Source organism: Sulfidibacter corallicola (assembly GCF_017498545.1).
Taxonomy (GTDB): Bacteria; Acidobacteriota; Holophagae; order Acanthopleuribacterales; family Acanthopleuribacteraceae; genus Sulfidibacter; species Sulfidibacter corallicola.
The window spans coordinates 115,343-173,013 of sequence record NZ_CP071793.1; the positions used below are offsets into that span (position 1 = coordinate 115,343).

The window sequence follows — 57,671 nt, forward strand, 5'->3', positions numbered from 1 at the left end:
CGCTCGACGAAGAGAACAAGACCCTGACCGTCGAAGACACCGGCATCGGCATGAGCCGCGACGAGTTGATCAAGCACATCGGCACCATCGCCCACTCCGGCACCAAGCGCTTCATCAAGGAACTCAAAGAGAATCAGGAAAAAGCCGCCAACCCGGAACTGATCGGTCAATTCGGTGTCGGCTTCTACTCGGTCTTCATGGTTGCCGACAAGGTCACCATCGACACCAAGTCCTTCGACGCCGAAACGCCCGCGATCAAATGGGAATCCGACGGCCTCGGGTCCTACACGATTCTGGAGAGCGAACGCCGCAAGCGCGGTACCGCGATCACGCTGCACCTGAAAGAAGAAGAAAACGAATTCGTGCAGAAATTCCGCGTCGAGAGCCTGATCAAACAGTACTCCAACTTCCTGCCCTTCCCCGTCTTGATCGGCGAAGACACCATCAACACGCCGGAAGCCCTGTGGCGCAAAAGCAAGAGCGAGATCAAGGAAGAAGAGTACAAAGAGTTCTACAAGACCGCGACCAACGCCTGGGACGAGCCCATGTTCTGGGAGCATTTCACCGCGGATGCGCCGGTCCAGTTCACCTCCGTCCTTTACGTACCCAAGAGCGCGCCCTACGAGTACTACAACCAGGACCTGGAACACGGCCTGAAGCTCTACGTCAAGCGCGTGTTCATCCAGGATGACTGCAAAGAGCTGGTCCCCAAGTTCATGCGCTTCCTGAAAGGCGTGGTCGAATCGGAAGACCTGCCGCTGAACGTCAGCCGCGAAACCATCCAGAGCAACGCGGTCATCCAGAAAATCAACAAGATCATCACCAAGAAGTTCCTCGACGCCCTGACCAAAATGGCGGAGAAAGAGGAAGAGAAATACCTGGAGTTCTGGAAGCAGTTCGGCCGTTACATCAAAGAAGGTGTTCACGGCGAGTTCAACCTGCGCGAAAAACTGCTGCCGCTGCTGCGCTTCCACTCCACCAAGCAGACGGAAAATCCGGTGGTCACCCTGAAATCCTACGCGGAGCACAAGGTCACCGACCAGAAGGCGATCTACTACGCCGTGGGCGAGAGCCTGGATCAGTTGCGCCGCAGCCCCCACCTGGAGTTCTTCACCCGCAACGACATCGAAGTGCTGCTGGTCACCGAGCCGATGGACGACCTGATCCTGAACAGCCTCGAGCCGTTCGAAGAGTTGAAGTTCATCAACGTGGAAAGTGGCGACCTGGAGCTGCCCGAAGAGCTGAAAAAGGAAATCGAAGAGCCGGAAGTGCCCGAAACGATGACCCAGCTCAAGGACAAGGTACGCGAAGTCCTTCAGGACAAGATCACCAACGTGCGCTTCAGCAAGGCATTGACCGACTCTCCCTGCCGCTTCTACAACGAGCAGGGCGGCATGTCCCACAACGTGCGCCGCATGATGTTCGCCGGGCCCAGCGCCATGGCCGCCGCGCCGCTCAAGCGCGATCTGGAACTGAACCCGGAACACCAATTCGTCAAGGCCCTCTCCGGCCGCCTGGAAACGGAAAGCATCAACGATCAGATCAAGTTGCTGTACCACATGGCGAGCTTGTTGGAAGGCTCCGTGGACGACGCCCAAGAGCTGGCCAGCCTGGTGCTGCCGCTTCTGCGCTGATTTCTGCATCGCGACTTCGCGACTCGATCGAAGGGGTGAACGGGCGACCGTTCGCCCTTTTTTCGTTTTTGGGGCCTTCAGGCGAATTCCTGCGGTGCACCGGGCCGGGCTGTTCTACAATCAAATCACCCGCCGCCCCACCGAATCCCTCGAGTGGTTTCCCGCCCCCCACCCTTCCCCCGCTTCGAGCTTTGCGTCATGTCCATCCGCACCCTGATCGTCGACGATGAACCCCTTGCCCGCGACAACCTCGCCTGGTTTTGCGACCGCGAGCCCGACCTGGCCCCGGTCACGCTCTGCGCCAACGGCTACGAGGCCTTGGACCGGCTGCGTGCCGAGGCCGTGGACCTGATGTTTCTAGACGTTCAGATGCCGCGCCTCTCGGGATTCGAGGTGCTCGGCCAACTCGAGCAGGCGCGCCGCCCCCTGGTGGTGTTCACGACCGCGTTCGACCAGTACGCCATTCGCGCCTTCGAGGTGAACGCGGTCGATTACCTGTTGAAGCCGATCGAGGAGGCGGGGTTCCGCCGAGCCACCGAGCGCGCCCGAACCCGTTTGGCCTCGCGGGCAGTGGCGGAATACGACCGCAACGTTCAGCGCATGCTCGCGGAGATTCGGACACCGAAACCGGCGGAACCAGTTGCGGAAGCGGAGGATGCGGATGCGACGTCGCCGGGTTACGCGCGCCGGTTCATGGTCAAGTCGGCCGGCGAGCTGGTCTACGTGGACGTGGACGACATCGATTGGCTGGAAACCGCCGGCAATTACGTGGAGCTCCACGTGGGACCGCGAACCCATTTGCTGCGCGAGACCATGAACAACATGGAGCGCAGGCTGGATCCGAAACAATTCGTGCGTGTCCACCGGCGTATCATTCTCAACGCGCGACGCGTGGTGAGCTTCAAGCCGTGCTTTCGGGGCGAATTTCTGGCCAGGTTGGATGGCGGTGCCGAACTGAAAATGAGCCGCCGCTATCGAGCCGGATGGAAGTGGCTGTTGAACGAGGCCTGAGTTGGGCCATAACGAAAAGATCATGATCGATCGACCCCTACGTCGATCGAGCCGAGCCTCCATGGGTTTTCGCTTGGCCCCCGGGATGAACGAGTTACAATGGCCCATCCTATTCACCATCCCGGCTCGACGTTGTGAGGTCCCCGCTTGCCGCCCCAACTGGAACGACTGCTCTACACCCTGCGGACCTACGCCTGGCTTTGGGATCCACGTCGCTTTACGAACTTGCCCGAGCTGAAAATCGATCGCCCCATTTTCCTCGTGGGCACACAGGGCGGCGGCCTGACCCTGTTGTCGCGCATGCTGCGCAGGCACCCCCAGGCGATTTCCGCTTCGGGCGACCATCGCTATTGGACCAGTTCGGACGAAATCCAGAACACCATGGGCCTGATCCTGCCCGATTCGCTTTCCGGCATTCGGTTCAAGGCTCCGCCGCACCCGCACTTCACACCGCCGCGAAGCTGGTGTTACGCGGCCCGCGACCTTTTCCCGCGCTACCGTCGCCGGGCCGAAGACGCCGATCTCGATCAGGCCGCGCGCTTCAAACACTGCATTCGGCTTGCCGCCGTGCGCCATGCACCGGATCGGCAGAACTTCCGCTTCGTCGACAAGAGCCAGTCGTTCATCGTCCGCGCGGGCCTGGTCTGGCGTCTGCTCGAAGATTGCCAACCGCAATTCGTGTTGGTGCCGCGCGATCCCTACGTTTCGGTTCAGCGGGCGGCGGAAGGCAAGGCCGGGGACATGCGCCGCTACGCCTCCTTCCTGAGTCTCGAAGAGCGCATCGACATTTGCGCGGAGCACTATGCCAACTCGTTCCGATCCTTTTTCGAAGATGCCGAAAGCGAAGGCTTCCCTTACCATCTGGTTCGCTTCGAGCGCCTGCTCGAGGCGCCGGAGGCGACTCTTCGAGCCCTGTGCACCTTTTGTGGCTTGGACTTTCGCGAGGATATGTTGCCCCAGGCCTCGCACCGACTACCGGTCGGTTCGCGCTATCGGGATCGCTGGTTTCCGTTGCGGGCAGACGTCAACCAGGCTTACCTGGATCGCCTGCATCCGCATACCGTGGCTCGGGTCAACCACCACTGCGAGGGCATGATCGAACGTCTGGGGTACGACGTCCGGCGATGAAGGTCCACCGACATCGGCAAGCCGGGAGCTCGCACGATGAATTCGAGTCCACGGTCGAGAACCGGACTGGATTTTTTAAATCGCAGAAAGGGCTTCTGGATGGGTTGGGGACGAAGCCGTCCAGGCCGTCGCGCCAACCTGGATGAATGGCCACAGGACACGCTTCAGAACGAGGGAATGCGATGGCAACCCCCGGTTAGCGAAAAGGTTCAATAACCGATGCCGAAGCGCCGAAAAAGAAAGTGCATCAGCCAGGCCGGACCGATCAACAGAAACTGGATATCCTTGAAAAAAGAGGGCTTCTTGCCTTCGATCTTGTGCCCGATGAATTGGCCGATCCAGGCCGCCACAAAGATGCCGAGCGAGGTCGCGAACAATGGTAAGGAGGAGGTGGCGAGCAGGTAATTGCCGAACAGGACGACGACCACCACCGGAATGAATCCCAGAAAAATGGGCTTGGAGAGCACGAAGTAGTAGACCAGGGGTAGCATGAGCACGAGGGTCGCCCAATTCAGATAGGGACCGAGCGGGCCGGGAAGGACACCCGCGAAATAACCGTGGGGAATGGACCAGAGCATGCCGGCCAGACTGAAGATGATCAGCGGAACGCAAATCCAGTGAATGGTTTTGTTGGTGGGGTTTTGGTGGCTCTCGCCGTATTCCGACAGCCACTGGTCGATGGATTTCATGCGAACCTCCTTTTTCGAGAATGTCACCCAAACAAGGACGGCACCGAGGCACAGGGAGACGGGTCATCCCGGGCAATCGCGGCCGCGCCGCTCCTTGGCAATGAGAATGATTGTCGATAACCCTATCACGCGCGCCAGGATTCACCTTGAACGATCCTGCTACGCGCCAGGATCCGAGAAGGCGGCAACCCGAACATCTCCCGGAACGTGCGGCTGAGGTGCGCGGAGTCGGCAAAACCCGCGGCGTGCGCGGCTTCGGTGAGGGTCCCACCCTCGGCCAGACAGGCGGTGGCCTGGCGAATGCGTGACCAGAGCACGAACCGGCGGATCGGCAGGCCCAATTGATCTTTGAAAACGTGCATGAGCCGGCCGGGCGACAGTTGGGCGATGGTCGCCAGCTCTTCGTTGGTCGGACAGTCCGGTAAGGTTCGCCGAATGGCGTCCAGCACGCGTCGCAGGCGAGGATCCAGCGGGGCCCTGGGAGCCTCGCGATCGCCCAGGAGGTCGAGCATGCGGCGACACAGGTCGAAGGCTTCCTCGGCCGCGAGTTCGCCGTCCCTCAGTGCCGGGAACGCACCCGCCAGCGAAGCCCAGACCGAGTCCGGCAGCTCCTGGATCGGTTTGGCCCGCGCACGTTCACGCGCACCGCGGAAGTGAGGGGCATCCGGATCGACCTGAACCACGATCATGGGTCCGGGTGTGGCTTCGAGGCAGTGCGCCGTGTTGGGCGCGACCAAAATCGCCCGATGGTCTCGGGCTTCGCCGGCAGCGAGGCGCAGGCGAAAGGGACAGGCGGGATCCACGGCCAGGAGCAGTGAGGCGGCATAGTGGCGATGCAAGTGGTTGGCGAGCGAAACGTGCCCCGCAAACAGGAACATCCCATCCCAGAGATAGATGGTGGCGTCTTGGGTCATCGCGAAACGCGACCTCCGGTTTTGAGTATTCGGTTCCATTTGGGGCGACCGCCGATTGCGATCCGGGAACGGTGGGCACGGCAGGAGAACGGCAAGGGGTTTTGGCAAATTGTACCCCAGAAGGCGACGACCCATGATCGCGTTCCCCGGAACCGGCAGGTACGGCGTCCGGACGCACGCCGCAAGTCATCCAAGAGCCTGCCCAGAGATGAGATATGATGGGCCCACCAAGGCCTCCCCGCCCCATGGGCGACGAGGCGAAGCACTCGGCGGCCGATGAGGGGCCGAGTTCCCAACGATCTACGATTCCACGGAGGCCCGCATGCTGTGGCGCTACTTCGCCGACCTGTCCGGAGTCAAAATCGCCTTGTGGTGTTATTTGATTTGGTACTTGAACGTCTTGAGCCGTTATTTCGACGCCGACCCGAAGCTATGGCTGACGTCCTTGGGCATTTCGTTCATCGTGGGTTTCGCCAACAACCTCAACGCCATGACCGCGGGTCAGAAAAGCCTGGAAAAGAAGCGTCCCAGTTTGTGGGTGGCCTTCCGTTTTTTCCTGGCGCCGTTCTGCGTCTCCAGTTTCGCCGCCATGGTGAAAGGCCAGGGTTTCTTTTTGGTCTTTCCACCCACCTTTCGAGAGAATGCAACCGGCCTGGCCGCATGCCTGGCCTTCGTCGCACTGATCATGGGGAGCCGGTACCGGAAGCGGCATCCACCCAACGCAACCTGAACAGCCTTGGAGAATCAGCCAAAAAATCGGGAACCCCCTCATACCGGGAACCACGTCCACCCCGGTTGTGCGATCCGTGCGTTTCCGTTCGCACGCGCATGTGGCTCCCCGGAACCGGGCAAATCCATTGGAAGAAATGGTTTTTGGAAGTTCCGCCGCGGGGGAAACCGCCCTATTTCTCCAGGTGTTTCGGCCCCTCCGGCATCCGGACTGAATAACTGAGTTTCATTTGTTCTCCGCAACCAGATCGCTACACCCACCAAAAAACACACCTCTCCATTTTTCCTCCATATTCAACTTCTAGATTTTCCTTCCAACCAAGGTCTGCCTTTATCCTCGCCTAGGTCACCGGTGTGAAATAATCAGGTATTTTCTACAGAGACAGCTATTTACATGAGATAGAAGGAGGTTCGTCATGCCTCGTATCGATTCTCGCGAACAGCCGGGTTCGGCAACGGGTCCCCTCGCCGAAGATCCGAGAACCGCACTCACGAGCCGTGAAGACCGGGATTCCCCACTACGGGGCGCGGTCGTTTCCCCAACCCCCAAAACCCGCCTAGCCCTTTTTGATCCCGAGGTCGGAGCCCACTTGATCACCTCGGCGACCCAGGCTCCATTCGATCACCTGCATCAGGGAGACCGGGGCGATGACCCCGGTGATTCTCAACCGCAAGGAGCTGGCGTGCAACCGGATTCGGAGGAGGCTACACCGACGGGAGCCGGCGACGACCGTCGGTCGCCCAGGAAAGGAGCACCGACATGATGTGGACCCTCGCACTGTTTGCAGCCCACGTGGATGGTATCTCGATTCAGGTACAGAGCATGGAGGGAGAGGTCGTGGTGCTTTGCCGGGGGCGGCGGGTGGAAAGCCTGGAAGCCTTGTTGCACGTGGTGCCCGGGTTGCGACGCGAAGAACATTTGACCACCTATTGCCGGTTGGCCAATTATCTGAACACGTTCACCATGTTTCACATGATCCTGGAGCCCGAAACCTACCGACGCCAGTACGCGCAACTGCGCGGTTCGGCCGGCGAACCAAGCGTCACGTCGCGCGGCTACGGCCGCTTCGATCTGAGCGGGGTCGCCAAACCGGCCCTAATCGACGGAGTACCCGTCTTTTACGCGGAGAGCGTGGCGGGCGGCGTGCCCTACCAGGTGCAGGCGCCCTATCCCCATGCCGGACAGCGCGCGGAGATGACCTACGATCCCCTGCCTTATGCGCTCGAGGACGAGGATGCCGGCGAGACGGATGGGGCGGGAGGCGATCATGCGTGAGCACCCGGTGGTGAAGGGTTGGTTGGCTGCCCTCTCGAAAGAGGTGGGCACTTCTCTCGCTTTGAACGAAGAAGGCGTGTGCAGCCTGGGCGGCCTGCGGGAACCCGTCGTCTACCTGGCCGCAGGGGATGCACGCGAGCCCCTACATTTGTGGATTGATTTGAAGGACCTGGGACCCCTGGAGGACGACCACCGCGCGGACCTCATGCGTCGCGCCCTGGTATTGGACCTGGCCGGCCGCAAGACACGCGGCGCCTGCATCTCGCTGGATTCGACGGGACGACGCCTGGTTCTTGGCTATCGGGTGCCCGTCACGACATGCGACGACGCCTTCGTCAATATGGTGGGGTGCCTGCTGGAAACGGCGCTCGACCTGCTCCCCAAGCTCGACCCCGACAAGGTGCCTACCGTGGCCAACGAGATCGAATCCGCCAGACCCGCGCCACCCACAGCGGCGTCGGCCAAGCACGGGAACCTCACCCATTGCTGATCCGCTCTCCCGGCGCCGACAACCGAACGCTATGGCCTGGCACATGCCTGGCACGCGGAAGCGCACCTTATGCGATGGGTCGCGAACCTCCACCCCAAACAGGATCCGGCGATCTCGAGCAGCGAAGCGCCACCACGGAAAGGAGACAACATGAGTGCGACGGAAATATTGAATTCCTGGCTGATTTCGATCGGGGCGGAGGCCGGTCTCGCCCTGGCCTTGAACCAGAACGGCATGTGCGCGGTGCGCCGGGATGGCGGACCCCCCCTGATCTTGGAAGCCGACGACGACGATCCCAACCTCTCGATGATCTCCCCACTGGTGGATCTTGCCCGCTATGCGAGGTCGGAACGAACTCGTCTGCTCCAAAGCAGTTTGCAACTCAACCATTTGGGCGGGCTGGACGAACTCGGCATGCTGGCCCTGGATGAGGTCGGCGACCGGCTGTTGCTGACCTGGTCGATGCCGTTGACCCTGCTGGACAAGGTGAAGCTGGCGGAGACCATGGACGCGATGTTGCGCCTGGCGGCGCGCCTGAAAGCCACCTTCGACCGCGATTTCTCGGCAGAACGGGAGGCACCGTCCCGGCACCCCCTGCCGGAGTTCCCACCTCTGCCCGGTCTGCTCACCTGATGGGCCCGAGCCGGCCCGGCAGACGCCGGCAAGCCCGCGAGGGGCCGTGGGGTCCCGATGAGGTGAAGCGGCACGGAAGCGCACGTTTATGGTACGAGCAAGGAAAATAAACCCAAGAAGAAAACGCGTTTCGCGAACAACGGTATCCCTCCAGGATGCGACCGGCTCGAAAGGCCGTACATGATCAATGGGTGTGAGTGGGATTGTGAAAGTGGATGGGTACATCTTAGGTTCTGATAGGACGGTTGTCTCGGATTCTGCACAGGATGGCCGAGCCCCGCTTCAAGAGACAGGGACGCAATTTACTCGATCACTTCAGCCGGATCGAATTCGAAAAACAACGAGTCTCCTCGCTGTCAAGAAAAACGAGGTATTGCCAGTAGGTTTCTGCCTACATTGACAAACTCTAATCTGACAAAGTATGACTAGGGAGATAGATCCAAATCCAAACACCATCGTCAGATATTAAGCATCAATCAACTTAAAGTAAACTTCTCAAACCGAAAATATACTCACTCTCAGCCTTTTCATTCATATCAAATCTGCTAAAGCCCTCATTCACCAGTTTCGCTCTCAGATTCTCAATTTCAACAAGTGACACAAAGTACTCACCGTCTAAATCTTCAAAGTCAAGCGGATCATTCCGTAACAACTGCTCAAAGCGGGAAAAATAATCCAACGCATTTTCTCTATCTTCACGAGGAACATCTTTCAGCCTCACAAAAAAAGAAAGCGCATCTACCCTAACATATTTGTTCAAAAGATAGATATCAGCATATTTCCCTGAGTCATCAAACCACTTTAAAACTGGTCTTGGGCCCACATTAATAAATAGCTTTTCCCAATCATGAATAGAAAAGTGAATCCATAATTCGGGAAGAGAAAGCAGAAAATCTCGAACATACCTCAAAGAATATTCGCTCATATTAAACAAGATTACATCAAAAGCATTCACACACTTCAAAGAAGGCAAATACTGAACAAAGTACGCCCTTCCGGCAGTCTGACCAAAACCGTATCCACTTTCAATTTCTCTACACAGACTGTTTAGACCTGGAGTGCCACGCTTCATCTCAACCTCCTTTGTGATATCAACTTCCTTTTGGTAATCATTCCGGAATCATCGTGCCAGAATTTCCAAATTTCCAAAGTAGCTTCTTTCATGTTTACGCCAAGGGATTTAAATATTTCTGGAAACCGGGCTGCTTCACTTGGGGTTGGGCGATAATGACCAGACAAGTTGTCTATTCGTCGAACGTTACCTCTCCCCCCAAGCTTAATTTGGCCTGCGGCTAGAACATTTCTATTTTGCCCCAGAAATGCGTGTTTTACCCCGAGAACTAACTTTTTATCAAGAGTTATCACAAAGTCAACTTCACGAGGAAGTCCCTTGCTTACATCCATCACTCTACCGTCATTGATTTCAGCAACTTTGTAAATCCTTGACCCGGCTTCATATGGATCATCAGGGAACTTATTGGTTATCACTTTTTCGTATTGCACACGTTCCCAGGTCATTCGATTGTCAATCGACCTGTCAAGATCGTGCGCAATATTCTTCAACGAAATTGGATCATTTGCCTTGACTCCTAGATCGGCTTGCCGAGCGATATCTTCGATGTAGTCATCTACTTGACGGGCTACGCTACCTGGAATCTTGCGAGAAACTGACAAGCCTGCTTTTGGAAGCGAGGCCAATATGGTGATCGCTTCGACAAACTTGGTTGAGGCCACGCCAGCCTGGAAGTACTTCTTTTCTCCCGTGAGTGACACGGTATCTGCAAGACTGCTACCTCCCTCGGCACCAATGGTCTGGAAGATTCCTTTTTCCAACACCAGAGTCCTGATGGCCTTCTCAACCAGCTCGATGTAAGCGACATCATCTTCGATGCCATTCAGGGGCTCCAATCCCCAAATCTCAAGCGACTGGCTATGCTGAACCCGAAACTTCGCCGTGTTGTATCGATAGGTCAGCGCGCTGAAATCCTTCAAACCGAATAGGGTCTCTTTGGTCAACCCATAGGCCAGCCCCGCAGTGAACAACTTATCCGCAAATACATCGTTGAAATATGCTTTAGTTGACAACCCATCCGGGTCCCAGTACAGGATTGGGTTGCCGGCGGCGTAGGCGTAGGGCTCCTGGACCGTGGTGGGGTCGTAGAGGTCCGGCTCGCGGAAGTCGGGGTTGAGGAAATGGCCCAGCTTTGCGTCGTAGTAGCGGTGGTGCATCTGCGTCAGGCCGGTTTCCCAATCCATTACGTGACCGCCCAGGCCCAGTGGGGCGCTGGCGAAGACGCTGTCCGGCACCACGCCCGCCTCTGCACCCAGCGATGGGCTTTGGACCCGCTCGCCCCAGGGCGTCAGCGGGCTGAGGTACACCGTCCCGCTGGCCACGTGCTTGTACGCGTAGGGCGTTCCCAGGTGGTCCGTCGCGATGTAGTAGTCGTGGCCACCACCCGTGAGGTCCTTCAAGAAGGCCGGGCCCAGCGGGCCCTGGCCGATGGCGTGCGTCCACGCGATGCGCGGCGCTTCCGCCGTGCCGCGCTGCTGCCCGATCGCGATCACCCGCGAGCCGTGCCATGCGAACACCAACGGCACGTCGCTCGCCGGTGTCGCCGCCCGAATCCGGCGGTTCTGGTGGTCGTAGGCGTACGCACCCAAAACCTGGCCGTCCTCGCGGATCTCGGTCAAGCGCCGGAAACCGTCCCACGCGAACTCCCGCACACGGCCGTCGCGGTCATCGATCCGCGTCAGGTTGCCCAAGACTGGATCGTAGGCATAGACATCGATCCCGCCGGTACCGGTCACGCTGGCCACGCGGCGGTGATCGGCCGTGGCGTCGTGGGTGAAGACATCGTCGCGCACCACCGTGCCGTTCAATACCCGAGTCAGGCCGCCCAGGAGCTGGTTCCGCACCTCGCCGTAGCTTTCGGTCAGGGTGTCGGGGCCCTGGCTGCCCGTGCGCGTGATCTGGATCGACTGGAGCTGCTGCGCCTCGGTGTACTCGGGCTCCCAGGTTTCTTCGAGGCCCGGCGCCCTGCGCGTCACCTTGCTGATCTTCTTGTCCGGCGGACCCGCCTCGCCTGCTTCGCTGCACAGGCCCTCGCTCGGCACGTCCTCCCAGTCGAGGTCGAGTAGGAAGACGCCGCCATCACCCGTGATCGTGTCGAGCTGGCCCTTTTCGTCCTGTGCGAGGTCGAAGGTGGTGCCGTCGCCCCAGGCGATCCGGGTCGGCATGCCGTTGACCCACTCGGTAAAGGTCGCCTCCATGCCCATCGCGCGGATCTGGGTCTGGTTGCCGCCCGCGTCGTAGGCCATCTGGAAGCTGGGCCCCTGCGCGATGTCGATCAGGGTGACCTGACCGTCTTCGTAGCCGTACGACATCGTCACGCCATTGGGGTCGGTGTAGCTTTGGACCCGGTTGGGATCGGCCAGTCCTTCCTGTTGGCGCAGGTCCGCCAAATCGGGGTAGGTCCAGCTTCCCCAGGCGACCCCGTCGCGTGTCAGGCTCGTCAGGCGGCCCTCGGCGTCGTACCCGTAGACGTAGACTTCCTCGCTGCCCGGCTCGCCCGCCGTGATCTGTTCCAACCGACCCTGGCCGTACTGGTAGCTTCGCAGCAGGACTCCGCCGATCGTCACGCGGGTCATCCGGCCCAGGCCGTCGTAGCCGTATTCCTTGGTGGCCAGGCCCGGGTAGGTCACCTGTGACAGCCGGCCCTCGGCGTCGACGTCGGCCGTGACCCCGCCCGGCAGGTTGACGGTCGCGCTGTCGCCGCTGCCGAAGACCTGCAGCGGTTGGCCGTTGCCCACCGTCATGCTCGCCACCGCGCCCCAGCGGTTGTAGCTGTACTCGGTCAGCGGCTGGTTGCCCCGCTTGAGCCCCACCAGGTCGCCGTGGGCGTTGTAGTGCATCTGCGTCGGCAGTCCGCCCTTGCGGGTCAGGGTCGCGCAGCTCGGCCGGCCGCCCGGATGGTACTGGACCTCGATTCGCGCCACGTCGCCGATCTCGATGGTCTGCGGCTGCCCCAACGGGCTCCAGTTGCTGAAGTTCAGGTCGTGGCGGCCGCCCGTGATCGACGCCAGCCCCTGGCTCTCCTCGCTGTAGGCGAAGTCGTAGACCCGGTCGGGGGTGCGGACCTCGTCGACCCGGCCCAGCGCGTCGCGGACCCACTCGCGCGTGGTCACGCCGTTGTCGCGAAACGCCCGCGGCTGGCCGAAGCCGTTCAGCTCCAGCTCGCGCTCCGCGCCGTCGGGCAACGTCGCCCGGACCCGGCGGCCGAAGCGCTCGGGATCGACTTGGGTGCGGTTGCTCTCGAAGTCGTCGACCGTTCGGACCTGGCCGGTCTCGGCGTCGCGCCGGACCCGCATGGTCTTGCCGTTGCGGCTGACGTCGACCCCAGCCGACGCGTTGGCGATGTGCCGCGTGACCTCGGTGGTCGCGCCCAGCCAGGAGGTGCCGCGTTCGGTCAGCAGCGACATGCCCGCCTGGCCCTCCCGCTCGCGGCTGAACAGGGTCAACGTCTCGTTGCCGGAACGGTTGGGCTCGGTGGTGGTCACCGCGCGCAGGGTGTCCTGCCAGTCGTCGTAGCTGCGCTGGGTGCTGAGGCCGCGGGTGTCGGTCGTGCCCGTGGGCCGCCAGCGCCCGTCGTAGCCGTCGACCGACCAGTCCTGCCCGTGGGCGTTGGTCCCACCCGTGACGCGGTTGTAGCGGTCGTACGTGAAGGCCACGGACGTGGCCGCCTGGGCCCGTTTCGCCTGGCCGTCACCCAGCGTCGAGGCGACCGTCATCTGGGTCGGCATGCCCGCGCTGTTGAACGCGTCGGCGGTCACCTCGATCGGGCCCGAGCCGGCCTTGACCACGGCGCCCCGTCCGTTGACCTCGGCCGTGGTGGTCACGGTGTGACCTTCGCTCTTCTCCTCGGTCACCACGCGCAGCCGTCGCGGGCTGCCGGCAACCGTGGTGGCAGTCTCGGTTTCGCGCGCCTTGTCGACGCCGCTGCCGGACACCGTGGTGGTCACCGTCTGCCCGGCCGGGTCGGACCAGCGCGTCACGGTCGTGACGTCCTTGAACCCGTCCGCCACGGTGATCTTGCCCTTTTCATAGGTGATCACGATGGCGGGCTCGGCGACGTCTTCCCCCGACCCGTCGGCCTTGGCCGGGTCCTCGGGGAGCTTCTCGACGCGGGTCGCTCGACCGAAGACGTCGTAGGCGATGCGCACCCTGCCGACATCGGCCATCTGGGTTTCCACGACGCGGCCGAGCGCGTCGGTCACCAGGTGCTCCGCGTGGGATTCCCCCTCGGCTTGAACCGTCATCCCCTGGATGACCGGACCTTCCCCGCCCTGCACGACGTTGTAGGTGGTCGTGACACTGCTGCCCGCCTGGCCGGTGACGATCCGCGTCGGCAGGGACGTGGTCCCGAAATACGCGTAGGTTTCGGTCTGGCCGGTTTGGGTGTCGGTGGTGCGCGCCAACCGGCCTAACGCGTCATAGGTATAGGCCTGGTTGCGGGGGTCCGGCGCGGTTCGACGTTCCGCCGTGACCCGGCCCCAGATGTCGTAGTCGGTCTCGGTGGTGACCTCGATGCTTTGGTCCACGACCGCCACCCGCGGCCCCTGACCCGCAACGACCTCGTAGTCGAGGTTCAGCGTGCGGCCCAGTGTGACGTCGGTCGCGGTGTCGAGCCGGCCCAAGCCGTCGTAGGTGAACCGGTTCGTGACGTCGAGGTGGGTTTCCTCGGTCACGTCGCCGAACGGGTTGAGGCGACGCTCGGTCATGGCCTTGCCACTCCCGGGCAGGTTCAGGGTCCGCACGCTGAAGGAATCCGCGTCCAGGTCCTTGCCGCTGGGGCGGTAGTGGACCGAAGCGGTCCCGCCCTGGATTCGGCCCACGAGATCTTCTGTTCGGATGGGCACGCCGCTGGTGCTGAAGAAGGTGGTGTGGGTCGCGCTGGTGCCGCCCTCGCCCGAGGCGGTGGCGTCGGAGACCCGCAGGAACGCCTGCGTCACGTCGTAGCGCAGGGTGCCGCCCACGGCGTCGGTCGTGGTGGCGGGCGTCTCGATCCACCAGGGCATGGCTTGGTAGGTCCAGCTCTGGCTGGCGCCGTGGATCTGGTGGGCGGTCAGGCGGCCCAAGCCGTCGTAGTCGAAGGTCTGATCGCCGAAGCCGTCGCCCGTCAGCAGCCACTGGTGGATGGGCAGGATCGAGCCCCCCATCGCCACGGCCGTGCCGCCCTGATCGGGATCGAAGCGGAACCCGTCCAGCTTGCGCCGTTCCCAGGTTCGCGAGAAGGTGTGGGTTGCGTCGACCCCTGCGAAGGTGTAGCCCGAGGACAACCGCGTCCCGCCCACCGTGGCGAAGGTCCGACCCAGTTCCGGCACCTCGCCGCAGCCCGGCAGGGCCACCGACACGACGCGGCCGCTCGTCCCGTCGCGGGTGACGTCGAGACTCTGGAGGCAGTAGCCGTCGCCCAGGTGCGATGCGGCCAGGCTGTTCTCCGGGTACTGGGCTTCGAAGACCACGTCATCGTCGCCCGCGTGCAGCGCCTCGACCTTGACCAACCGCCGCAGTTTGAGCTGGCCCACTTCGGCCACGGGTTCGCTCCAGGTCAAAGTGTAGCCGCGCGGTGTCCCGCCGCCGCTGGTGGTTTGGTTCAGTTCCACCCGGGCCAGGTAGCCGTCGTCCGTGTAGGCGTAGGTGCCCCGGATGCTGCGGGTCTGCATCGTCTGGGTCTCGATCACGGTGCCGACCGGGTTCATCTTCCAGGTCCGGTCGACGGTGCGCCGGCCGCCGCGGTCGTTGGGCGCGTCCCACAGCTCGGTGGGGAAGCGGGCCGCGTCCTCCGCCCCCATCCGGTTCTTCCAGGGGTAGTCGACCCGCTCGGTCAACTGGACCTCGCCGTAGAGCGCGCCCGGCGCCTGCATCGAGCCCGGGAAGCGCATCAGCGGGAAGCGGAGCCGGTCGGTTTCGTCGCTCGCGCGGGTCTTCTCGTTGATCTGGCCCAGCAGGTCGCGGTACTCGGGCCAACGCAGTTTGCTGCGGAGCTTGTAGACGACGTTGCCGCGGTGGATCAGGTGCCAAGGGCCGCGGTCCGGGAAGCGGCGCACCTGGCTGAGGGCGTCGTTGCGCACCCCGACCTGGTCCCCCTCCTCGGCGAGGCCGGCCTGGATCTGGAACTGGCCCGGTTGCTCGAAGATCAGCCGCTGGTGGACCTTGGCGCCCGTGAAGTCGCGGGCGATGGTCCCCTCGGATTTGGTGGCCGTACCGCCTTCACCCGGCTCCGGGGCGGCGCCGTCGACCGCGGCCACGTCCTGCGGCCGCCACCAGACCGGCATGGCCTGGTAGAGCCGCGCGCCGTCCAGCATGCCGACCCCGTACGGCCCGCTGCCGAAGGCGTAGTCGCGGTGGAAACTGCGGCGCCAGCTCAGGTCGAGCCGGGCATCGCGGGCGCTCACGGCGAGGTCGGTCTGGTGCAGTTCGGGCGAACCGGCCAGCAGGTCGAGGCCGCCGTGGAAGCGGAGGTCGTCCACGTAGCGGGTCGGCACGCTGTGCCAGGCCACCAGGAACGGCAGGGTCCGCTGCATCACGGTGGTGCCCTGGCGGGTGAGGGTCAAGGCCACCTCGCCCTTCAGGAACCCGTGCTCGCGCAGGGCCTTGGCCTGGTTCTGGATCGCAACGTTCAGCTTCCGGGTGTCGAAGCCCACCAGCGTCCGAGCCTTCGCGTCCTTGACCTCGTGGACCACCTCGGCCGCGCCGGACTCGCCTTCGAGGCGGTAGGTCAGCTTCAGGCTCTCCTGGGCGAAGACCTCGACCTCGAAGGTGCCCATCTCAACCGTGAAGGCCAGTTCGGTCTGGGCCTCGCCCGTTCCGCCAGCCGGCACTTCGCCCTCGACAGCCAGGTCGGTGGCGTAGAGCACGCCGTAGGGCTGGTGGGTCAGCATGCCCTGCGGGTCGCGGATCCGGCCGCTCGTGTCGTGCCGCGCCGTGCCGGCCTGCCAGCGGGCCAGGTCGTAGGTCAGCCAGCCGAAGGTCCGGTAGGGGTTGCTCGCCAGCGGCAGGCGGCGCAGGCGCTCGTCCGACAGGCTCCAGTAGAGCGCGCCGTCGTGCATGAACAACTGGCGCCCCACCGGGGCTTGGTCCGCGTCACCGTCGATCCAGGTCAGGAACATCTCCTCCGCGAACGCCTGGTCGAGGGTCCATTGGCTGACACCTTGCGCCCGGCCTCGGGCGTAGAGCGCGCGCAGGTCCAGCACGCCGACGCCCACCTCTTCGTTGCCGATTCGGGTCCGCACCGCCACCAGGCCGTGGGCGCGGTCGGAAGGCCAGGCCCAGGAACCCGCCAGGCAGGTGCAGGGTGAAGCGCGGCGGGGTATCCTGGTCGAGGTCGGCCTTCTCGGGGACTTCATATATATAGAGGGAACCGTCCTGGTCGAGGCCGCGCTCGCCGAAGATCGCGATGTCGCGGGTCAGTGTCTCGCCCAGGGCGGATTGGGTCGGGAAGGCCTCGACCACGGCGCAGCGCAGGCGGGAGACGCCGAAGCGGCCCGGCTCGCCTGGCGCGGCCTCGGTGCCGGCGCGGTGGGGCCAGACGGTTTTGGCCAGGGCGCGGCGGTCGTAGGGCGGGATGGTCGGGTGGCAGCAGGTCGGATGCCTGGGGCACGATCGCGTTCAGGCCCGGGAAGCCGAAGGCGGCCGCGGCGAAAGCCGGGACCAGCCCGTCCCTCGGTCTGGTGGAGGAAGGGCGCGAGGCGGACCACCCCGCGCGGGTTGGCGTAGTGGCCCACCGGCTTGGTTTGCTGCCAGGCATGGAAGTGGCGGCCGCCGCCCAGGCTGTCCTGAAGCGTGGTGGGGTCGACGTTGGCGAGCCGTTCCAGGTACTGGCGCACGTCGTGGACCGTGGCCGTGCCGACCGGGCCGGCCTCGGTCAGGTCGAAGTCACCCAGGATCAGGTAGGGCCCGATCGCGGCGAACCCGCCCTGGGTCCCCGTGGTCGGCACGCGGAAGTGGCCCTTTTCCTCGAAGGTGGCCCCGTCGTAGTGCAGGAACATCAGGACGTAACTGTGCTGGGCGAACGAGTAGTACTGCACCACCAGTAGGGTCCCGGCGGGCAGGGCCCGCAGCCGCTCGCGGTTGTCGCGCTCAATGGCGAAGACCTCGGCGCCGGGCACCGCGGCCAGTGCCTCCTTCGTGATCAGCACCAGCTTGGGGGCCAGCATGCCCGGGGCCCGAATCGCCTCGCGGTACTCGGTGAGCAGGCGCGGCTCGGCGTGGCGGGTGTCGGTGTCGTAGACGCGCAGCTTGAAGCCGGAGGCGATGCCGTCCGGGTTCGTGATCCCGTCCAGGCCTACCAGCAGGTTGCGTAGCCCGGCATAGGCGCGCAGGTCGCCCGCCTCCGGCACCACCGTCTGGGGCCTGCTGGTCTGGGTCCGGAACTGGATGCGGTAGTGATCCTTGGCTGGCTCGGTGCCCGAGGCCGTGGTGTCCGCCGGCTGCAGCAGGGTCCGGTTCTCCTGGTCGCGGACGCCGCGCACGTCGAACGTGTAGCGCGTGTCGAGCTTGAGCGCTTCGGTCGGCTGGACGGTGAGCAGGCGGACCTCGGTCGCGGCTTCGACCGGCAGGCCGTTGGCGTCGGAGAAGGCCAGCGTGACCGGGTCGCCGCCGTCGGGGGTCAGGGTCACGGTGGCCGGGCCCACGTTGCGGACCGGCTCGCTGAATTCGAGGTAGAGCGGGTCGGCGATCAGGACGTCGGTGCCTTTGTCCTGGGGCGTGCTGGCGAGCACGGCCGGCGCGACGTTGGGGATGCCCGCCGCCTGGTCGGGTCGGACCAGCCAGACCCGCTTGTAGACGTCCTGGCTCTGGTCGAAACCATCCACCACGGTCAGGGCGACGTCGAGCTTGCGCTCGGTGCCGTAGGCGGTGGCGGGCAGCAGGACGGTGATCGCGTCGTGGCGGGTGTCGCGGGTGACCGTCTCGTTCCAGTCGACCTCGGGGATTTTGGCCACGGCGTGTTTCAGGGGCTGATCGGCCTTGATCGTGACTTGGATCTGGGGGGTTTTGCCTTCGGTTTGGCCGGGATCGAGCAGCAGCTTGCCGGTCTGCCGAAAGGTCTCGGTCAGGCCGGCGTGGACCACGGGCTCGTCGCCGTCCAGGGTCACGACCCGCCAGTCGAGTTCCAGCTCGGCGTCGTTGCCGGCGCCGCCTTGCTTGGGCCAGCGCAGCCAAGCCGTGGCCCGGTAAGCGTGAGAACCGGCCAGCAGGTACGAGGCACTGGAAGGGCGCAGTTCGAGTAAGGTGAGCCGGTGGGTGACCGGGTCCATCGCCAGGATGGTGGGCTGGCCGGGGTCGGGCTCGGCGAGGAAGTCGCCGTCGGCCAGCGGGCCGGTGAGACCGAGCGGCTTGAAGAAGGCGTTCTCCCCGTCCCCGAAACGCTGGTAGAAGTAGACGTTCTGGCAGGGATAGAAAGGTGTGGTCCCGCGGGTATAGAGGCTTGGGTTGTACCAGCTCGGCGGCGGCTCGACCCACATCAGGTTGCCGTAGGTGGACTCGACATCGTTGCGAACGTCCTCGCGCAGGCTCTGGCCGAAGATGAAGCTGGTGCTGTCGGTGTGGAACAGGCCGTAGAGGTGGGCGTAGGCCTGGCCCAGCGAGGCGGCGATGCGGCCACCGAACCGCTTGGTGCGGGTCCGTTTGGTCGTGCTGCCGAGCTGGCCGTCGCGGACGGCGACGGCATCGGCCAGCGTGGCGAAGGTGTGGGGCGTCAGAGTCTCCGGTTCGAGCGGGTTGGCCGGGAACGGTGCTTCGGGCTGCAGCGCCACGAACGAGAGCATGGCGGTCCCGATGGTGGCGGGGTCGAGGTCGCGTTGGAACCGGCCGGCAAGCCGGGGCACGGGCCCACCGTCGAGCGGCGTGATGCGCAGCCCGCCGTAAAAGGTGCCGAAGGGGTCGTCGCCGTGGCGCGGGACCTTGGCCAGTTCGGCGCGGACCTCGGCCTCGTCGGCCAGGGCGAAGCGGACCTCGCGGCCGACGCCGCCCAGCACGCGCTCGACGTGGAGAGTGGAGCCGTCGCCGAGGTCGAGCACGAAGGGTTGGCCGCCCAGGATGACCTGACCGGGACCCGTGCGGACGCTGTCCAGCTCGATCGAGGCGGTTTGGCCGTCGGGCCGGGTGACGGCCACCTGGATCCGGTCGCCGATGTGCCCGGCGATGCCCCGCTGGTAGTCGCCGCCCAGCATGGTGTCGGTCACGGTGGCGGCGGTGTGGCGATTGATCAAGCGGATCCGGCTGCGGGCCGGGTAGGTGTCGGCCGGCGCGTGGACGACGAGGTCGTCGCCGCTAGCGGTGAGGTAGAACTTCTTGAGGTCGAGGGTGCCGACGGCACTGCGGTCGGCGGTTCGGTAGCTGAACGACGCGGCCGAAACCAACGGATGGCCGTGTTGGCTGAGCAGACCGGTGCCGACGGTGACGGTGTATTCGGTGTCGTCGGCGAGCGGGGCCTGGGGGTTGAGGGTCAGGGTGCGGTAGTCGGCCTGGCGCTGGATGCGCAGCGGGACGGTGGTGCCGCCGCCCTGGAGCGTGATCGCCTGGGTCCAGTCGTCGACGCTGCCGCCGAGGGCGTGGGAGAAAGTCAGGCTGGGGATCTCGTGGCGGCTGACGTGGACCTGATTGGCGGCAGGCCGGTGGTCGACGAGGCGGAAGTCGGGCGCCTGGAGCGCGAGGTCGAGGCCGTCGCGCAGGTCGTCGGCCGAGGTGTCGGCCAGGTGGAGCTGGGCGCTGCGGGTGGTGGCGGGGTCGTAGGCGTCCACATTCTGGGGCTGGTTCCAGCGGGCGACAGCGAAGCGGAAGCCGCCATCGGCGGCGCTGGTCGCCCGCCAGGGGTGGACTTCGGTCTGGAGGGTGACCTCGGCGACGGGATCCGCGGCAAAGGTGACCTGGCCGCGCAGTTCGGTGATCGGGAACGGCAGGGCGACCAGGGCGTAGGCGCCGGAGACGGTGGCGTCGACGTCCTCGGGCGCAGCCTGCCAAGCGCCGTCGACGAAGCGGAGTCGGCCGGCGTAGACCCAAGTCTGCGCGTCCTGACGGCGCAGCAGGACCAGCGCCTCGCGGTCGCCGTGCTGGAAGCGAATGCTCGGCGAGGTCTCCAGCTCGCGGCCGACGGTGAGCGTGAAGGAGGCGAGCCGCTCGGCGCCGGCGGGCATCGGGACGTCGGACATGTCGGCGAGCCGGGTGCGGACGGCGCGCGGGTCGGCGGGCTGGGGCCCGAAGTCGAGCTGGAGCGGGCCGAGGTCGTGCACGGCGTCGTAGCGGAAGCCGCCGAGCGGCGGGGACCCGCCTTCCAGGTAGAACTTGATCGAGGCGGCCCGGGTGTGGCCGCGGCTGATCTCGCCGCGGGCCACGATCGGCAGGTGGCCCACCAGCTTGGCGCGGCCGTCGAGCTGGTCGCCGTAGTGGTAGCAGGCCACATCGAGCAGGTAGTCGGGGAACAGGTGCTGGCCGTCGAAGGTGGTGTGGTGCTCGCGGGCGCGGAGACGGGCGAAGGCGCCGGAGGGCTGGTGGCCGTGGGCCAGGAAGCGGAGTTCGGTGCGCGGCGTGTCGAGCAGCGAGACCATCTTGGGGAAGGCGACGGCGTCCGCGGTATCGGCGCCCGGGATCCAGGCGTGGCCTTCGCGGATCAGGAGGCTGCCGACGGCGGGCGCTTCGGGGACGAAGCGGGTGTCGCGGAGCACGGCGGCGTAGACCCCGTTCCCGGCGGCGGGCCAGGTGGCATCGATGCGGGTCCCGCCGGCGATCAGCCGCTCGGAGACGCGCCAGCCGTCGCCGTCTTGGCGCAGGAGCAGGACTTCGGTGGCCGGCGGGAGTTCGCGCGGCGGTCGGCGGAGCTGGGCCTGAATCGGGCCGGACCCGGTGGCGTCGGCCAGTTCGAAGGCGCGCAGCGGAGCGTAGCCGAGCGGGAGCAGGACGGGCAGGGCCTGGGTGCGGAGCGGGGTGACACAGGCGGTGCCGCTGAAGCCGGAGACGAACTGGAGCCGCAGGAAGGGGTCGTCGAAGACCTGGGCGGTGGATTGGGGCGGGCCGCGGCGGGTGAGGCGCAGGTCGAAGAGCCGGGCGCCGCCGGCGGGCGGGACGTCCAGGGTCCGGGCGATGGGGACGTAGGTGGGGTCGGTGACACGGGCGGTGATGGGCGAGCCGGCCAGGTAGGCGACGTAGCGGCCGGCGGCGTCGGTGACGGCGGTGGTTGCGGCCGCGGGGCTGGCGAGCTGGACGGTGACGCCGGCCAGCGGGTGGCTGGTCTCGCTGTCGAGGACCAGGCCGTGCACGAAGTTGGGGTGGGCCACGGGCAGGTCGCGCTCGAGCTGGGCCTGGTTGCCGTAGACGTCGCGGACCTCGATGCGGAGCTGGTGGCCGACGCGGCTGCCGTCGTCCTGAAAGGTTTGCTGCAGGGCACTGCCGTCGCTGGCTTCGCGAACCAGGTCGGCGTTCAGGTAGACCCGAACCGAGACGATCTCGCTGGCGGGCTCGAAGGACACGGCGATGTCGAAGCTGCCGCGGGCGTCGACGGAACCGGGCGCGGTGAGGTCGATCGTGGGCGGCTCGGTCTTGTGGTGCACGGTCAGCGATCGTTCGGCGGTGTTGCCGGCGGCGTCGGTGAGGGTGTAGTGGAAGGTGTTGGCACCGGGCTGGAGGGGGACGTCGCGGTCGTAGAAACGGCCGCCGAGAACGGTGACGGGCTGGCCGTCCCGGGTGAGGCTGACCGGTTTCGACAGGGCGTCGCCGGCCTCACCGATGATGTGGAGGCTGGTCCGGTTGGTGCGCAGGTCGGGCAGCGGCTCGGAGATGGCGAGAACCGGTGCGACGGTGTCGCGGAAGAGATCGCGTTTCAGGCGAGCCTCGGGCAGGCCGTCCACGGTGGCGATGAGAAAAAAGGTGTTGAGGCCTTCGGTGAGGGTGACGTCGTGGCTGAAGCGGCCATTGCCGTCGAGGGCCAGGGCGGCACCGTCGAGCGAAAGGCTGGCGTCGACGGGGGTGACGGTACCGGAGAGGGTGGCGGTGGCCGCGGCGCGGAAGCGGGGAGTGTCGTCGAGCGCGATGGTGATGGTTTCCTGCGCGAAGGCAGCCCAGGCGGAGCCCAGGAGCAGCAGGAGACCCGGAATCAATCGCTTGGCAAACATGGAGCAGACCTCACAGAAGCATCGTATCGGAACGAGTTGGGATTGGTGATGGGCTTGTTCGTTCGATTTCGAAGTGCACGGTGTGTCGATCGGGTAGACCCATGCCGTTTGGACGGGGGGCCAAGTCGTCCGGCACGCTCGGTGTTCGAAACCCTTGGGTTTGAAGAGTATGGAGCCCCCAGGGCAGGGGCCCCGGTTGGATTAACGGGAACTCACTTCCACGTGCGGTGTGAGGAACCACTCGATGCCGCGGTGCATCGGGCGGCCTTCCAGCAGGAGCAACCAGTGGTTTTCGGGAAGGCGCGTCACTTCGCGGATGCGAACCGTGCCGGTTCCGGACCGAAGCCACAGCCCGCGGAACACCCGCAGATCGGTCTCGATCTCGCGAAGTTCCAGCACATGGCCGGCCGGCGTTTTCACGACCCCGCGAATCCGTTCGCTTGAGATGGCGATCGTCTCGGGATGCTGGGCAGGGAGCGCCAACGGCTGGGTCTCGGGGTAGGCGGCGACATACCGGAAGTCGAGAGCTTGGAGATCAGCCAGCACGATGGCTCGCTGGGCAGGCTTGCGCACGTCGGCGATCAGTCTTCCACTGAACCGGAAGAGCCGATCCACGTGGAGGACCAGTCGGCCGGCCCCGCCGAGTCGGTCTTCATCGCGACCACCGGTCACTTCGATCCGACCACGGCCGCTCAGTTCGCTGGCCCGCAGCAGAACGCTGCCGCCTGAGCTGAAACCGCGACCCCGCGCCAGGACCGCACCGTCGATCAGGATTTCGGGTGCTTCGAGGCGAACCTGCCCGCCGCCGGCCTGGCCACGTCCCGGTTGGTAGGGCCACAGCGGAGCTCCGTAGGTGGTTCCGATGCTGACTTTCTCGACACTCGGATCCTCCGCGAAGGTGGCGTGGGCCGGGTTTAGGTCGTCCTCGGCATCGTGCCAGCCCTTGCCGTCGAGGTCGATCAACGAGCTGGCGTCGATTTCGATGCGCTCGGTGGCCACCAGGCGCAGCCCGCCCTCGACCTCCTTCGGCAGCACCGGATGGGTGAGCACGGCGCCATCGCGCAGGTGGATCGACCTGGCTCGGAGCGTCCCGCGGATTTCGAGACGGGTCCCGATCAGCCACAGGTCGCGGTCGGTTTCGAAGTGGTCGAGTTGAAGCGTTTCGCCGCGAAATTCGAGCGGTTCCTCGAGCTCATAATCCTCCGACGGTTGGTGTTCGATTGGATCGGCAAGATCGTCGGATTCTGCATCTTCGCGGTCTGTGTCGCGGTTCTCGACTTCCGACGCTCGCTTCTGCTCGGCCGTCAGGCCACCGCCGCTGACGATGATCGGCAGGGTGTCCGGGCCCACGCGGCAGTCGGTGCATAGGTTGAACGTCTGCAGTCGAAGCACCGGGCTGATCTGGGCGCCCACCGCCAAACTGGGCAGGTCGCCGGCCAGCACGAATTCGGTGCCGCCGTCCCGCTGGGTCATGGCCAGGATCGGCCAGGTCGTGTCGGTGACGCCGTTCACGGCCAACTCGAAGCCCACGAACCAGGGTTCGATCGTCGCGCCGTCGAGCCAGAGCGTGGTCTGGTCGGCGACCGAATCGTAAGCCTGGGTGGTTGTACCAGTGGTGGTGACGGGATCGAAGCTGGGCAGCGGCGTCAGGTCGTCGGCCTGGCCGGAGGTGGGCCCGTTGTCGATGACCAGGGTCCCCAGGGCTTGGTCCTTGTCGCGCCGGAAGTAGGTGCCGGAGCTGACCGTGCCCTCGGTGTCGGTGGTGATGGTGGCGCCGCTCTTGTCGCGGTAGTGGAGCGCGATCCGACCGCCGGCAGCTCTGCCGGTGCCCAGTCCCGCGTCGAGGAACAGGTTCCCGGTCACGGTTTCCACGTCGAGCCAGATCGAGCCGGAGCCCGCCTCGCGGCCGTGGACCTGGAAGGTCCCCCCGGCCAGGCTCTCCGCCTTCAGGAAGATGCGACCGCCCGCGTAGTAACCGGAACCCGGCATGTCGGGGTACATCAGCGAGCCGTAGGTTCCCGTTTGCGACGAGGAGTAGAGGCCGCCATGGACGCGGTGACGGGTGCTGGTGTTCTGGTAGAAGGCGTCGCCCTCGATGCCCTCGAAGCGGCTGTCGGCGTCGGCGCTGACGTGGCGCGCGGTCAGGTGGAGCCACGGCATGCCGAACCGCAGGTTCTGATCCCAGATGGGCGAGTGTTGGATGGCCGCGTTGACCAGGGTCACGTCGCGCGCCTCCAGCGGCCGGTCGAGTACCAGGCTGCTGTCGGTGAGGTGAATGTCGCGGGTCAGCCAGGCGTCGCCCGGTTCCTCCAGGATCAAGCGCAACTTGCGGTTGCCCTCCAATCGGAGTTCGGGACCCAGACCAATCAGGTCGGTGGCCCAGACGCCGCTGGTGTGGCCGTCCGTGCCGATCTCGAGTGTGCCCACTTCCATGGGACCGTCGAAGAACAGGCTGGCGCCGTGGCTGAGGGTGAGTTTGTCGATTTTGAATGCGAAGGTCAGCGTCGTGCCGGCGGGGATCAGGCTGGGCAGAATGCCCGCACTGGGCGGACCGAGCCGGATCCAGTTGGGCCCGTTGTCCAGCACCTGAGCTTCGTAGTCGGTGTCGGCCACGCGGAAACGCGCCCAGATCCCGGCCATACCCGGCGGCAGGTCGGTCCAACCGGCGTCGTCGATGACCTGCGGATCGCTGTCGCGATCGCCGACGTTCAAGGTGATCTCGCGACGTCCGGTGATGCCGGAGTAGCGCGAACGCATCAACAAGTCGTGATCGGTTTCAAGGTGGGTCGGATCCTGGCGGACGATCAGTTCGCCGTGCTGCTGGGCCGAACCCTTGAGGTACAGGGTGCCAGCACCTTTATTGTTGAGTTCGTTGGAGTTGTACTTGGTCGGTGCCAACTCGAAAGTCCAGGCGTCGACAAAGGTCCGGTCGTTGCCGTAATGGACGGCGATGCGGCCGCCGCCTCCCGCGGAAGTGGCGGCATTGTCCTTGGCCGAGATGGTTCCGGCCCCGCTTCCTTGCTGGACCTCGAGCCAGACCGAACCGCCGGCACGACGTCCCGAGTCGGCGTGGATGGCCCCGTCGAGGTTCAAGGTCCCGACCTGGAGGCGGATGGCCCCGGAGTTCCCCGGCCATGTGGGGAACATGAAGGAGCCGGCCGCCTCGTGATCGACGCGTTGACCGTTGTCGGTGAGGTTCATGCGCGAGTAGCCGCCGTGTGCCTCGCCGGTGTAGCGCTTGTTGTTCCACACGGGATAGTCGGTGTTCTTGAGTTTGTCGCTGACGGAGATGGCCGAGCTGGCGTCGACGCTCAGCGTGCCGCCGATGCTGGCGCGCAGCGGGTACGACACGGTGGAGACGCCGTTGTTGTAGGCATCGGCGACCGTCCACAAACTGCCGTTGGCCAGGGTGACGTCGTCGGCGGTGAATGCGAAGCCGTCGCCGGTGACCTGAGCCTGAACGGTAGCGTTGTCGGCCTCCAGCGTGGCGACGCGGATCGCCTGTTTGTAGGTCAGGCTGGCGCCGTTGCGCAGGGTGATGCGGTCCACGTCCATGGGGAAATCGACCGTCAGGTGGAAGTTGTCCAGCTCGTAGGCGCGGGTCCCGTCGTCGACCACCAGTTCGGTGGCGCCATCGGTCAGGACCACGGCATCGGAACCGCCGGGCTCCTCGACGGCGGCGTTGATGGTGCCGCCGTCGCGGATGAGCTCGCCGTGGACGACGATGCGGTCGGTGGCGTAGAGCGTGGCGCCGTTGCGCACTTCGAGCACGTCGAACTGGTAGATGCCTTCGTAGCTCTGGCCGGAGGTGACCGCCGGGAAACTGGTTTCGGGCAACAACTGCACGCTGGTGTGGCTGGCGACTCGGGCCGGATCCTGGCCGTCGATCGCGACCCAGAGCCCGGCGAAGTCGTTGTACGCGGGGAAGCTGCCGCTTATCGAGGTGCCGTCGCCGGCCGACGCGGCCTGGCGGGTACCGAAGCTGGGCAGGACGGTGCCGTCGGCCTCGCTCTGCATGCCACCGTTGTCCACGACCAGGCGGCCCATGGGCCAATCGCTGGTGCGGTAGAAGACGGTGCCGGCGCCGCCGGGCTTGTTGCCGGGGTTGGTGGAGGACTGGTGCCAACCGAAGGCGGTGGCGGCACCGGTCCAGCCGGAGAGATCGTCGACATGGATCGCGATCCGGCCGCCGCCGGCGCCGTGACCACTGTAGCGATAGCCGTGGGCCTTCAGGCTGCCGTTGCCGGTCAGGCTGGTTCCGGTCAAACGGATGGCGCCGCCGGCCGAGCCCCCACCGGCGTTGCCCTGGCCACTGACATCGATGGTCCCGGTCAGGTCGAGGTTGGTAAAGTCGAGGGTGACACGGCCGCCGTGGGCGCCAGCGAAGGACTCGGCTCGGTAGAAGGAGCCGCTGACGACGTCCAATGCGGTGGCTCTGGACTCGCGGCCTCCGTGATGGCGGGTCCCGTTGAGGCGCTGGGCGGCCGTCAGGGTCCCGGCGATGTCCATGGTCGGGGCGGACAGCGCGATGGTGCCTTCGTCGCGTCGGTCCTCCAAGGCCAGGGTGGCGTCGGCGGGAATCGTGAGTTGGTTGGCGGTGATGTTGCCGTCCAGGTAGAGGGTCTGGTCCGCATCCAGTTGGAAGTGATCGGCCGACCACTGCCCGCGCAAGGTGCAGACGCCGGTGAAGGTTTCGTCACCGCGCAGGAGCAGGTTCAGGCCGTCCGGCAGTTCCCAGCGGGCGTCGTGGAAGCCGAGGCCAGCCGGGATGGCGGTGTCCTGCTGCAACAGCGTCGCCCCGTCGCGGACTTCGACCGCATCGTAGGGGAACCCGATGACCAGCGTGTCGCCGGGCTGGAAGTTGGGGAAGCTGACGTTGGGATCGCTGTAGACCAGGTCGCCCTCGGAGCGGGCGATGCGGCCGCGAGCCTCCGGCGCCCCCTCGGCCCAGACGTACATGCCGGTGAAGCGGTCGAAGCCGGTGAGTCGCGGCAGGCTGAGCCGGTCGACGGTATCGGGCCCGAACGGGACGTCACGGGTCAGGGTCATGTCGGTGTCGAGCACACCGCGGATGCCGACCAGCGGCGTTTGGTTTTGGCCCGAGTTGTCGGGGTGATCGGCCACGATGAGGCGGTCGTCGAAGCCGTCGACCTTGCTGGCGTCGGGACGACGCACGAACACGGTGCCCGCACCGCCGTCGCGAGCGCCGAAGGCTTCCACTCGCAGATCGGCCGGATCGCCCCAGATGGCGATACGCCCGCCGCTGCCGTCGAGCTGGCTGCCGGCGCTTTCGCCCTCGGGGTAGGCGTTGGCCGTGACGCGGGCGAAGCCGTGGATGGCGGCGGCCTGCAGCCAGAGACTGCCGCCGCTGCCGTTGTACAGGCTGCCGGTGTTGACGCCGTTGGCGTGGACACCGCCCTGGAGCCAGAGGGTTCCGGCCTCGAGGTGGATGGCGCCGCCGCCCTGCCAACTACCGACGGTCGTCGGTTCGACGATGGAGCCCGGGTTCAGCCAGGGATCGCCACCGTTGCTGCCGCCGTGGCCGGCCTCGGCGATGTCCGGGCTGTAGAGCATGGCGTTCTGGAAGCCTTTGGTGGAGACGTCGATGCGCGAGCGGCTGTCGACCACGAGGTGCTGGGCCACGTTCAGGTGCGAACCCGCGACCTGGTGGATGTCGGTGCGGTCGCTGGCGGTTTGGGTCAGCACCGCGCCCTGGACCAGAACCAGGTTGTCGAGGCTGAAAGCGCCGTCGAGGATGTGCTCGCCGCCGTCGAGGATGACCGTGCTCGGCAGGTCTCGGGCATCGAGTCGGGTGCGGACGAGCGGGTTCGCCCCATCGAAACGGGTGCCGTCGATGCGGTTCACGGTGATGGTTCGGGCGGTTTCGTTGCCACCCAGGTCGCGGGTAGTGACGGTGACCTCGAACGAGGCCGCCGCACGCAGCGCTTCGGGGATGGCGTAGCTCGCGGTGAAGGTGAAGTCGTTTTCGAACAGGCTGCCCGCGTCGAGCTCTTCGTTGGCCACGGTGACGCGGTAGTCGAACAGGCCGTCTGCATCGTGCAGGCGAATGTCGAGGTCGAGCGTGAAGCCGGTTTCAAGATGGAACGGCAATGGCTGGTCGGGCAGTGGCGAGACGAAGGTGACGTCCGGCCCATCGACCGCCGTGCGGTTGGCGACGTCGAGCTGGAGCGCCAGGCGGCTCTCGTTGCCCAGGCCGTCGACCCCGACGATGTCGAGGGTGATCGGGCCATCCGCATCGACCCCGGGCACGCGGGTCTGAACGGTCGTGCGGTCGGTGTTGGGATCGTAATCCTGAGCCGTCAGGGGCAGGCGTTCGCTGCCGAAGGTCAGGTAGGATTCGGCGACGCCGAGCGGGTCGGTCATCTTGAAGACGACGGTCAGCGGGTCGCCTTCGGTGACGGCGCTGTTTTGCATCGGCTCGTGGAGCGTGATGGTCGGGCCGGTCAGGTCGTGGACGATTTGAACCGTGCCGGTGTGCACGCCGATCTGGCCGAAGTGATCCTCGACCTCGACGCGGTAGGCCATGGTGCCCTCGGGCAGGTCGTCCGGCAAATCGAAGCTGGTGCTGAAGGAACCGCTCGTTCCCGACACAACCTTGCGGTCCACGTGGCCGGGGTTGCCGTCGTAGGTCAGCCGGATCTCCGCCAAGTGACGGTCGTCGGAGGCATGGATCGTCATCAATTGGGTCAGCGTGGGGTTGATGGCGGTTGGCACGTTGACGCCGTCGACGACCGGAACCTGATCGACCTGAAGGCTCAAGTCGCCCAGATCGAGGGTCTCGCGATCCAGCGTGAACGCCTGCTGGACGAAGGCGAGAAGCGCCTGCGATTCACCGTCCAACGTGTAGTCGCCGTAGGGGAGGTTGGCGATGGCGAAGCTGCCGTCAGTTTCGGTGGCGACTTCGGCCAGCACCTGCTCGCCGTCGAGCACGCGGAGGGCGAAGCCCGTGACCGGATCGCTCTGGGCGTCGCGCACCACACCGGAAATCGCACCGGCCGGTTCGAGAATCAAGTCCTGGGTGCGGCTCTGCTCCGGTTGCAGGTCCTCGATGGTCTCGATGCCGACGCGGCCGGAGATCGGATCGGTCGCGGTCAACCGCAAGGTGCGGGCGATGACGTCGGTGAAGCTGTAGTTCCCGGAGGCATCGGCCTGGGTGGTTTGCCAAAAATGCTCGGGCAGATCGGGATAGCTCAAGGTGACCGTCGCGTTGGCGATCACGTCGACCTCGTTGGTGTCCAACACCTGACCGGACACCTGACCCAGGCCCTGGAGCTGGATGTCGTGGCCCGTGCTGATGGCGCCGGCCTGCTGGAGACTGGGCGCGTCCAGGTAGCCGAAACGGCCGGGCGCCTCGACCGTGATGGCGTGGGCGCGGTTCAGGGGCAGCAGGTCCAAGACGTAACGGCCGTCCTGATCGGTGGTGGTCGGGACGCCGTCCGCGCGGACGATGGCGCCGACCGCCGGGCTGCCATCGGGATGGGTCACGATTCCCTGGTAGCCGCCCATGGGATGCAGGAAAAGGAAGTGGGTTTGGGTCAACGGGTGGCCATCGACCTGAACCGCGGTGTACCGACCGCGGGTGGCGGTGCGCAGACGGAGTTCGTGGGTGCCCGTTGGTACCTCGTGGAGGTACACCTGGTCGTCGACGGCGTCGATCGGTGCCTGGTCGTTCAGTTGGATTTGGAACGGGCCGCTGTCGGTGCCGACGTCGAGCGAGAGGTGCAGCGTGGGGCCGTCGAGCTGGATGTGCAGCGGTACCTCGCGATAGGCCTTGGCTGCCGAGCTGTTGCCGGCGAACACACGCAAGATGTTCTCTCCCTGGCTGAGACCGGTGGGGACCTGATCCAAGTGGAACCGCAGCCCGTCGGCTTCGAGCGTGGTGTGGGCGGCTAGCGACAGGCCTCCGGTCATGAGATAGGTGAGCGCGGGGTCGATGGTCGAGTCCTGATCGGTTTCGTCGATCGGGATCGTGACGGTGAAAGGCAGGCTGTCCAGCGTGTAGCCGCCGGCGGGCGCGTCGATGGTCGGCGCGGTGCCGTCCAGGTACAGTGTGCCCAGGTTCAAATCGTCGGTCGGTGCGCCCAGGTCCCAGGTGCGGTGGGACGTGCCCGCGCTGATCTCGAGTTGGTAGGTCGAGCCCACGGGCAGGCGCGGGATCGAGAAGCTGCCGTCGGCCCCGACGCGCCCGCCGCGCCAGAGCTCCCCGCTCACGATGCGCCAGGTGGTCAGGCGGGCCGTGTCGCTCTGGTAGATCAGGTCGCCGGTCAGGTCGACCGTAGCTTGGGTGCGCACGGTGACGGCGTTGGCGCCGCTGACCAGCGTGACGTTTTGTTCGACCGCGATGAAGGCGTCGCGGACCTGGAGGACGAAGTTGCCGGTAGGCACGTCGTCGAAGCGGAACTGCCCGGTCGCGCTGATGATGTCCGACCCGACCAGGCGCCCGGTGGTGGTCAGGAGCTGCACGGATCCGCCCGGCATGATCCGGTCGCGGGTGTCCAGCACGGTGCCCACCAGGTAGGCGGTGGGGTTGAGGTAGAGGTCGAGGTCCTCGCGGTCGGCGGCCTGAACGGTCAGCGACTCCTTGAGCACGTAATCCAGGTTCTCGTCCTGGGCGACCAATCGGTAGACGCCCGGATAGACGTGATCGAGGCCGAAGACGCCCAAATCGCTGGTCGTGGTGCTGTACACGCGATCGTAGCCGCTGCCGGTGGCCCGTTGACGCCACAGTTCGACCAAGGCGTTGGCGACCGGCGTCTGGCTGCCGTTGACCCGCACGGTTCCGCCCAGGAAGAAGCTGGGCTGGAAGCCGAGGTCGGCGGTGTAGGTCTGGCCGTCGGTGGCGGCGTCGATCGTGACCGGCAGGGTGCTGGTCGTGCCGCGGTCGGCGTCGTAGGCGGTCAGCGTCACTTCGCCAACGGGAATGTATTGGAAGTAGTAGGAGCCGTCGCCGAACAGGGAGGTCGTCTTGCGGGCCTCACTGCCGGCCATGGTGAGGGTCACGTGGCCGTGGGTGACGGGCGTACCGTCGGAGAGGGTGACGTCGCCGGTGATGTCGGCCACGCCGCCGAGCTGCAGTTCGAGGTCGTGGTGGGGCTGGGGATCTTCACCCTCGGCGGCGTTGGTGACCAGCAGGGTCGCGGCCTGGCGCGGCGAGAAGGGATCCTTGGCGAAGAGCGAGACCTCGCCCGTGACGATCGGCGCCAGTTGGAACCGGCCCAGCGCATCGGCTTGGGTGTCGATGTAGGCCGGGCGCTCGACCCAGACCTTGGCGTAGGGGACCGGGGTGCCGTCGGCGTAGGTGACGGTGCCGCCGGCGAAGGTGGTGGCCCGGAAGGTCAGGTCGGCCTGGACCTCTTCGCCGTGGCTTTCGAGCTGGACGGTTTTCGAGGCGGCCTGAAGCGAGACCGGCTCGGTGGCGATGACCCGGATCGACTTGCCCAGCGGGGCGCGGTTGTAGCGGAAGGAGCCGTCGGCCAAGGAATCGACCCAGACCATCTTCATGTTCTCGCCGCCGCCGTACCACATGAGGCCCACGCGAACCGGCAGGCTCAGGGGCGCGCCGGTCTCGTCGCGGACGAACCCGTGAACCACGCCGGTGCCCGCGAAGGTCACGGTTCGCTCGGTGTGGCCGCCGTCGGCGTCGGTGAGCACGATGTCGGTGTCCAGCTCGTGGTGGTGGACTTCGTCCTTGGCGCGGACGTTGAGGTGGGTGCGGGGCAGGTTCTTGAAACTGACCTGGCCGTCGACGTCGGTGAAGGCGTGGCCCACGATCAGATCACCTTGACGCAACATGACTTGGAGCCGGGCCGGCGGGCGGCCGTCGGCGAGCTGGAGCTGCAGGTCGAGGTCGACCATGGTGGCGTATTCGAGGTTCTGGGTGGTGGTTTCGTGGGCGCGGTCGAGGCGGACCTTGACCCGGGCACGCGCACTGACGCTGCTGTGGTAGCTGTGGAGTTCGTAAGTACCCAGCGCGAGGTTGGTGAAGCTGTAGCGGCCCGCGCTGTCGGAGCCGGTGAACAGGGAGCGTCCCCGTTGGCGCAACTCGACGGTGGCGTTGGCGAGCGGCTGGCCGTCGTAGAGAACCAGGCCGTCGAGATGGGTGACGGGGTCGATTTGGAGGGTGACGTCGGGGTTGGGTCGGTACAGCGTCGGCGTGACTTCGAGGTGGCCTTCGAGGCTGGTGGCGGGGTCGGTGCCGCGTAAGGTGTAGGGCCGCATGGGCAGGCCCTCGAAGAGGAAACGACCCTCGTCGGCGGCGCCGAGGGCGCCCGTCAATTTCTGAAGCAGGACGTCCCGCTCGCGTTGCAGGGCGACCTCGGCCTCGGCGATCAGGTCGCCGGCGTGGTCGATGAAACGACCGCCGACGGTGACCGCGCGTTCGAGCCGTAAGGTGATTTCGACGGGCTCGCCGTCGGCGGGCAGGCCGAATGTCTCGGCAGCGATCAGGCCGTTGCCGGCGTTGGCGGCCAGCGTGATGGTGCCGACGGGCACCAGGTCGAAGCTGGCCATGGGCTGGCTGGGGGTGAGTTGGAGCGTGCGGGCGACGCGCCGCTGCGTCAGCGGATCGTCGGTGTTGTTGGTGATCAAATCGGGGTAGACCAACTCGATGCCGGCGTAGTCGACCGGCGTACCGTCGTGGTCGACGACCCGAACTTGGACGGTGCCGCGACGGTTGAGAATCAGGTCGTGGCGGAAGCGCAGGTCGCGGTCGAGCTGGATCTTGGCCATGGCGAGGTGTTGGGTGTCGGGATGGTAGACGCGCAGGTCGACGATCTTCTTGGTCTGGGAGTCGACGAGCGTTTCGAAGCGGTACCAGCCCTCTTCGTCGACCGTGGTGCGGGCGCGCACGCCGGAGACGTAGGCTTCGACGATGGTGCCCTGCGGTGCGGGCGTGGTGGTGTCGACGTCGAAGATGCGGCCGAAGAGGTTGCTGGGCTCGGCCTCCCCGGCGAAGGCCAGTACGATCTCGCGGGGCTCTTCGCCAGGCGCGAGCGCCGTCGGGATGTAGGTGTACTTCTCGGTTTCGCCGAGCAGCGTGTTGCTGCCCCAAACTGTGGTTTCGCGGGTGTTGAGCCGGTCGAGGTGGATCCGGCCCTCGCCATCGGTGATGACGCTGTAGATGACCGCGTCCTCGATCGGCATGCCCGGGCCGTTCTGGCTGGTGTCGGGCAGGGAGCCGGTCACGGTGACGCGGCCGATGACGGGAAAGCCGGAGGCGTCGACGAGTCGGACGACCAACTCGGATTGGGGTTCTTCCCGCACGATGACGTCCTCGCGCCCGGCGAGGGGCACCCAGGTGTGGGTGTGGGCGATCACGGGCGGACGCAGACCGGTGAAGTCGTGAGGGCCGACGCCGGCGTTGTCGATCGGGGTCGGGCTCTCCGCGCCGGAAAACAACACGCCGCTCCAGTTGCCGGCCCCGTCGGTGTAGGAGAAGGGTCGGCCCTTGAGTTCACCGGTGGAAGGGTTGTAGATCGGGGCGAACGGGATCGGCTGGTTGGCGACATCGAGGTAACGACCACTGACCCGCGAGGGCGGGCGCACGACGATTTCGAGGCTGGCGATGTCGGGTGTCTCTTCGGTCAAGCTGACACGCAGGCCGCCGTAGAGCGCGATGTCGCCGGTGACGGGGTCTTTGCGATGGGCGGCGACGTAGGTGGACGGCAGATGCGGGATGTCGCGCAAGGTGAAGCGGCCGTCGGCGCTGGCGACGGTCCAGCGACCCTGGCAGGCGACCTTGATATGGGCGACGGCGAAGCCGTTGAGGTCCACCACCTGACCGCTGATGGACCCGGTCTTAGCGACGTGGTCAATGTAGACCAGGTTCTGCGCGACGGATTGATCGGCGACCAGGCTGGCGGTGGCCTGCAGCAGGCCGAGATCGCGGCGGTAGCTCCAAAGCGTGCCGGTTCCGACCGGTGCATTGGCGAACAGGAAGTTGCCGTCGCCGTCGGTGCGGGTCAGATGGGTGTAGGGGAAGCCGCTGACCCAGTTGGGTTGGGCGCGGAACTCCAGCGGGTTGGTGCCGTAGACGGCCCAGCCGACCCAGGCGTCGACGACCGGAGTTTCCACGCCGTCGATCAGGGTGGTGACCCGGCCGGAGATGGTGCCGGCCCCTTCGGTGAAGGCGATGTTCACTTCCAGGGGCGAGGTGTTCTGGGTCAGGAACACGCCGCGCATGCCGATGTGGCCGTCCTCGGATTGGGTCTTGATCAGCACCTGGCCGACTTCGACACCGGTGAAGCGGTAGCGGCCGTCGGCATCGGTTTCGGTGACCTGGGTGCCGTAGATGCTGGTCTGGGGATTGAGGACGACGGGGGTGTAGGCGACGGGGCGACCGTCCTCATGCTGGACGCGGCCGTAGATCTCACCTTGTTGGAGGAAGGCGAATTCGGTCTCGACTTCTTGGCCCACGGCTTGGGGGTGAAAGGTCTCTTCGCGGTATCGGCCGTCGGGCAGGAGGATGCCGATCTTGAAGCTCCGCAGGCTCTGGATGGCCTCGCTGAGCCGGTCCCACGCGGGGTTGTCGGGCGGGACCTGGTAGTCGTCCCAGACCGCACTGAACGGGTAGAACGGGACGAAGTCGAAACTGAAACGGCCGTCGGCGTTGGGCGCGACGGTATGCAGGATGACGGCGTTGCGGTGGTCGTAGCTGGTGCCTTGATCGTTGGCGTCGACCAGGTCCTGCCAAAGGAAGACCTGGGCCTGGGTGAGATCGGTGCCGTTGCGGTCGGCGACGCGACCGGCGACGGTGACCCCGCTGAAAAAGGTGGACCCTTCCAGGGTACCCGACGCGGTTTCGAGGAGCGTGCCGTCGACGGCGGTGAGATTGCGAAGGTTGTAGTGAATGGTGCGGTAGGGGCCGAGCGGCATGCGGGCGGCCACGGTCAGGATGCGGCCGTCGTCCTGAAGGACGGCGGCGGCGACGGGCTCACCGTTGATTTCGAGGTGGTCGCCCAGGTCACCGAGTGCGGTCAGGTCCAGGGGTTTGGTGAAGCGGAAGACCAGGTCGCGACCGTAGACGTCGGCAGCCATGTTGTGGCGCGGTGTGAGTTGCTGCACGCCGGCGAGCGCGAAGGGGGTTTCGGCAAACGCGGAGGCGGTGGTCGACGCATCGCTGCCGTCACTGACGTGCTGCATCAGGTTCCGATCGAGGTCGAAGCCGACTTCCATCAAGGTGGTCATCGAACGGGTGCCGCTGTCCCAGAATCGCGTGACGTGGGGATCCAGGGCCTCGGTATCGGCAAGGAATTCGTCGTCGGTGTCGGTGGCGGTCGTCGCCGTGTGGACGTTGGTCAGTGTGGCGAGGACGCGGACGTTGGCCGGCGTGTCGGGCGACTGTGGGGTCAACGAAAGGCGCGGCGTGGCCTCCAGGTTGGAGAGCCAAACCAGGTGGCGGTTGGATCCCAGGGGAAACAGGCCACCAAACGGGATGTCGCGCGTGCCCTGACTGTCCATCACGGCGCCGCGACCGTCGCGGATCGTGACATCGAGGGGTTGGTCACTCTCGATCAGACCGAGGAACAGGCCCGGGGTGCCTTCGGTTTCGCGCAAGAGGAACTCGAGCAACGAGGTGGCGCTGCGGCCGTCGGCGATTTGGGACAGCACCGTGGCGAAGACCGCATCCAGGTCGGGCTCGCCCAACCGCACCGCGTGGCGGCGGAAACGGTCCATTTCGGGCAGGTCGTTTTGGGAGCGCATGGTCCGGGCCCACAACTGGGCGTGGATCTGGTCGAGGTCGTTGCCGAACGCGGCGCCCTGGACGGCGCGCACCAGACCCTCGTTGTAGGCGCGCGGGATCGCGCCGGGCAGGGGGGCCAGGCCGACCGGCAATTCGTCGTCGGCCATCTGGGCCAGGTCCATCAGGGCCTTGGCGTAGCGCTTCAGTGGCTCGCGCAGGGCCGCGTCGATTTGATCGAATTCGGCGGGGAAGTTGAGCACGTAGGGGGAGATCCGCTCACCGCGGGGCGAGACGCCGACGCTCAACTGGAGCGCGCGGTCGACGCCGCCCTCGACGCGGTAGTAGGAGGCGATCACCTTGCCGTTCACCAGCGAGCGCATGCGGTAGTGGAGCGTGCCTTGGGCGCCGGGGGCGAGGTCGGGAAGGGTCTGGTTGGGATTCCAACCGTTTTCGATCTCCACCCCGGTGAGGCGGAAGGGATCGAGGCTCACCGAAAAACTTTGCAACGGTACCGTGCCCACGTTGGTGATGTGCATGAAAAGATCGTAGGGTTCACCCTCGGCGACGGCGTCCGGGTGCTCGAAGGTGACCGAAAATTCCGGGCTGCGCACGTAGACCGTGCCGACGCTGGAGGTGCGCACGGTTTCGGTGCCTTGGGGCAGGGCGACTTCGCCGGTGATGTCGACAGCCACCTCGTACATGCCCGAGATCTCGCCGGTCAGAAGGTACTCGGCGACGGCTTCCTCGCCGCCGGCGATGTCGGCGCGATCATCCTCGGTGGCGGCGACGCCGTCCTCGCCCAGATTGACCATGTCGCGACGAAGCTGTTGATCGCCGCCTGGCGCCAATTGAACCGGGACGCCGTAACGCGTGGCGTCGGGCAGGCGGATCTCCGATTTCAGGTCGGTGACCCGAACGTCGAACCCATCCGGCGCGGCATTGAGCACGATGGCCGAGAGGTTGAAGTGGTTCTTCATATAGTGGAACTTGCCGGGGATGACCAGTAGGCTCATCAGATAGCGTTCGGTCGCGATGGGCGTGGTCTCGGAACTGCCGTTGCCGCCGCCGGAACCGCCGCCCAGCGGTTCGCGCACGACGAAGCTGCGGAAGTAGGGTTGGATCGGGTCCACGATCACCTTGGGCTCGAAGGAGCTGTGCTCGTTGCGCGGCAGCAGAACGGGGACGTCGACATCGACCTCTTTGGATCCGACGATCAGCGACAGGTTGAAATTGATGGAGCGGAAGTCGTCTTCGTTGAAGGCGTAGCCGAGGGCCTGCAGGTCGTCGCGCGAGAGTTCGTTGACCTCCACGCGGCCGACGATGAGCTCCTCCAAAACCTGAATGGTGGCTTCGCTGGGCTTGGCGAGGGTGAGGGTTTCGCCCTCGTAGTGAAGCTGGACGTCGCGCAGGACGTAGGGCCCTTCTTCGGTGAACAGTGCCCGCGGCAGGGTGATGGCCATGTCCGCGGCCGGCACCGAAAAGGTTTGTTCGACGAAGTTACCTGGCCCGGTGAGCGAGGCGCGCAGGGTCATGCCCGCGCGCAAATCGCCGTCGTAGCGAAGCTGAACGACCGGGTCGACTTCGGCACCGCCCAGCAGCAGCACCTGTTCCGGGTTCTCGATCGTCAACCCCATGGTCTTGATTTCAAACTCTTTATTGAAATTGGGAGCTTCGGAAAATGATGTTCCTTGCCCTAAACTTGAAAGGAAAACCAGATTCAAAATAAAAAGCGTAGAAATCATGAAAACAGACCTCGACCTTGGCCCTTTCTCTCAGACGGCGGAAAAAGCCTGCAGAATGTGGAAAAGTGAGTGAGAGCACGCTACTGGCCGTTGAAGCCACAGCAATGCCAGTCGGTCTAGAGAAACCGACGCACCAAATAACCCCTTTCAGTGGGGCACGGAACAGAGTCGATCAAAGGGTATTAGCAGTGTCATTCCAGATGATTGGGTTTATGACATGGGGCCTCGAACCGAAGTGAGCGCACTGAGCGGCAGTGCACGATCGATGTGTCCGTTGGGTTATTGGGTTGATGGAGAATCCAAGATGAAAACAAGCTCTGTTGGTTTTTTTTAAATGGTTGCTTTTTCACGAGAGAGCAAAAAAACCCAAAAAACGACTGTCTAGATTTTCAGCAATGATTGGTTTTTCTAGGCTTTTTGACCTTGATGGTAGCTTGTTTAGCTACGTCAACTGTGTCTCATTTTAAACTTTTCAACCTGATTGCAAAAGTAAATTTTTGTGCATTTGGCTCTCATTGCGATGCACGGAGAACTTTGAACCTTCATCCCTATTTACTTTTCTTTTCACTGTTGAATGAACCGAGGTTTCCACGAAAGATTCTCTCACGCAGCCCAGACAGCCCTTGTCTATTTATTCAAATTTGAACTGGTTTTTTTAATCATGAATCAGGATTGGCCCAACTTATTTCCAATTGCGGCGCACCCATTCGGAGAAAACGGCCATGTCCACCAGGAAAGTGCCGGCATCGGGATCTCTGAAGACACCGATGGTCTCCCGGGCGTTTGGAGAGATGTTTGCCTGGTAACGCATTTGGTGCGCCGTGAAAGGAATCAGCCTGCAGACATCCGTCAGGCGAAACAGCCCGGTTTGGGCTAAAAGTTGATTGCCATTCCACCCGGTATCTACCGGCCTCCATTTGGGTACCAGGTGTTCCCGATAGTAGGGCGCGAATACAGTCATGCGGATGACCCACTTGGAGAACTGTTTGCGAACCCCCATGACCAACCAGGGATTATCTCCACGGGCTATGATTTGTTTGAGGTGGCTCCTGATCTTGACGATATCCAGTTTTAGGACACCCTGAATGTCCTTTGCGAAGAAAAGCCCAGGGTAGCCCAGAATTTGGTCCTGGTTCCAAGTCTTGCAGTCGGCCCGAGTTACGACACTCAATTCATCATCATCAAAAATGTCAGACACGATGGGACTCCTTTTTCGTTTGGATGGTGTTCCATGTCAGGGCTAGTGGTAACTTCATCAAGGTAACGGGCCCTGACGACGAGGCGCTTCTCCAGACGCCAAGAACACCACAATGAGAGCTATGTTGTCTCGTCCACCCTGGGAATTGGCTTCCTGAATCAACTGGTGGACCAGTTGATTCGGCGATACATTCGATTGGCCCATGAGAAGAGTGAGCGCTTCATTCGGAACCATGTGATGGAGCCCATCAGTGCATAGGAGGAGCCGATCTCCCTCTTGCAACACTTGAAGACTGTGGTCAATGGCCATGGACTTGCCGCCCAGGGACTGCAGTAACCGTGTGCGAGCAGGATGGTTCCTAGCTTCCTCCGATCGGACAAGGCCGGCATCGATTAGGAATTGGAGGTAGCTGTGGTCCCGAGTGCATTGCTTTAGTTGGCCGTCGCGAAATAGGTAAAGGCGAGAGTCACCCACATGTGCGATGTGGAGCCTCTGACCAGAGATGATTGCCGCCGTCAGGGTGGTCCCCATCCCAGCCCACTCCGGTTGGGCTACCATAGAGCGAATCAAGAATCGATGGGCAACCCACAGGGCATGACGGAGGATTTTGGGAGGTAGATCATCTTGGGGCTCTAATCGCATGCGGCCCCAGGAGGAGGGCCAGATCCAACGATTTTCGGACCATGCCTCGGCGATTACGCGATGACACTGTCGGATGGCTAGTGTACTTGCCACTTCACCCGATTGATGACCACCGAGTCCGTCGGCTACGGCAAAGGCGCCCATATCGGCGTCATACCAGAGCGCGTCCTGGTTGGTAGGGCGCACAAGACCTTTGTCTGTGCCACCGAATGCTTCACATATGGGCTTTGGTGAGTTCTCAAGATCAGCAAGGTGAGGAGGAGACTTGAAAGACAGGAATTGGCGAAGACGTCGGCAAAACGCTGGCATAAATACCTCGAATTGGGGGGAAATAACAGGAGGAATCATAGAGAAACCACGGGCAATCATGGCTTTTCCGGCAATCGGAAGTCCTTTGTCGTCCTCCGCACCTCCAAAGGAGGGATGAAGCACTTAGAGCAGGCTGGAGCCTTGAAATTTGAAAATTCTTTTGGTATCAGCCCTGTGAAACCGCAGCGCGAATCAAACCGAGGCTCCCCTCACATGACGCACTGGGACACATCCCAATCCAAGCGTTCGGCTGAAAGCATCAACGCTCAGAAAAGTGAGCCAGTAGAGACACCGATGGCATAGAAACCACGACAAAGACCGTGAAACGGGCAAAGAGCAGGGCAAAACGAACACAGTTGGGTCTTAGACGAGAGGTGTTCGATGGGAATGAAGAGGCCGGTCGCAACCATGGACGCTGGTGGAGTGAAAAATCGGCTCAGGGTGCCAATCCCCTCACGTGGAGCTTTTTGGATACCCATGGAAATCGGGACCACAACCCGCCTCAATCCCAGGAGAAGCCACAAAAAAGTGGCACAGAGACATCTCGAAACATATTGAGCAGGACAGATTGCCACCTTGGACTTGCCGATAGTGGTAGAGGTCTCCGAAGGTTAGGGCCGTATTTTTGACGCGTGATTTGGGGCAAGGACGCTTTGGCATGGAGGATTGTGCACGTTCAAAAATCCGGCGAGTTTTCGGGACCTGACTGAGTATGGGCACGAAAAAGTTGGCTTGGCCATGCGGGCCAGAGAAAGGGCGAAAACTGAAAAGACTCCCAAACGGATGACCATTTAACGAGGAAGAATGGCTGGGCCTGTCAATCATCGCTCTAAATATATAGGCCCGACTGTTGGGATTTTGCAACTAGAAATTAATTCTATGTTTTTTGGCATTTTCGATAGAATGGAAAATAGAACTAGATAAGCTCCATCGAAATTCGCCAGACCTGTAGAATCACTGAAGCAAGGCACAAATTTACAACAGCTTAGCGGAGTACAATTGATCTTCGGTGGCAGTAAGGATGTTTTCAAAAAAGGAGGGAAGAAATCTCAAAAAATCCATCGCAGCATTTTGAATGATGAAGGACAAAGCAAAAGCCGCAAGAGCAATGGCCTTGTGCAAGAGATTTAAGTGTCTTGGTTTCAAAAAGATGGATGGGGTACCAATGGCGCCCCCGGCAAAGAGGGACATTTCATTTGTACTCCTCTGAAAATCATCAAAATGTAAGTGGAATCGAGTCGTGCCGACAAGAAAAGCGGAATGTCTGCGAATAACAATTCATTTCTCCCCATGCTGACTTGTAGCTTGAATGGATTTTGAACACAGGAAGGTTGAATCTTAATTGAAATCGACCTTAAAAGATAAGTGTTTTTTTATCAGTGTTTTAGGGGATGCTTTGTTTCTTTCGGGTGAGAAAAATGGAATCCACCTCAGTCGACTAAACTGAGTCGCTGTCAAGTTCTTGCCATTGATTTTTGTCGACTTACCTCATGGAAGTCTGATCCGCGGTCAAAACTCCCTCCCTGCTAGAGGTTGACCTCAGAGCAGGGAGGAAATTAGAATAATGAGTTAAATTAGGGAGCGCTGTATTGCGTGAAAAAGGGCGTGCCGTCGGAAGAGCTGGCGCTTGGGCTTGAAAATGAGCCAGCTTACCAATCCAAATTCGAAACCGATCCCAGTTTGTCAGAAAAGCGTTTGAGGGGCGTGTCGGGGTTCAGGTGAAGAAGCATTGCGGCATCAGATGGGCAACTGGAGGAGTTAATGCCGCGGGACATTGCCCCGGGAAAGAGTTTTGCCAAGGAAAAGGGTGCCGGTAAAAAATGGAAAAATGAGAAGTACCTCTTACTTCTGCCTCCGATGGTCGCTCTAAAAACCGGCGATATTGCCAACATCTGGAAGCACCATCCCGACGTACCATTGGAACTCAAAGAGGCCATCAGAACCAAGCGCAAGAACATCTTGAATATCTTAGGCCGCTATATGGATGGCAGATTGGAGATGAGAAAAAAAGGCTTGGCGAGGGTGAATCCTTGTCTCTTGACGAGGCTCGGATCTACCAACCGATTGATCGGATCCCCTATCTGAAAACACCTAAAGACCAAAAGCTATATTTGGGTATTCAATACAAATGGGCTGCCCGTGCGAATATGGGAAAACCGCAGCCGGTCGAAGCCAGTGCGGTAGCGGGAATCCTTGGGGAAAAGGAGTACCGACGGTTCCATCTAGAGATCTGGCTTAAGGAGCTTCAGGAGCAACGCTCCAACTCCTTAGAGAAAAACCAGGTCATCGAAGATGCAACCGAATTTGGCTCGGCTTTGGGTGACGGCCCGATGGAACTCGATCGCTCCCCAGAACCAAGTGATTCAGTCCCGATAAAGGAATCTCTGCGCTTCAATCACACGTTGGAGGTTTCCGGCGGCTTTTCTTCATCAATGACGGAAAATGAGACTGAGGAAAACGGTTTATTTGACTCGATCGAAGAGGTACCAGATAGAGAAACCCCCTCATTCCGTGTCGGCAATTTTCACAGGTCCCATTCTCATACAGAGGTTGGAACACAACCTGAAAGCAAGGCTTGGAAGAATTTCATTCGTCGAAAATCAGGTATTCCTTCAATGGCAATCGCAAAGACCCGACTTTTCATATACGGAGTGATTTTTTCAATCTTGGCAGGGGCTGCATTTGCCGGGGCAACCGCTTTGTTTTCAACAAATCGGCCCATTGAAGCATTAGTAGAAAATTGGGAGAAGAAAGGTCCTGAAGGCATTAAAGATTTCATTTCAAAAAAAGAGAATGATCTCACTAAAGCAGCTGCCATTAGCTGGAATGCAGCCTATGACAGAGAGGTCCAAATCAAAAAGGTCAAAAGCCTAACTCAACCTCTCATAGAAAGCACGAGCAAAGGCTGGCGAGCGAAGGGGTTCTATACTTTAGGAGCCGCACATCTGTATCGTGGAAATCCTGGCCTGGCTTTGGATCAGTTTGATGAGGCAATTTTTCTTCTGGAGCGCCTGCCAGGGCAAAGGAGAGACCTAAAGCGAGCCTACCTTTATCGAGCGGAATGCTACATTTACCTAGAAGACACAGAAGAGGCATTGAGAGAGTTCTCTCTTGCTGAAAACGTCGGCGATAAAAAATACGACAATGTGAGCAAGTATTTGAAGGCTATCTGTGTTTTTAATAATGGCGATGTCAAAAGGGCTATTGATCTTGCGGATGAATCTCTTAAAACGTCCTTGCTTGATGGGAATGAGTACCATGCAGCATTTGCTAGTTCGTATCTGTGTTTATTTCATACCGCAAACAGAGAACTCGATAAAGCGTACAAATATTTAAAACTGAGCAAAGAAATATCCCAAGAATTTGATGACCCATTTTTAGATCAATTGAATATTTTCTTTGAGTATTTCTGGGCCGAGAGAATGGATCTACCACTAGAGTTTTTCGAGCGCCAGTTATTCAAAACGAAGTCGTCTGTTTCTCTTGAGAATCAGAAAGTATTCATCGAGGTAATGCAGAGGTATTGACCTTTAAACATACAAAAACGCCAAGGGAGGTATTACATGAGAATAGAAGGCAACTCTTTGAGCTTGTCACAATACATTCAGCAACCTGCATCAACCATCGAAAACAGGGATCCTGGGAGGATTCAAGATGGTGATTCCTTTTCCTTTTCTGAAGAGGCGTATCAAGCTCTAGAAAACCAGGGCAGCGCCTTTACAGTAACGGAAACTTTGGAAGCAGGAGGAGATCCACCAGGCGATCCTGTCAATGACAATCCCTAAGATCGTTTTTTCTCAAATCAATCCGTGCTTCCTTTGTGAAAAAACAAATTCCCGATAAAGAAATTGCTCTATTACAATCAAGAGGTATCTAGCTGATACTGTGCCTTTGTTTGTACAACTGAAGTCACTATTGTTGCATTTTGATAATGATGCTTTGTATGTTGTTGTTTTCAAAACGCATCAGCTTTATTACTGAATTTTATATTTTAAAGAATATATCCGATATCCTACTACCTTATCAAGGTTAAACTGCGTCCGGGCGCTTGAGCCCGAAAGAACTGTCGCCGCACGTAAAAACAATCGCAACCACCATATAGGCGCCTTGTGCCTTACTTGGGAAGAGTTGTTTTTTCAAACGCTTCCCGCTCAAGAACACTTTCACCTTTGTCTTTTTGCCTTCCCTAGTAAATGACAAGATATGCGCCCGTCGCGCGGGCCCCACCTGATTGGTCTCGATCCTGGGTGCGGAACCCGAAGTGGGGCAAGCCTCGCTTCGCTGTTCCGGCTTGCCCCACCTCGAAACCCGCCCCCGTGTTCCGCCCAAATCAGGGAGGCCCGCTCTCGGCAACCTCCCTCATCGGGAGGAACACATGACCGTTCAGTTCTATCCAACCAAGCCCTCCGTCGCCTATCACCTGGGTGACCTTTTTTCCAGGCAGTGCACCTCGTCCCTCGAATCGTTCGCTGATCTAGGCGCCGGTACCGGGAATCTCACCCGCGGCATACTCCACCAGTTCCCCAAAGCATGGGGTCAACCCACAGCCCACCTGGTCGAACCGGTTCGTCGCATCGACGGCAAAGGCCATTTCGAATTGCAATCCTTTGTGGATCAGTCGGGCGCCCGACTCTACCAAACCACGGCCGAAGAATTCGCAGTGACCTATGCTGAATCGGATATGGTCGATGCGGTGATCTGCAACCCACCCTTCGGTAAGCGGATCGGAACCACATCACTCGACGAGCTGGTCACCGACATCCACCTGCCGCAGCTCTCCTGTTTTGAAAGCTATTTCCTGTTCCTCGCCAGCCAGATCGCCAAAACCTGGATGATGTTCATTTTGCCCGACAGTTTCGCCAACCAAGAGGAGAATCGGATCATGCTCAGGCGGCTGGCGAATCTGGGTTGGGATCTGCAAGACCTTCGTCGCCTGCCGCTCGACGCCTGTGAAAACTCATTGGTTCATATGAGCCTTTGGCTTTTCAAACGAGTTGGGCCCAGAGAAACCGTCTTCGACTGGGTCGACCGAGCGATTGGCACCACCCAAGCTCACGGGGGACCGCCTCTCTACCGACAGGTCACCGAGGAAACCGTCACCAGCCGTCACGGTGCACTGCAAGGCTATCTATTGCCGGAAAAACCGAGCATTTCCTCCTGGCAGGCATTCAAGACCACCAACGTCTGGACACCCGATCTGACCATTCCGGTCATCAAATGGACGCCTGAGCCCCAGCCGATCGGGAATCTTTGGGAACGCCAAGGATGTATGTACGTCTTGACGGATTCAGGCTGGGCACCCGCCAACGAGGGCGGCTACGCCGAGGGGTTGCCCGTATCGAAACCCTTTCAGAAAGCCCGGCGTGCTCATGCTTTATTCCGCGCGGGCATGGCTTATACGGCCTACACCCTGCTGGAATGCCTCGACCTCGCCGCACTTCGGGAAGAATACGGTGCCTTCGGCTTTGGCAGCTTCCTGGCCGGCTTGGAAAAGGGTCCTGCGGTTCCAGATCCCATCGCTCGAGATTTGGCCAATCTGCAAATGGTCGACATTGCGGAAGATCTTTTGACCGGGTTTGAACAACCGGTGCAATTGGCTCGCATCGGCGACGCCTTGTTCGATCCCTCATGCTTGGATGTGCCGCAAATCGCGAGTTTGGCTGCCCGCTTTGGTGAAGACCAGTTACTCTCCCAGAATCGCAAAACCTTGGACGAGGCGTTGGAAAGCCATCAAATCCCCCTGAGCCAGTTGAAGCTTCGGGCGGCCTGGATTCCTAGATCAGTGATCGAAAAACTGTTCGGGCTCGCTACCTGCTGTGATGGGTACTATTACTCTCCCCGAAAAAAAGAACCGATATTGACGGCTTTGTACTCGGGTGTGGTGGCCTACCTGAACTACGGCCGTGGCGGCACCCGCATCAAGGAAGGGTATCAAGATATCTATGAATTGGCGTGCCAGGAGTTCGCAAGTTGGGCCAATGTTTGGGCCCGCCCGGAAGCAACACACCTTCGCCGTCAACTTCACCTCCACTACTTGGCGACGAAGACAGGAAGCACGAATGTGTTGGCCCGCCTTGGTTCCTCGCAACCGAGTGTCCCACCGCATTGGTACCAGAAGGAAGACGTCCCCTTCATGCTTTCGGGAGGACTGCTGGCTTGGGATGTAGGCCTCGGCAAGACCTTTGGTGCCATCCTTGCGGCCGTGTCCCACGGAAGTAAAGCGGTGATCGTGGTGCCCTTAGCGGTGCTCTCGAAATGGGCGAAGGAGGTTCGCTTATTCTTTCCCAATTTACCATTTCGTGTACTCGGTTTCCGTAAGAGCAAACGAGATTCGACGAAGTACGTACGCAACACCGACGATATGGAACAACAGGTGCGCGACTCGTTTTTCAACCCAACCATCCGAATCATCTTGACCACCTATGAGCGTTGGGCGGCGCTGACCTTGGACCCCCAAGAGCGGATCCGAGCCGACAAACAGGACGCCTTGGACTGCTACGGTACAAGCGACAAAGAAACGATGAAGAAACAGCGGGCGGCCTTCGTGCAACATGCAGCGGAACGGAACTACCACTTCGGTGGCCTGTTCAAATTCACGGATCTCCCCCTGAACAATCTGCTCTTGATCGTCGACGAGGCCCACAACTACAAAAGCCTGTATGCGATGCCGACCGGCGGCTGGGGCGAATCGCTGGTGATGGCGGGCGGCTGCGGCGAGTCGAAACGAGCCCGCGACCTGAAGATGAAGGCGGACTTGATCCGCGAGGCGGGCGGTAAGGTGCTGGGTTTGACTGCCACACCGGTGACAAACTCGGTGGCGGAAGCCTTCAACATGCTGCGTCTGTTCTACCCGGACGCCTTGGCCAAACGAGGCATTCGCTCGGTGCAGGCCTTCATCGACAGCTTCTGCACTATTGCGCCGATCTGCACGGTCAAGTTGAACGGCCAGGCGGTGACCGGAAACACGATCACGGGCTTCACAAATCTGAACGAACTGCAATCGATCTGGCAGGAGGCCATGATCGCGCGCACAGCCAATGACGCCAAGCTGAAACTTCCCGAAGTGGAAGAAACGGTGATTCGCATCGAGCCCAAAGGGGACCTGGCCCTGTATATCGACGACCAAAAGAGGCAGCTTGCCGAGAGCCTCAGTCAAAAACCAAGTGACTCCGATACAGAAGTGCCCCACCTGTTTACCGTCATGGCCCGGTTGAACGCGGTGGCGGAGTACCCTGGTCTCTGTGATGTGGGGAGCAATCCGAAAATGACACGCATGGTCGACCAACTGATGCAGTTGTACCGCGAAACGACAGGTGGCCAAATTGTGTTCTCGGACATGACAGAGGCGCAACAGGCCATCAAGCGAGAACTCGTCGAAGCGGGCATCCCGGAGGCCGAACTGGCGATCATCAACGGCAAGACCTGTAAAACGCTGGCGCAACGTCAGAAGATTCAGGACGATTTCAACAGTGGCCACATACGGGTTGTCATCGGCGGCGTGGTTGCGAGCGAAGGCCTGGACTTGCAGAAGAACGCCGTGGCGATCCACTTCAACACGATTTGCTGGAATGCGCAGGCCATGCACCAGCGAACGGGCCGGGCGGTCCGGCAGGGGAACCCCCACCCACGCGTGTACCTCTTCTACTATTTGTTGGACGGCACGCTGGACGTGTACCGGTTCGCGACCTATCAAAACAAAAGCCATTGGTGGGAGATGCTGCGGAAGGCGCAAACCGACAGCATTCAGGAGTCGGTGTTCAGTGAGGGGATTTCGGATGAGATGATCGCGTCGTTGGCACCCGATCCGATCGTGGCCCTGCTTGAATTGAAAAACCTTCGCCGAGAGAAAGAACTGGCCAAGCACATGAAGGACTTCACCAAGCTCCTGATTCAGATGTTGGAGTTTATGGGACCGATCCACAAAGGCGGCGGAGCGCCGGTGTTGAGCCAGTTAGAAGAACGGATTCGGACCTTGGAATGGATTCCAGAGCATATCGTCCAAGAAGGTCTGCGGAGGGTTTGGACCTACCACCAATTTGGCCGTGCCATTGTGCCTTCGAAAGTCGCCAACAAGGCCGAACGATGGAACAGGGCCATCTCCAATGCACTCAAGGACTATCAACGCACGTTGGACCTTTGGGGGGAATCGATTCTGGGAACCGTGTTCGGATTGACCGTTGAGGAAAACGAGGTCGTGTTCCGCTGGCAACCCGAATTCCTGATCCCCGAGGCCTTTCGGGATCGAATTCCAGAATGCCCGGAAACCTTCATCCTGCCACAGGAAACGAAGACATCTATCACGGATCGGTTCTTGGCGAAGGGTCGTCGCATGATCGTACTGGGTGAGCCGGTTCCCGCACCATCGGACATCAAACCAGAGACCGTTATCGATGTGTATGTCCATGCCGAAGGCGAAGAAAGCTCTGATCAGAGGACAGCGCAAACTGCGGTCGAACCATCGGGGAAGGGCACTCCAGAACACCAGGTGCCCACAGAAATGGAGAAGCGTTCCACGGCTGTGGCAATCCCAAAGGCATCGGATACCGAATTGAAGGTTTCGCAACTCGATCCCGAACCTGTGACAGCGTCAGCCGGATTCGAGCTGGCCAAGATGCCTACGGTTAAGGGCCACGAACCGGACACCCATGAATCTCTGGTTGCTTGTATCGTCTCCGAGAAACCCGAGACCCAGGCCATGGATCAAGCAGAAGCCGAGCCGCCCGTCACAGCGCCGAAGGCTGGACCCAAAGCCCCAGCGACGACAAAATCGAAGCGGCAGATCAAAACCAAGCGACCGAGAACCCGGAAACCCAAAGTCGCCAGCAAAAAGACCAGCGCACTGCGTACCTCGAAGGCTGGAAAAGCAGCCCAGCCGAAGCGCAAGACCAAGGTCCCCCAAGGGCAAATGCTCTTACCAGGCATGGAAGCCTACCTGACGAGTGTGGAACCCAAGATGGCCGAAGTCAAACCGATGCCCCACCAAATGGAACTCCCGCTGGCCAAGGCTGGGTAAGCGATGCTCCTATCCAGTCATCACGGCCCAAACACAGCGTTCGGGTTCCCCCCCCTGACCTGAACGCGTGTTTTTCTGTGCCGTCGACATGTCGGGCCCCTACTTGGCGATCCTATTCTCACCACGCTTCGAGCAGGGAGTAGTATCCGCAGTGTTGGCCCTTGAGCCCAAGCAGTGATCCCAGGAATGCCAGTCCCTAGCGTGGCAAAAGGGAAGTTACCTCATTCGTCACTTGCGCGATCTTTTCTATTGGTCTTTCTCTTAACGAAACGGCCAAGCGAAATAAGGAGCCTCCAACGACAGAAGCTCGATTTCTCCGCCACCTCGAGATCAGTGCGAGGGGCGCGTATTCCATGGGTCTCAATCCATCTGGAATAGTGCTACAACCACCGAAGGCGATCAATGGTCACGGTCCCCTGGGCGTTCTGGAAATGAACGTCATTTTGGTCGGTCCAACGCGAGCCCATGCAGGCTTTGATTCGTTTCTTTTCTGCATCATCCAGCTCATTAAAAAACCGACGAAACGTCACACCCGGCGATTGGCGCCGCAAGTGGGCACCAAGGCTCTGAACCAGGTCGAGATCCTTCTCCCGCAAAATCAACAATTCCAAGGCGATCACATGTTCAGCCGACGAAGCGTTTGATCCATGAAAGGAGGACCACAGGTAGTACCCATTCAGAATGTGGTGGATCTTGCGGATGCTGCGCACATTGTAGGCCTCCAAGCCCTTGCTGACCCGCTGCACCACATCGGCTTTTCCGCTCGGGGGCTCCTCGCTTGGCCAAAGCTCGTCGACTCGGGCGGCGAGCAGGGCATTGTGCTCGTCGCGGGAAAGGAGGGGAAGGTTCACCGTCGCGTGAAAAATCTTGCGAAAGTAATTGAACGCGTAGCTCTCGTCCATCCCTTCGTAGCGCTTGACGATGAACCGCTTGGCCACTTCGGTATCGATGCCCGCAATGAAGATCACCCGAGCCCTTGGGATGACGAACAGGTTCTTCAATGCCTCCAGCATTTCGAGGGCCATGTCTGGCAGGCAGCGGTCCAGATCGTCCAGGAAAACCACCAGCGGGTATTTCCCATGACTGGTTTTGTCCACGATGAGGCCGGTCAGTTTCTCAAAGTCTTCTTTCAACAAAGCCACCGGGTCTTCGTAGTCCCGTTGTCCCAAGGCCTTTTCAATTTCGCTGTAGATATCTGCCATGTTCTTGAAATTGATGGCATTGCGACTGACTACGCGGGCAAAGGCGTCGACACCGCTGGTGAAAAAGGACAGAGAAAACACCTTGAAGTCACTCCAGTCCAACGGCCATTTGGATTGGGTCTTTTGACAAAGAGAAGCGAGGAAGCACAAGACCACGTCCTCAGCCCGCTCGTACTCCCAGGGGTTGAACCATACCGTGGGGAACCCGTCTTTCGTCAATCGCGCCTGAAGTGCCATCATTAGTGAGGTCTTGCCGCTGCCCCAGGTACCGTTGATCGACAGGCAAAAGGGGGCTTCAATTTTGTGGCAAACCAGTCTGTGGAGCTGTTTCAGGAACGGGCTTTTTTCGAGCGAGGTCAGCTCCCCTTCGTCAATCAGCGGATCGAGTGGACGCAACGGCTTGTAGGTGGACATGCTTCCTCACTTTACCGGATCACCCTAACCCTGGCCCAGGTGGTGGTGCGTGGAAATTTGATAGTGTTGATAAGGGCAGCATACCATTAGAAAGAGGAAGGAAGGCACTTCTCTCAAAAATCATGTTTTGCTTAAATAGTGAATTGGCTCGAAAAAGCTGATTGTGCTGCCGGGTGATAGGCCGATACGGTTTTCAAGCTGACCCATAAATGAATACCTGTTCGCCAGACAAAAACTCAGGGGCATCATTCAATCCATCGTAACTAAAGATTGGAGGAACCGTGGCAAATGACGGCTGGAAAACTTGGTTTGGCTGGGGTCGGCGTGCCTTTGTCAAGCATCCAGCCTGGCAACGATACCGCGAAGGTTTGGAAGTCCAGTGTGCCCACATGCGGAATGCTGCCCTACCCCTGGATGGATCTGGGACCAGCGCCACCTTTGACGAATTGTATGTCCCAATGAACATGAAGGATGTGTCCAACGATCCCGGCGCTTCCCTCAGAGTTGTGCTTACCAAAGCTGACGTTGCCGCTCACATCGCATCCTCTGATCCCGAGCGGGTCGATCGGATTAAAACGGCATATGGCGACGCATTTGAGACTGTCATGCACCGGGATCTGGAAGAACAACTGGACACCAACCCCAACTTCCGCATCCCCGGACGTACCGACCAATTGTTCGAAAATCCAGTGGATGACCTTCTGAAAGAGCCGAAACCTTTGACCCTCATCGCCGGCGAGGCGGGCAGTGGCAAGTCCACCTTTATGCGGCACGCCGTCAGAACCACCCTGGAAACAGGCCGGGTGTATCCCATTTTTGCCGAATTAAAAGATGCGGCCGTGTGGTTGAAGAACCAAAAAAATCCCGACCTGCTGACCTGGGTGTCTGAGCAGGTTTTTGGCGGATCGATTGCGGTGCTCGAACTCGAACGACAGGCAAAGGACAAGTCGTTGTGGCTCTTTTTAGATGGGCTGGACGAAATCCTAGACGACCACCGCTGTTTTCGCGCGGCAGAGATGATCAGAATCTGGGCGGGCACTTCGCCCGGTTCCGGCTGCGCGACTTTTGTGACCATGCGGCCCCATTTGTGGATGAGGCAGCCGACGATGGCCATTTTCCAGGATGCCCGAAAAGTGCGGCTTTGCCCATTGGGCAATCAAGGGCAACAGGCCTATTTCGAGAGGTTGTTGCGGGCTCAAGGGAAACCCGAAGAGCAGGCGTCGCGCCTGTGGCGCGACATGAAAAGCTTATCGTTTCTAGACGCCGATTTTTGCGGGAACCCGCTGTTGCTCTCGATTTTGGCGTTGGTGGATGGTGGCAAACAACGTCTTCCCAACCGGATGGCGGAACTCTATCAGCGCGCCATCACGCAATTGTTGCAGCAGCGTTTTGGCGAAGACCGCCGGGCCGAGACCGGATTGACCAAGGAGGTCGCCCGCGGGTGTCTGCTAAGGGTGGCCCGGACCATGTTCGATCGCGGTGTCGCGGGCGGCATTTGCGAAACCATGTTATTGAACCATTGGGTGTCCGAAGAAACCTTCGATCGCTCTTCGGAACAGGATGAAGCCCGCAAGAGTTGGCGCCAACAGCTACGGGCCCTTGCCTGCTACTCGGGTTTGTTGATTTTGGAGGGTGACCCACTTCACTACCGCTTCGCCCACGGCCGGTTTCGCGAATTTTTGGCCGGCCAAAGCCTGGCCAGCGCCCCGATCAAGGCTTGGCATGGAAAATTGACCTTGGAGAGCCATGCACAGATCGTGGTTTTCACTATTGGGCACCTTTGGCTGACGGGCGACACCGACAAGGCCTACTACCTGATTCAAATGCTGAAGAGCACCGAACAGGGTCAGCCGTCCGGCCTGGACACGGCCATGCGCGGGCTTTGTGAGCGCGCGACGGAAACGACGGTTCGAGAGGGCGTGGACCGGGAAATTAAAGAGCAGGTAACGACTCTTTTGGGGGACGGCGAGGTTCCTCTGCCGATGCGGAAAAAGCTGGCGTTCAGTTTGGGCCGGTTGGGCGACCGACGGCTCGACCCCCAATCCGAGACGAGGTGGGTCACGATAAAAAAAGGATCGTTCACCATGGGTGACAACCAAGGTTTTGAGGATGAAAAACCCGAGCATTCGGTCGTGGTAGCGGAGGACTTTTGGATCGGGACCTATCCGGTCACCAATCAGGAATACAACCGTTTCATCCTAGATCAGGGATACCACAACTCGGATTGGTGGAACGATGGCTGGTGGTGGCGGGAAATGAGTGAGGCAGCTTTTCAAGCCTGGCTCGCAAAAGAGCGGGAAACCATCGCCGAGCTGTATGGTTTTGAACCCGATCCACAATATTTTCGACCGGATGAGAAGCCCCTCTACTGGGACCATCCTTACTTTAAAGGTCCCAACCAACCCGTGGTGGGCGTCAATTGGTTCGAGGCCACCGCCTATTGCAACTGGCTCACGGCCAGATTGGAAGAGGAGCCACCCTCCTGGTGGCAAACGGGCATGCAGGTGCGACTCCCCAGTGAGACACAATGGGAATACGTGGCCAAAGGGCAAGAGGGACGGCCCTATCCCTGGGGCAGCCCATCACCCAGTCCGGATCGCGCCAATTACGGTGTCGTGGAACGAGGCACCATGCCGGTAGGCATCTACCCCAAGGGAGCCACGCCGGAGGGCGTTTACGACATGGCGGGCAATGTCTGGGAATGGTGTGTCGACCATTATGTCAACGATATTTACAAAAAACGCAATGTGTTAACAACAGAAATGCCTGTAATTATTGAAGATAGCGCCGTGCGCGTGCTGCGCGGCGGCGCTTGGCTCGACGTCGCTCCCAGGCTGCGGTCGTCCTCCCGCGACAGGTACCATGCTGCCAGCCGCGACTTCAGCGTCGGCTTTCGGTGTGTGTTGTGGTTGCCGCCCGAGCCCGGTTCTTGATTTTTGGCTTTTGGTGTTTGTAGGGTGGGCTTCCCCATGCGGCCCGAGCCCAGCATGCGGGTGTCACGCCGCAACAGGCCGCATGCGCTTTTGACAAAATGACAAACCGATTGACACTGTTCGTGAGTGCCGTAGCTCTTTGTCACTTTGACCGAAACCGTTTTGTCAAATGCGATCAGAAAAGCCAAGCTCCGGCCGTGGATACCAGGGACCGATTTTGTTGCGCTTGGGACATGCTCCGTAGACGTCTCCCTCGCTTGCGGAATCGTCGCACTGCCTTTTTGCCCAAGTCGATCCCGGACGGATGGACTCGATAACCCAAGAACGTGTGGCGTTGATGGCTGGGCCGGACGTGGGCCCTCTCTTCATGGAATTGCAGGCCGCGTTCCCGCCACAGCCATTGCCGAAGCTCATTTCGCCAATCGGCCAACGTGCTGCGGGCTTCGGCGAACAGCACAAAATCATCCATGTAGCGCAGGTAACCCTGGCAGCCCAGATCTCGCTTGATGAAATGATCGAGGCCGTTCAAGTAGAAATTCCCCCACCATTGACTGGTGAGATTCCCAATTGGGAGTCCCCACGGCACTTCCTTCGACAAATGACTGCCTTCAAGACCAAAGAATTGCTGGACCCGAGGCTGTCGATAAAAAGCAGCGCCCGAAGCCAAGATTTCCCGTAGAAACGGCGCCCAGCGGTCGTCGCGAAGAAAGGGCAGCAGCAGATCCAACAAAATGGCGTGATCGATTCGGGCGTAGTACCCACGCAGGTCCAAATGAAGCAGCCATGGGTACCGGGTTTGAAATTCGCGGAAACGCAGCACGGCGCGGTGGCTGCCCCGACCCGGTAGGCAGGCATAGGTGTCGTCGATGAGTTTCCGGTTGAAAAAGGGGCCCAGTGCGCGGTAACACGCCATGTGGACCACGCGATCTCTCACCGAGGCCCTCGCAATCAGCCGTGGTTTGGGATCTTGGATGGTCATCAGCCGATAGGGGCCGTGTCGATAGTGGTCGTCTTGTAGCTGGTCGGCTAGTCGGACCAAGTAGCGGTCTTGTTCCAGTTCGAAGGCGGCCACATCCGGCCGACGACGTTTCCCCCGTCGAACATCGCGCCAGGCTTGATATAGGCAGGGAAACGCCATGGTTTCTTCAAATCGAACCGCCAGAGATTTCAAGGCGTCTGCCGGTGCTCTGGGGATCTGCTTTCAGGCTGATTGAAGGGAAAAAGCCCACTCGGACGGTGGGCCTGCGGGAACACAGGCTTACTGGAACGAGTGGGCAGGGTGGTTTCAGACACCTTGGCGGTGGTCTGGGATCCTGTCTGCACGGTTCTCCAGGTTCGGGCGGGAAGCGTGTTCGGGCGGCAACACCAACACACACCGGAAGCCGATGTTGTTGTTGCGGTTGGCTGCATGGTTCCTGTTGCGGTAGGACGACCGCAGCCTGGTTGCGTCGTTGTGCCAAGCGCCGCCGCGTAGCACGCGCACGGCGTTTTCGACAAAACCCCTGACCCCATCATACGGCCTGAAGCGATTTGAGCCAACCACCTAGTTGCCGACCCAGACTGTCACATTGACGGCACCCGTAAGCGTATTGGCGATCGTCGATCATCTGCTTTTCCAAGGCCAAGCGGAGGTAGAGCCGAACCAAAGCGAGGGCTCGGTCGGCCTCGACCACGTTTTCCTGTCGATCAAAGCCTTTCAAGGCGAGGGTGATGGCTTCCAATAGAGCTGCACTGCTTTGGCCAAGCTTTTGGGCGACCAATTCCCCATGGTATGTCATCCGCTGATCCAACCAAAGAAAAAGATCAAAGCTGATCCCGAACAAAGGCGCCTCGTTCAACGGTTGCGCCTCCGCTCCACGCGTTTGATCAGGGCTGAGAATTTGGGCAGTAATTCCGTCTCCAACTTGGTGGCCAGGGGCGATGGCTCAGGCTCCAAGTAGAGCAAGGCCGTCGCCTGGCAGATGTGACTGCGTGCCTGATTGAAGAACCGCGCCTTCTCACTGCGGTGAAAACTGTGGCAGCCTTCTGAGTATAGTGGACCCCGTTGTCTAGACCAAAAGGTGCCAAACTTAAGCTTCGGTGGCGTGGTACACCTCGGAGGGTTTCTGGTTGCCGAGCGATTGATGTGGCCGCTCGTTGTTGTAGTGTTCAAAGTACCTGTGAAGCCCATGGTACAGTTCCAGGCCGTTTTCGTAACTGTGCAGGTAGATGTGCTCGTATTTCACCGAACGCCACAATCGTTCCACAAACACGTTGTCCAGTGCGCGTCCCTTGCCGTCCATGCTGATCTGAACCTCTGCCTCCTGAAGGATTTCGGTGAATTTCGGGCTCGTGAATTGCGCGCCTTGATCGGTGTTGAATATCGAAGGTTTCTTGTTTTGCAGCGCGCGTCTCAGAACCTCGCGGCAAAAGGCTCCATCCAGCGTGTTGGAGATTTCCCAAGCCACCACGTACCGGCTGTACCAGTCGATAATCACCGTCAGGTACATGTAGCCTCGCCGCATCGGCACATAGGTGATGTCGGTGCTCCAAACGTGGTTGGGATGGGTGATGGTCAGGTCTCGCAGTAAGTAAGGATACACGCGATGGGCCGGGTTGGCCGCGCTGGTGCGAGGCTTGGGATATACGGCCTCCAGGGCCATCAACCGCATGAGCCGTTGAATCCGTTTCCGGTTGACCGCATACCCTCGATCTCGTAGGAAGGCGGCCATGCGTCGGCTGCCGAAGTAGGGGAAATCCAGGTAAATACGATCGATCTCCGACATCAAGGCCAGGTTTTCGGGCCTCTCGGGTCGCGGCTCGTAGTAGTACGAGGCTCGCGATAACCCAAGCAAGGCGCACTGCCGGCGAATGCTCAACCGGCGGTGATGGGGTTCGATGCACAGCCGTTTCTCCTCAATGCAGGGATTCAGATTTTTTTTTGAGCCAGTCGAGCTCCACCTGGAGACGACCGATTTGTTCGTAAAGCTTGCCGATTTCCGGTGATTCGCCGGCGGGTTTTCGAGGAACCTTCCCGCTCTCGAACACCTCCGGCAGGGACTCGATCACCTGCTTTTTCCAGCGGTTGATCAGGGTCGGGTGGATCCCGTACTGGGCTGACAGTTCCGAGACCGTTTTGATGCCGCGGATCGCTTCCAAAGCCACCCGGGACTTGAACTTGGGATCGTGATTGTTGCGCTTCCTAGCCAAAACTCGGTTTACCTCTCTCCGGCTCCGCAGTAGCTGTTGGCCGAGGGGGATATAAACGGACGAACGACCATGGTGTTAGGGTGGACCCCTGGCGCACCATGGACATCTTGATGGCGCAGCTTGCTGGGCCGTCAAGGTGTCCCCTGGGGTACGAGGGGTGGGCCCCAACACTATGGTGGAGCGCCCGCTTTATGCTCCCCCTTGGCTCTCTGCCCCGCTGTTTACCCGAGGTCCCACCTTAACGCTTTTGAAGCTTAGCTCCTGGTCTCGATTATGGGGTCCATTATAGAGATCGCGAGCATGCCGGCCTGCAAGGCCGCGGTAGCCGGATCGTTGGCGCCTCGGACTTTTGCCAGTTCCAAGTAAATTTCGCGCCCAATTTCAAAGACGCGGAGATTGCGAACCGAATAATTCTTATCGATGGCCTGGGCTGCATCCTCTCCGATGACCTCAGAGGTGAGCTTTTGGAAACTCTTTGCTTTTTGGCGGGCTGCCTTCGCTTGGCCACTGCTCAGCGGCAGTTCGTTTTTATCAATGTAGTGTCGACCTTTGATCTTCCGGGACGGAAGTTTGCCCGTTTGGATCAGATAGCGAAGCTGGCGCTCTGATTTCCCTAGGTACCTGGCTGCTTCTTGAAGCGTGAGTTGCATGGTGTTC

28 protein-coding genes (1 of these 28 cut by a window edge) are annotated in these 57,671 nt (G+C 61.4%); 12 read left to right on the top strand and 16 right to left on the bottom strand.

Translation table 11 applies throughout. The features are described 5' to 3' along the window. The 3 genes from htpG to J3U87_RS00340 all read left to right on the top strand — a co-directional run. Positions 1–1,634, top strand: the 3' portion of a protein-coding gene (gene htpG / locus J3U87_RS00330; protein ID WP_237381029.1) for a molecular chaperone HtpG. Its footprint begins 208 nt before the window's first position; the window shows 1,634 of its 1,842 coding nt (coding positions 209–1,842); its start codon lies off the left edge, out of view; it ends in the stop codon at positions 1,632–1,634. A gap of 198 nt (positions 1,635–1,832) precedes the next feature. Further along, entirely contained in the window at positions 1,833–2,645 is an 813-nt protein-coding gene (locus J3U87_RS00335) for a LytR/AlgR family response regulator transcription factor (protein ID WP_237381030.1), read from the top strand. A gap of 147 nt (positions 2,646–2,792) precedes the next feature. Next, positions 2,793–3,773 (top strand): sulfotransferase family protein, encoded by a 981-nt coding sequence (locus tag J3U87_RS00340; RefSeq protein ID WP_237381031.1) that lies wholly within the window; start codon positions 2,793–2,795, stop codon positions 3,771–3,773. 209 nt (positions 3,774–3,982) lie between these two features. Here the strand turns inward: J3U87_RS00340 and J3U87_RS00345 are convergent, their stop codons facing one another. Both J3U87_RS00345 and J3U87_RS00350 read right to left on the bottom strand, forming a co-directional pair. After that, the gene (locus tag J3U87_RS00345; protein WP_237381032.1) at positions 3,983–4,462 is read right to left on the bottom strand and encodes an Mpo1 family 2-hydroxy fatty acid dioxygenase; all 480 of its coding nucleotides are present in this window, start codon (positions 4,460–4,462) and stop codon (positions 3,983–3,985) included. Positions 4,463–4,587: 125 nt separating this feature from the next. Further along, a complete protein-coding gene (locus J3U87_RS00350; RefSeq protein ID WP_237381033.1) occupies positions 4,588–5,376 on the bottom strand; it encodes a helix-turn-helix domain-containing protein in 789 nt (262 codons plus the stop codon). 322 nt (positions 5,377–5,698) lie between these two features. Here J3U87_RS00350 and J3U87_RS00355 point away from each other — a divergent pair, with 322 nt between their 5' ends. From J3U87_RS00355 to J3U87_RS00370, 4 genes are all read left to right on the top strand, one after another. Further along, a complete protein-coding gene (locus tag J3U87_RS00355; protein ID WP_237381034.1) occupies positions 5,699–6,106 on the top strand; it encodes a hypothetical protein in 408 nt (135 codons plus the stop codon). A gap of 759 nt (positions 6,107–6,865) precedes the next feature. Further along, positions 6,866–7,381 (top strand): hypothetical protein, encoded by a 516-nt coding sequence (locus tag J3U87_RS00360; protein ID WP_237381035.1) that lies wholly within the window; start codon positions 6,866–6,868, stop codon positions 7,379–7,381. Then, entirely contained in the window at positions 7,374–7,871 is a 498-nt protein-coding gene (locus tag J3U87_RS00365; RefSeq protein WP_237381036.1) for a CesT family type III secretion system chaperone, read from the top strand. The genes J3U87_RS00360 and J3U87_RS00365 overlap by 8 nt, the downstream gene beginning before the upstream one ends. A 150-nt stretch (positions 7,872–8,021) precedes the next feature. Further along, positions 8,022–8,504, top strand: coding sequence for a CesT family type III secretion system chaperone (locus J3U87_RS00370; protein ID WP_237381037.1), 483 nt, complete (start codon positions 8,022–8,024; stop codon positions 8,502–8,504). 481 nt (positions 8,505–8,985) lie between these two features. On the opposite strand, the gene J3U87_RS00375 is transcribed toward J3U87_RS00370, so the two are convergent. The 7 genes from J3U87_RS00375 to J3U87_RS00400 form a co-directional block, all read right to left on the bottom strand. Further along, entirely contained in the window at positions 8,986–9,576 is a 591-nt protein-coding gene (locus J3U87_RS00375) for a hypothetical protein (RefSeq protein ID WP_237381038.1), read from the bottom strand. Further along, complete coding sequence (locus tag J3U87_RS00380; RefSeq protein WP_237381039.1) at positions 9,573–16,910, bottom strand: RHS repeat domain-containing protein; 7,338 nt, start codon at positions 16,908–16,910, stop codon at positions 9,573–9,575. Before J3U87_RS00380 ends, J3U87_RS00375 begins: the two co-directional genes overlap by 4 nt. Before the next feature lie 60 nt (positions 16,911–16,970). Continuing rightward, entirely contained in the window at positions 16,971–22,670 is a 5,700-nt protein-coding gene (locus tag J3U87_RS00385; protein WP_237381040.1) for an Ig-like domain-containing protein, read from the bottom strand. Positions 22,671–22,871: 201 nt separating this feature from the next. Next, entirely contained in the window at positions 22,872–38,006 is a 15,135-nt protein-coding gene (locus tag J3U87_RS00390) for a carboxypeptidase regulatory-like domain-containing protein (protein WP_237381041.1), read from the bottom strand. A 790-nt stretch (positions 38,007–38,796) separates the two neighbouring features. Continuing rightward, positions 38,797–39,312 (bottom strand): hypothetical protein, encoded by a 516-nt coding sequence (locus tag J3U87_RS00395; RefSeq protein WP_237381042.1) that lies wholly within the window; start codon positions 39,310–39,312, stop codon positions 38,797–38,799. A 57-nt stretch (positions 39,313–39,369) separates the two neighbouring features. Further along, positions 39,370–40,323 carry a PP2C family protein-serine/threonine phosphatase gene (locus J3U87_RS35155; protein ID WP_420038247.1) on the bottom strand — a complete coding sequence of 318 codons (954 nt, stop codon included), beginning with the start codon at positions 40,321–40,323 and terminating at the stop codon, positions 39,370–39,372. 915 nt (positions 40,324–41,238) lie between these two features. Then, positions 41,239–41,454, bottom strand: a complete 216-nt coding sequence (locus tag J3U87_RS00400; RefSeq protein ID WP_237381043.1) for a hypothetical protein — start codon at positions 41,452–41,454, stop codon at positions 41,239–41,241. Between the two features lie 570 nt (positions 41,455–42,024). Here J3U87_RS00400 and J3U87_RS00405 point away from each other — a divergent pair. From J3U87_RS00405 to J3U87_RS00415, 3 genes are read left to right on the top strand one after another with little or no spacing between them, the layout of a single operon-like run. After that, the gene (locus J3U87_RS00405; protein WP_237381044.1) at positions 42,025–42,348 is read left to right on the top strand and encodes a hypothetical protein; all 324 of its coding nucleotides are present in this window, start codon (positions 42,025–42,027) and stop codon (positions 42,346–42,348) included. Beyond that, complete coding sequence (locus J3U87_RS00410) at positions 42,294–43,790, top strand: tetratricopeptide repeat protein (RefSeq protein ID WP_237381045.1); 1,497 nt, start codon at positions 42,294–42,296, stop codon at positions 43,788–43,790. The genes J3U87_RS00405 and J3U87_RS00410 overlap by 55 nt, the downstream gene beginning before the upstream one ends. A gap of 36 nt (positions 43,791–43,826) precedes the next feature. Beyond that, the gene (locus J3U87_RS00415; protein WP_237381046.1) at positions 43,827–44,048 is read left to right on the top strand and encodes a hypothetical protein; all 222 of its coding nucleotides are present in this window, start codon (positions 43,827–43,829) and stop codon (positions 44,046–44,048) included. A 950-nt stretch (positions 44,049–44,998) separates the two neighbouring features. Here J3U87_RS00415 and J3U87_RS00420 read toward each other — a convergent pair. Then, positions 44,999–45,184: a hypothetical protein gene (locus J3U87_RS00420; protein ID WP_237381047.1), complete on the bottom strand. Its 186-nt coding sequence runs from the start codon at positions 45,182–45,184 to the stop codon at positions 44,999–45,001. 408 nt (positions 45,185–45,592) lie between these two features. Here J3U87_RS00420 and J3U87_RS00425 point away from each other — a divergent pair, with 408 nt between their 5' ends. Beyond that, complete coding sequence (locus J3U87_RS00425; protein ID WP_237381048.1) at positions 45,593–49,276, top strand: SNF2-related protein; 3,684 nt, start codon at positions 45,593–45,595, stop codon at positions 49,274–49,276. Positions 49,277–49,656: 380 nt separating this feature from the next. On the opposite strand, the gene J3U87_RS00430 is transcribed toward J3U87_RS00425, so the two are convergent. After that, on the bottom strand, positions 49,657–50,892 hold the full coding sequence (locus J3U87_RS00430; protein ID WP_237381049.1) for a KAP family P-loop NTPase fold protein: 1,236 nt from the start codon (positions 50,890–50,892) through the stop codon (positions 49,657–49,659). Positions 50,893–51,173: 281 nt separating this feature from the next. Here J3U87_RS00430 and J3U87_RS00435 point away from each other — a divergent pair, with 281 nt between their 5' ends. Beyond that, positions 51,174–53,825, top strand: a complete 2,652-nt coding sequence (locus J3U87_RS00435) for an SUMF1/EgtB/PvdO family nonheme iron enzyme (protein ID WP_237381050.1) — start codon at positions 51,174–51,176, stop codon at positions 53,823–53,825. Between the two features lie 175 nt (positions 53,826–54,000). On the opposite strand, the gene J3U87_RS00440 is transcribed toward J3U87_RS00435, so the two are convergent. From J3U87_RS00440 to J3U87_RS00455, 5 genes are all read right to left on the bottom strand, one after another. Further along, a complete protein-coding gene (locus tag J3U87_RS00440) occupies positions 54,001–54,963 on the bottom strand; it encodes an RNA-directed DNA polymerase (RefSeq protein ID WP_237381051.1) in 963 nt (320 codons plus the stop codon). Between the two features lie 147 nt (positions 54,964–55,110). Continuing rightward, positions 55,111–55,368 (bottom strand): SUMF1/EgtB/PvdO family nonheme iron enzyme, encoded by a 258-nt coding sequence (locus tag J3U87_RS35160; protein ID WP_420038248.1) that lies wholly within the window; start codon positions 55,366–55,368, stop codon positions 55,111–55,113. After that, positions 55,337–55,603, bottom strand: coding sequence for a four helix bundle protein (locus J3U87_RS00445; protein ID WP_237381052.1), 267 nt, complete (start codon positions 55,601–55,603; stop codon positions 55,337–55,339). The genes J3U87_RS35160 and J3U87_RS00445 overlap by 32 nt, the downstream gene beginning before the upstream one ends. Positions 55,604–55,894: 291 nt before the next feature. Further along, a protein-coding gene (locus J3U87_RS00450; protein ID WP_420038218.1) for an IS3 family transposase occupies positions 55,895–57,014 on the bottom strand; the annotation gives its coding sequence in 2 pieces (ribosomal slippage) (positions 55,895–56,726 and positions 56,725–57,014; 1,122 coding nt in all). A 254-nt stretch (positions 57,015–57,268) separates the two neighbouring features. Beyond that, positions 57,269–57,664, bottom strand: a complete 396-nt coding sequence (locus tag J3U87_RS00455; protein ID WP_237381053.1) for a helix-turn-helix domain-containing protein — start codon at positions 57,662–57,664, stop codon at positions 57,269–57,271. Positions 57,665–57,671: the final 7 nt, after the last annotated feature.

What these genes read in the sequence shown, in the direction of transcription:
- J3U87_RS00380 (WP_237381039.1), bottom strand. Translation starts at nt 16,910, where the DNA reads ATGAAGTCCCCGAGAAGGCCGACCTCGACCAGGATACCCCGCCGCGCT.
- J3U87_RS00405 (WP_237381044.1), top strand. Translation starts at nt 42,025, where the DNA reads ATGCCGCGGGACATTGCCCCGGGAAAGAGTTTTGCCAAGGAAAAGGGT.
- J3U87_RS00445 (WP_237381052.1), bottom strand. Translation starts at nt 55,603, where the DNA reads ATGACATACCATGGGGAATTGGTCGCCCAAAAGCTTGGCCAAAGCAGT.
- J3U87_RS00455 (WP_237381053.1), bottom strand. Translation starts at nt 57,664, where the DNA reads ATGCAACTCACGCTTCAAGAAGCAGCCAGGTACCTAGGGAAATCAGAG.
- J3U87_RS00370 (WP_237381037.1), top strand. Translation starts at nt 8,022, where the DNA reads ATGAGTGCGACGGAAATATTGAATTCCTGGCTGATTTCGATCGGGGCG.
- J3U87_RS00350 (WP_237381033.1), bottom strand. Translation starts at nt 5,376, where the DNA reads ATGACCCAAGACGCCACCATCTATCTCTGGGATGGGATGTTCCTGTTT.
- J3U87_RS00385 (WP_237381040.1), bottom strand. Translation starts at nt 22,670, where the DNA reads ATGTTTGCCAAGCGATTGATTCCGGGTCTCCTGCTGCTCCTGGGCTCC.
- J3U87_RS00440 (WP_237381051.1), bottom strand. Translation starts at nt 54,963, where the DNA reads ATGGCGTTTCCCTGCCTATATCAAGCCTGGCGCGATGTTCGACGGGGG.
- J3U87_RS00335 (WP_237381030.1), top strand. Translation starts at nt 1,833, where the DNA reads ATGTCCATCCGCACCCTGATCGTCGACGATGAACCCCTTGCCCGCGAC.
- J3U87_RS00400 (WP_237381043.1), bottom strand. Translation starts at nt 41,454, where the DNA reads ATGTCCCTCTTTGCCGGGGGCGCCATTGGTACCCCATCCATCTTTTTG.
- J3U87_RS00355 (WP_237381034.1), top strand. Translation starts at nt 5,699, where the DNA reads ATGCTGTGGCGCTACTTCGCCGACCTGTCCGGAGTCAAAATCGCCTTG.
- J3U87_RS35155 (WP_420038247.1), bottom strand. Translation starts at nt 40,323, where the DNA reads ATGATTGCCCGTGGTTTCTCTATGATTCCTCCTGTTATTTCCCCCCAA.
- J3U87_RS00365 (WP_237381036.1), top strand. Translation starts at nt 7,374, where the DNA reads ATGCGTGAGCACCCGGTGGTGAAGGGTTGGTTGGCTGCCCTCTCGAAA.
- J3U87_RS00375 (WP_237381038.1), bottom strand. Translation starts at nt 9,576, where the DNA reads ATGAAGCGTGGCACTCCAGGTCTAAACAGTCTGTGTAGAGAAATTGAA.
- J3U87_RS00430 (WP_237381049.1), bottom strand. Translation starts at nt 50,892, where the DNA reads ATGTCCACCTACAAGCCGTTGCGTCCACTCGATCCGCTGATTGACGAA.
- J3U87_RS00390 (WP_237381041.1), bottom strand. Translation starts at nt 38,006, where the DNA reads ATGGGGTTGACGATCGAGAACCCGGAACAGGTGCTGCTGCTGGGCGGT.
- J3U87_RS00345 (WP_237381032.1), bottom strand. Translation starts at nt 4,462, where the DNA reads ATGAAATCCATCGACCAGTGGCTGTCGGAATACGGCGAGAGCCACCAA.
- J3U87_RS00415 (WP_237381046.1), top strand. Translation starts at nt 43,827, where the DNA reads ATGAGAATAGAAGGCAACTCTTTGAGCTTGTCACAATACATTCAGCAA.
- J3U87_RS00360 (WP_237381035.1), top strand. Translation starts at nt 6,866, where the DNA reads ATGATGTGGACCCTCGCACTGTTTGCAGCCCACGTGGATGGTATCTCG.